The organism is uncultured Ferrimonas sp., from assembly GCF_947489035.1.
Taxonomy (GTDB): Bacteria; Pseudomonadota; Gammaproteobacteria; order Enterobacterales; family Shewanellaceae; genus Ferrimonas.
This window is the reverse complement of record NZ_CANLCI010000022.1, coordinates 1-57,671: the sequence shown is the minus strand read 5'-3', so window position 1 is coordinate 57,671 and position 57,671 is coordinate 1. Positions and strand designations below refer to the sequence as shown.

General features: G+C 56.5%; 51 protein-coding genes and 1 tRNA gene (1 of these 52 running past the window's edge). 33 read left to right on the top strand and 19 right to left on the bottom strand.

Annotated features, from left to right (window positions below; genetic code table 11):
* The 4 genes from folK to panD all read left to right on the top strand — a co-directional run.
* Window positions 1–127, top strand: partial view of a 2-amino-4-hydroxy-6-hydroxymethyldihydropteridine diphosphokinase gene (gene folK, locus Q0796_RS13280; protein WP_298444043.1) — the final stretch only. It extends 356 nt beyond the left edge of the window; the window shows 127 of its 483 coding nt (coding positions 357–483); its start codon lies beyond the left edge, outside the window; it ends in the stop codon at window positions 125–127.
* Window positions 128–538: 411 nt separating this feature from the next.
* On the top strand, window positions 539–1,330 hold the full coding sequence (gene panB, locus Q0796_RS13275) for a 3-methyl-2-oxobutanoate hydroxymethyltransferase (protein ID WP_298444041.1): 792 nt from the start codon (window positions 539–541) through the stop codon (window positions 1,328–1,330).
* Between the two features lie 6 nt (window positions 1,331–1,336).
* Entirely contained in the window at window positions 1,337–2,194 is an 858-nt protein-coding gene (panC, locus tag Q0796_RS13270; protein ID WP_298444040.1) for a pantoate--beta-alanine ligase, read from the top strand.
* 65 nt (window positions 2,195–2,259) lie between these two features.
* The gene (panD, locus tag Q0796_RS13265) at window positions 2,260–2,640 is read left to right on the top strand and encodes an aspartate 1-decarboxylase (protein WP_298444038.1); all 381 of its coding nucleotides are present in this window, start codon (window positions 2,260–2,262) and stop codon (window positions 2,638–2,640) included.
* Window positions 2,641–2,846: 206 nt separating this feature from the next.
* Here panD and Q0796_RS13260 read toward each other — a convergent pair whose 3' ends face one another.
* From Q0796_RS13260 to Q0796_RS13250, 3 genes are all read right to left on the bottom strand, one after another.
* A complete protein-coding gene (locus Q0796_RS13260; RefSeq protein WP_298444037.1) occupies window positions 2,847–3,440 on the bottom strand; it encodes a YceI family protein in 594 nt (197 codons plus the stop codon).
* A gap of 10 nt (window positions 3,441–3,450) precedes the next feature.
* Window positions 3,451–4,002 carry a cytochrome b gene (locus tag Q0796_RS13255; RefSeq protein ID WP_298444036.1) on the bottom strand — a complete coding sequence of 184 codons (552 nt, stop codon included), beginning with the start codon at window positions 4,000–4,002 and terminating at the stop codon, window positions 3,451–3,453.
* Between the two features lie 281 nt (window positions 4,003–4,283).
* Complete coding sequence (locus Q0796_RS13250) at window positions 4,284–4,616, bottom strand: hypothetical protein (RefSeq protein WP_298444034.1); 333 nt, start codon at window positions 4,614–4,616, stop codon at window positions 4,284–4,286.
* A 680-nt stretch (window positions 4,617–5,296) separates the two neighbouring features.
* On the opposite strand from Q0796_RS13250, the gene Q0796_RS13245 reads away from it, so the two are divergent.
* Window positions 5,297–6,082, top strand: coding sequence for a CLCA_X family protein (locus Q0796_RS13245; protein WP_298444032.1), 786 nt, complete (start codon window positions 5,297–5,299; stop codon window positions 6,080–6,082).
* Between the two features lie 122 nt (window positions 6,083–6,204).
* Here the strand turns inward: Q0796_RS13245 and Q0796_RS13240 are convergent, their stop codons facing one another.
* Both Q0796_RS13240 and Q0796_RS13235 read right to left on the bottom strand, forming a co-directional pair.
* Complete coding sequence (locus Q0796_RS13240) at window positions 6,205–8,121, bottom strand: hypothetical protein (protein ID WP_298444030.1); 1,917 nt, start codon at window positions 8,119–8,121, stop codon at window positions 6,205–6,207.
* Window positions 8,122–8,360: 239 nt separating this feature from the next.
* Window positions 8,361–8,651 carry a DUF3144 domain-containing protein gene (locus Q0796_RS13235; protein ID WP_298444027.1) on the bottom strand — a complete coding sequence of 97 codons (291 nt, stop codon included), beginning with the start codon at window positions 8,649–8,651 and terminating at the stop codon, window positions 8,361–8,363.
* 243 nt (window positions 8,652–8,894) lie between these two features.
* Between Q0796_RS13235 and Q0796_RS13230 the strand changes: the two genes are divergently transcribed.
* Entirely contained in the window at window positions 8,895–9,389 is a 495-nt protein-coding gene (locus tag Q0796_RS13230; protein WP_298444026.1) for a hypothetical protein, read from the top strand.
* A gap of 66 nt (window positions 9,390–9,455) precedes the next feature.
* Here the strand turns inward: Q0796_RS13230 and Q0796_RS13225 are convergent, their stop codons facing one another.
* The 8 genes from Q0796_RS13225 to Q0796_RS13190 form a co-directional block, all read right to left on the bottom strand.
* On the bottom strand, window positions 9,456–9,923 hold the full coding sequence (locus Q0796_RS13225; protein ID WP_298444024.1) for a MarR family transcriptional regulator: 468 nt from the start codon (window positions 9,921–9,923) through the stop codon (window positions 9,456–9,458).
* Window positions 9,907–10,971, bottom strand: coding sequence for a DUF2955 domain-containing protein (locus tag Q0796_RS13220; protein ID WP_298444022.1), 1,065 nt, complete (start codon window positions 10,969–10,971; stop codon window positions 9,907–9,909). Before Q0796_RS13220 ends, Q0796_RS13225 begins: the two co-directional genes overlap by 17 nt.
* 33 nt (window positions 10,972–11,004) lie before the next feature.
* A complete protein-coding gene (locus tag Q0796_RS13215; RefSeq protein WP_298444020.1) occupies window positions 11,005–12,054 on the bottom strand; it encodes an HlyD family secretion protein in 1,050 nt (349 codons plus the stop codon).
* 314 nt (window positions 12,055–12,368) lie between these two features.
* Window positions 12,369–13,964 carry an ABC-F family ATPase gene (locus Q0796_RS13210; RefSeq protein WP_298444018.1) on the bottom strand — a complete coding sequence of 532 codons (1,596 nt, stop codon included), beginning with the start codon at window positions 13,962–13,964 and terminating at the stop codon, window positions 12,369–12,371.
* A 129-nt stretch (window positions 13,965–14,093) separates the two neighbouring features.
* Entirely contained in the window at window positions 14,094–15,281 is a 1,188-nt protein-coding gene (locus Q0796_RS13205) for an ATP-binding protein (RefSeq protein ID WP_298444016.1), read from the bottom strand.
* Complete coding sequence (locus Q0796_RS13200; protein ID WP_298444014.1) at window positions 15,278–15,943, bottom strand: response regulator transcription factor; 666 nt, start codon at window positions 15,941–15,943, stop codon at window positions 15,278–15,280. Before Q0796_RS13200 ends, Q0796_RS13205 begins: the two co-directional genes overlap by 4 nt.
* Window positions 15,943–16,329, bottom strand: a complete 387-nt coding sequence (locus Q0796_RS13195) for a DUF3019 domain-containing protein (RefSeq protein WP_298444012.1) — start codon at window positions 16,327–16,329, stop codon at window positions 15,943–15,945. Before Q0796_RS13195 ends, Q0796_RS13200 begins: the two co-directional genes overlap by 1 nt.
* Window positions 16,326–17,180 carry a MipA/OmpV family protein gene (locus Q0796_RS13190; protein ID WP_298444011.1) on the bottom strand — a complete coding sequence of 285 codons (855 nt, stop codon included), beginning with the start codon at window positions 17,178–17,180 and terminating at the stop codon, window positions 16,326–16,328. Before Q0796_RS13190 ends, Q0796_RS13195 begins: the two co-directional genes overlap by 4 nt.
* A gap of 234 nt (window positions 17,181–17,414) precedes the next feature.
* On the opposite strand from Q0796_RS13190, the gene Q0796_RS13185 reads away from it, so the two are divergent.
* Entirely contained in the window at window positions 17,415–22,667 is a 5,253-nt protein-coding gene (locus Q0796_RS13185; protein WP_298444009.1) for a S8 family serine peptidase, read from the top strand.
* Between the two features lie 461 nt (window positions 22,668–23,128).
* Here the strand turns inward: Q0796_RS13185 and Q0796_RS13180 are convergent, their stop codons facing one another.
* Both Q0796_RS13180 and Q0796_RS13175 read right to left on the bottom strand, forming a co-directional pair.
* Entirely contained in the window at window positions 23,129–23,404 is a 276-nt protein-coding gene (locus Q0796_RS13180; RefSeq protein WP_298444007.1) for a DUF3081 family protein, read from the bottom strand.
* Between the two features lie 391 nt (window positions 23,405–23,795).
* Window positions 23,796–24,176 (bottom strand): glutathione S-transferase N-terminal domain-containing protein, encoded by a 381-nt coding sequence (locus tag Q0796_RS13175; RefSeq protein ID WP_363322316.1) that lies wholly within the window; start codon window positions 24,174–24,176, stop codon window positions 23,796–23,798.
* Between the two features lie 274 nt (window positions 24,177–24,450).
* On the opposite strand from Q0796_RS13175, the gene Q0796_RS13170 reads away from it, so the two are divergent.
* The 10 genes from Q0796_RS13170 (at window position 24,451) to Q0796_RS13125 (ending at window position 35,437) form a co-directional block, all read left to right on the top strand.
* The gene (locus Q0796_RS13170) at window positions 24,451–26,391 is read left to right on the top strand and encodes a RecQ family ATP-dependent DNA helicase (RefSeq protein WP_298444005.1); all 1,941 of its coding nucleotides are present in this window, start codon (window positions 24,451–24,453) and stop codon (window positions 26,389–26,391) included.
* 92 nt (window positions 26,392–26,483) lie between these two features.
* Window positions 26,484–26,960, top strand: coding sequence for a DUF1456 family protein (locus Q0796_RS13165; RefSeq protein ID WP_298444004.1), 477 nt, complete (start codon window positions 26,484–26,486; stop codon window positions 26,958–26,960).
* 239 nt (window positions 26,961–27,199) lie between these two features.
* Window positions 27,200–27,565 (top strand): response regulator, encoded by a 366-nt coding sequence (locus Q0796_RS13160; RefSeq protein WP_298444002.1) that lies wholly within the window; start codon window positions 27,200–27,202, stop codon window positions 27,563–27,565.
* Entirely contained in the window at window positions 27,565–28,185 is a 621-nt protein-coding gene (locus tag Q0796_RS13155; RefSeq protein WP_298444000.1) for a chemotaxis protein CheC, read from the top strand. The genes Q0796_RS13160 and Q0796_RS13155 overlap by 1 nt, the downstream gene beginning before the upstream one ends.
* Window positions 28,182–29,162 carry a diguanylate cyclase gene (locus tag Q0796_RS13150; RefSeq protein ID WP_298443999.1) on the top strand — a complete coding sequence of 327 codons (981 nt, stop codon included), beginning with the start codon at window positions 28,182–28,184 and terminating at the stop codon, window positions 29,160–29,162. Before Q0796_RS13155 ends, Q0796_RS13150 begins: the two co-directional genes overlap by 4 nt.
* A 655-nt stretch (window positions 29,163–29,817) precedes the next feature.
* Complete coding sequence (locus Q0796_RS13145; RefSeq protein ID WP_298443997.1) at window positions 29,818–30,549, top strand: basic amino acid ABC transporter substrate-binding protein; 732 nt, start codon at window positions 29,818–29,820, stop codon at window positions 30,547–30,549.
* Window positions 30,550–30,551: 2 nt separating this feature from the next.
* Complete coding sequence (locus Q0796_RS13140; protein ID WP_298444062.1) at window positions 30,552–31,232, top strand: amino acid ABC transporter permease; 681 nt, start codon at window positions 30,552–30,554, stop codon at window positions 31,230–31,232.
* Window positions 31,225–31,950 carry an amino acid ABC transporter ATP-binding protein gene (locus Q0796_RS13135; protein ID WP_298443995.1) on the top strand — a complete coding sequence of 242 codons (726 nt, stop codon included), beginning with the start codon at window positions 31,225–31,227 and terminating at the stop codon, window positions 31,948–31,950. Before Q0796_RS13140 ends, Q0796_RS13135 begins: the two co-directional genes overlap by 8 nt.
* Before the next feature lie 144 nt (window positions 31,951–32,094).
* A complete protein-coding gene (locus Q0796_RS13130) occupies window positions 32,095–34,053 on the top strand; it encodes a bifunctional diguanylate cyclase/phosphodiesterase (protein WP_298443993.1) in 1,959 nt (652 codons plus the stop codon).
* A gap of 133 nt (window positions 34,054–34,186) precedes the next feature.
* On the top strand, window positions 34,187–35,437 hold the full coding sequence (locus Q0796_RS13125; protein WP_298443991.1) for a multiheme c-type cytochrome: 1,251 nt from the start codon (window positions 34,187–34,189) through the stop codon (window positions 35,435–35,437).
* Between the two features lie 142 nt (window positions 35,438–35,579).
* Here Q0796_RS13125 and Q0796_RS13120 read toward each other — a convergent pair whose 3' ends face one another.
* Window positions 35,580–36,665, bottom strand: a complete 1,086-nt coding sequence (locus Q0796_RS13120) for an arginase family protein (RefSeq protein ID WP_298443989.1) — start codon at window positions 36,663–36,665, stop codon at window positions 35,580–35,582.
* A complete protein-coding gene (gene hutI, locus Q0796_RS13115) occupies window positions 36,662–37,933 on the bottom strand; it encodes an imidazolonepropionase (RefSeq protein WP_298443987.1) in 1,272 nt (423 codons plus the stop codon). Before hutI ends, Q0796_RS13120 begins: the two co-directional genes overlap by 4 nt.
* A 213-nt stretch (window positions 37,934–38,146) precedes the next feature.
* Between hutI and hutC the strand changes: the two genes are divergently transcribed.
* The gene (gene hutC, locus Q0796_RS13110) at window positions 38,147–38,854 is read left to right on the top strand and encodes a histidine utilization repressor (protein WP_298443986.1); all 708 of its coding nucleotides are present in this window, start codon (window positions 38,147–38,149) and stop codon (window positions 38,852–38,854) included.
* Window positions 38,855–38,875: 21 nt separating this feature from the next.
* Window positions 38,876–40,546 (top strand): urocanate hydratase, encoded by a 1,671-nt coding sequence (gene hutU / locus Q0796_RS13105; protein ID WP_298443984.1) that lies wholly within the window; start codon window positions 38,876–38,878, stop codon window positions 40,544–40,546.
* A 31-nt stretch (window positions 40,547–40,577) separates the two neighbouring features.
* Here the strand turns inward: hutU and Q0796_RS13100 are convergent, their stop codons facing one another.
* Window positions 40,578–40,727: a hypothetical protein gene (locus Q0796_RS13100; RefSeq protein ID WP_298443982.1), complete on the bottom strand. Its 150-nt coding sequence runs from the start codon at window positions 40,725–40,727 to the stop codon at window positions 40,578–40,580.
* Here Q0796_RS13100 and hutH point away from each other — a divergent pair.
* From hutH to Q0796_RS13030, 14 genes are all read left to right on the top strand, one after another.
* Window positions 40,713–42,254, top strand: a complete 1,542-nt coding sequence (gene hutH / locus Q0796_RS13095; RefSeq protein WP_298443980.1) for a histidine ammonia-lyase — start codon at window positions 40,713–40,715, stop codon at window positions 42,252–42,254. The genes Q0796_RS13100 and hutH overlap by 15 nt on opposite strands.
* A gap of 237 nt (window positions 42,255–42,491) precedes the next feature.
* Window positions 42,492–43,160 carry a hypothetical protein gene (locus Q0796_RS13090; protein WP_298443978.1) on the top strand — a complete coding sequence of 223 codons (669 nt, stop codon included), beginning with the start codon at window positions 42,492–42,494 and terminating at the stop codon, window positions 43,158–43,160.
* Complete coding sequence (locus tag Q0796_RS13085; RefSeq protein ID WP_298443976.1) at window positions 43,147–43,605, top strand: hypothetical protein; 459 nt, start codon at window positions 43,147–43,149, stop codon at window positions 43,603–43,605. Before Q0796_RS13090 ends, Q0796_RS13085 begins: the two co-directional genes overlap by 14 nt.
* On the top strand, window positions 43,602–44,006 hold the full coding sequence (locus Q0796_RS13080) for a hypothetical protein (protein WP_298443974.1): 405 nt from the start codon (window positions 43,602–43,604) through the stop codon (window positions 44,004–44,006). The genes Q0796_RS13085 and Q0796_RS13080 overlap by 4 nt, the downstream gene beginning before the upstream one ends.
* Window positions 44,003–45,283 carry a hypothetical protein gene (locus Q0796_RS13075; protein ID WP_298443973.1) on the top strand — a complete coding sequence of 427 codons (1,281 nt, stop codon included), beginning with the start codon at window positions 44,003–44,005 and terminating at the stop codon, window positions 45,281–45,283. The genes Q0796_RS13080 and Q0796_RS13075 overlap by 4 nt, the downstream gene beginning before the upstream one ends.
* 106 nt (window positions 45,284–45,389) lie before the next feature.
* Window positions 45,390–46,415, top strand: a complete 1,026-nt coding sequence (locus tag Q0796_RS13070) for a murein transglycosylase domain-containing protein (RefSeq protein WP_298443972.1) — start codon at window positions 45,390–45,392, stop codon at window positions 46,413–46,415.
* 115 nt (window positions 46,416–46,530) lie between these two features.
* On the top strand, window positions 46,531–47,487 hold the full coding sequence (locus Q0796_RS13065) for a class I SAM-dependent methyltransferase (protein WP_298443971.1): 957 nt from the start codon (window positions 46,531–46,533) through the stop codon (window positions 47,485–47,487).
* A gap of 515 nt (window positions 47,488–48,002) precedes the next feature.
* On the top strand, window positions 48,003–48,656 hold the full coding sequence (locus Q0796_RS13060; RefSeq protein WP_298443969.1) for a TorF family putative porin: 654 nt from the start codon (window positions 48,003–48,005) through the stop codon (window positions 48,654–48,656).
* 386 nt (window positions 48,657–49,042) lie between these two features.
* On the top strand, window positions 49,043–49,750 hold the full coding sequence (locus tag Q0796_RS13055; RefSeq protein WP_298443968.1) for a 4Fe-4S dicluster domain-containing protein: 708 nt from the start codon (window positions 49,043–49,045) through the stop codon (window positions 49,748–49,750).
* 6 nt (window positions 49,751–49,756) lie between these two features.
* On the top strand, window positions 49,757–52,822 hold the full coding sequence (locus tag Q0796_RS13050) for a molybdopterin-dependent oxidoreductase (protein WP_298443967.1): 3,066 nt from the start codon (window positions 49,757–49,759) through the stop codon (window positions 52,820–52,822).
* A gap of 423 nt (window positions 52,823–53,245) precedes the next feature.
* Window positions 53,246–54,208, top strand: coding sequence for a LysR family transcriptional regulator (locus tag Q0796_RS13045; RefSeq protein WP_298443965.1), 963 nt, complete (start codon window positions 53,246–53,248; stop codon window positions 54,206–54,208).
* A gap of 86 nt (window positions 54,209–54,294) precedes the next feature.
* Window positions 54,295–54,684, top strand: a complete 390-nt coding sequence (locus Q0796_RS13040; RefSeq protein ID WP_298443963.1) for a transglycosylase SLT domain-containing protein — start codon at window positions 54,295–54,297, stop codon at window positions 54,682–54,684.
* Between the two features lie 269 nt (window positions 54,685–54,953).
* Window positions 54,954–55,181, top strand: a complete 228-nt coding sequence (locus tag Q0796_RS13035) for a helix-turn-helix transcriptional regulator (RefSeq protein WP_298443961.1) — start codon at window positions 54,954–54,956, stop codon at window positions 55,179–55,181.
* On the top strand, window positions 55,178–57,193 hold the full coding sequence (locus tag Q0796_RS13030; protein WP_298443959.1) for a DUF2075 domain-containing protein: 2,016 nt from the start codon (window positions 55,178–55,180) through the stop codon (window positions 57,191–57,193). The genes Q0796_RS13035 and Q0796_RS13030 overlap by 4 nt, the downstream gene beginning before the upstream one ends.
* Before the next feature lie 71 nt (window positions 57,194–57,264).
* Here Q0796_RS13030 and Q0796_RS13025 read toward each other — a convergent pair.
* Window positions 57,265–57,341 (bottom strand) — tRNA-Ile (locus Q0796_RS13025).
* Window positions 57,342–57,671: the final 330 nt, after the last annotated feature.

Here is a 57,671-nt window from a genome sequence, read left to right as displayed (position 1 = left end):
CGAGCGCGCTTTTGTGCTGCTGCCGCTGTTTGAGATAGCCCCAGCGTTGATCCTGCCCAATGGCCAGCATTTGGCCAGCTTGATGGCGCAGTGCCCGCCACAGGCGATCTACCTGTACCGCAGCTGAGCTCAGTTGCGATCACCGCACTTCCCTCAGGGCGCTTCGGCGCCCTTTTGTTTGCTGCCGGTTTCGGTCGCCGCAGGGGCAGCAATCTCGCCCCTTCGTCTGCGGCATCGAATGCCAGCCGGTTTCGGTGCCCACAGTCCCAACTGTGATCCCCCTACCTTACCCACACTCCCGACTTTACCCACAGCCACCAAGCCCATGCGACAGCAGCAATCGCCCACTTAATCCGCCGATGACGGTTGCCGAGCGCAGCCGCCGCCCTGCCAGTTTTTGTAACCAAATCAAGCAGACGTGATAAACAACAGCAACAAACCTTGGCCGTTTGCCGTCACATTGGCGTAACTGCCCATTGAAAAGCGCCACGATTTTGTCATATAACGGTGCCCCCAATGGCTCTAAGACGACCGTTCAATGGACAACATTACCATCTCAACTTTGGCGCGTTACAAGCGTGAAGGCCGCAAGTTCGCCGCATTAACCGCCTATGACGCCAGCTTTGCTGGTGTGTTCGAGGCTGAAAACGTGCCGGTACTGCTGATAGGCGATAGCCTCGGCATGGTGCTGCAAGGTGGCACCGACACCCTTAAAGTGACCGTAGAACAGATCGCCTACCACACCCGCAGTGTGGTAACCGGTGCGCCAAACGCACTGGTGATCGCCGACATGCCGTTCATGAGCTACGACACCGTCGAGCACGCCTGCCACAACGCCGCCGAGCTGATGCGTGCTGGCGCTAAAATGGTGAAGCTGGAAGGCGGTGATTGGTTGCTCGACACCGTTCGCGCGCTGACCCAGCGTAGCGTACCGGTGTGTGCCCACTTGGGGCTTACGCCACAGTCCGTACACGTGATGGGCGGCTACAAGGTGCAAGGCCGTGGCGAAGCCGGCCAAGCGATCTTGGATCAAGCGCTGCGCCTGCAAGCGGCGGGGGCGGCCATGTTGGTGCTGGAGTGCGTACCGCAAGATCTGGCCAAAGCCATTACCGAGGCACTGGCGATTCCGGTGATCGGCATCGGTGCCGGCAAAGACACCGACGGTCAAATTTTGGTGATGCACGACATCCTTGGGATCTCGTCGGGCTACATTCCTAAATTTTCCAAGAACTACCTCAACCAAACCGGCACCATTGCCGCGGCAGTGCAAGCGTTTGTGGAAGAGGTGGCTCACGGCGATTTTCCCGCCGCTGAACACACCTTTGGGTAAGTTGTTATGCAAACCGTAACCGATCCATCTCGTTTACACCTGCTGGTGAACCAATGGCGGCAGCAGGGGCTGCGGGTGGCCTTTGTGCCCACCATGGGCAACTTGCATGAAGGCCACATCGAACTGGTACAGCAAGCCCGCCAGCGCGCCGATAAGGTGGTGGCCAGCATCTTTGTTAACCCAATGCAGTTTGGCGCAGGGGAAGACTTAGACGCCTACCCCCGCACCTTGGATGCCGATAAGGTTAAGCTGTACGACGCCAGCTGCGATCTGCTGTTTACCCCTGAAACCGAACTGCTCTACCCCGGCGGCCTCAGTGTGCAAAGTTACATTGAAGTACCGGGGATCTCCGATCTGCACTGCGGCAACAGCCGGCCAGGGCATTTTCGAGGAGTGGCAACCATCGTCGCCAAGCTGTTCAACTTGGTGCAGCCGGATCTGGCGCTGTTTGGTAACAAAGATTATCAGCAGCTCGCGGTGATCCGCGCCATGGTGCGGGATCTGAACATGGCGGTGCAGATTGTTGGCATCGACACCGTGCGTGACGCCGACGGCTTAGCCAAAAGTTCACGCAATGGTTACCTCAGTGCCGAGCAACGCGCCATCGCGCCGAAGCTGAAACAGGTGATCGACGCCACCGCACAGGCGTTACAGCAACAGGGCGTAGCCGCCAGCGAAGCGCTGCAGCAGCAAGCCACCCGGGCCCTCAGCGAACATGGCTTTGGCCCCGATTACTTTGCCATCTGCCACGCAGACAGCCTGCAACCCGCGCAATGTGGTGATAAGCAGATCGTCATTTTAGCGGCAGCACAGCTCGGTAATGCTCGACTTATCGACAACTTGCGGCTGGATCTAACCCGCTGATCTGATACCATGACGCCAGAAAATTTTACGTTACATTAAGTCAACAATTGTTCGTGGAGTATCGAATGCAACGAATAATGCTAAAAGGTAAATTGCATCAAGCCCGCGTAACCCACGCAGAGCTGGAGTACGAAGGCTCGTGCGCGATTGACCAAGATCTGCTGGATGCAGCGGGGATCTTGGCCTTTGAGAAGATCGATATCTATAACATCGATAATGGTGAACGCTTTAGCACCTACGCCATCAGTGGCGAACGCGGCTCGAAAATGATCTCGGTGAACGGCGCTGCTGCCCACAAGGCTGGCCCTGGGCATCGTGTCATCATCTGTGCTTACGGCATGCTGTCTGAAGCCGATGCCAAGGTACACCAGCCAAACTTGGTGTACTGCGATGAAGGCAACAACATCAAGGGCACCGGCAACGGCATTCCGGTCCAAGCTGCTTAAGCTCGGTTACTGATGTTAAAAAACGGACGCTGCGGCGTCCGTTTTTTGTTGCCTCCCCCGTTGCTGCCACGCTGCCGCCTGAAGCCGAGGGGCTGGCCAACACGCAAAAAGCGAGCACCGAGGTGCTCGCTTGATGGCCGTAAATACGGCGTCTCCCTGCAACGAGAGTCTGTTGATTAGCCCGCCAAACGGCAGACTAAGCGATGCTATTTACGGATCCCTTCAACGTGCAGTTCCAGCGCCACGGTGGCGGAATCTGGGCCTAAGTCCATTGGGATGCCAAAGTCTTTCATGGTGATCTCAGTTTCCCCTTCAAAGCCAACGCGCACGCCGCCCCAAGGGTCTTTCCCTTCACCGACTTTTTCCACGTCAATTTCAATCTGCTTGGTCACGCCGCGCAGGGTGAAATCCCCCACCAAAACGCCTTCGTCGCTGTTATCCGCGTCTGGGCGGAAGCTGGTGCTAACAAAACGGGCGGTTTCAAACTTGGTCACGTCCAAGAAATCGTTGCCGCGAATGTGCTTATCGCGCTCGGCGTGGTTAGAGTTCACGCTGGCCGGATCGATGTTCACCTGAATCGACAGTTCGCTCGGCTTGGTGTTGTCGTAGCTGAACTCACCATCAAACTTGTCGAAACGCCCCACCACCCAGCTGTAACCCAAGTGCTTAATTTTGAAATTGATGGAGGCGTGTGCGCCCTTGCTATCAATCACGTAATCGGCGGCCAGTGCCTGCGGCGCTAACAACGTAGCCCCAAATAATGCCAATGCTTTCAATGACGTTTTCAGCTGCATATTCATTTTATCTTCCTTAAGAATGAGTAGGTTTAACCATCCGTATTAGGGTGGTGTCTTTATCGAAAATATGGTGTTTCACGGCCGCTAAACCGTGACCGATGGCGGCCAGTACCAGCCCCCAAGCGGCATAAAAGTGGATCTGTCCGGCGATCTCTTCTTGCTGATCGATGCCGCTGATCAGCGCCGGCAGTTCCACCAAGCCAAACAGATCAATGCCTCGGCCATCGGCAGTGGAGATCAGATACCCGGAAACCAATACCAGCGCAATGCCACCGTACAGCAATAAGTGGCCAACTTTGGCCCCAATTTGCTCAACCCGGCGGTGATTACTGTGCGCGGCCGGTGTTGGATTGAATCCGCGCCAGAGCAACCGAGCCAGCAACAGCAGCATCAAGATGACCCCTATCGCTTTATGGATGGCCGGTGCCGTTTGGTACCACGACGAGTAGTAGGTCAGTTCAACCATCCACAGGCCTAGGCCAAATAAGCCAAAAATCGCCACGGCCATCAGCCAGTGCAGGCCAATGCTGATTAGGCCATAGCCTTGTGCAGTGTTACGCCACATCTGCTAACTCCTTCTAAGTGATGGCGTCATCTTACCCATACAAAAATCGGATTAAAAACGGATAAAAACGCAGATACCGTTCTAATATATCGAACAATAAACAGGACGGCAGCCGCACATAAAAGGCTGAAATGGCGGTGCAGTGCGGCTTGAATTGGAGTCAGCGGCGTGGGGCCGATCCCCACGCCGTGGGTGTGGGTGCGCCCAGTAACGGAGCTTTATCTTAAAGAATGGGCGGATAGCGACCGCAGCAAAACATAAAACGGCGCTTGCTCCCCCTGTTATGGCTGTTTTTCACAACAAGTCTGGGGTACCGATAAGACACGGGCTGGCATACCGAAGAGCTCACCAATGTATTGAGCGGAAGCTGTCCAGCGAACCAAGGCCTGGTCTTCGACCAACATGTGCAGCTGCTCAATCTCATGGTTCATTGCCAATCCATCCAAGAATTGCAGCCATGCCCCAATGGCATCAACGTCGTTTCCTGCAGCCAACGGACTCCGATCGTGGTCAACCCGCTCAGGGGCCACAACCTGCTCGTTGCGCTCTCGGTTACCGCGGTCCCAACATTCATAGAAGCGACCGATTGCGGCTGCAATTTTTGCGTTATTCATGCTGCATCGACCAAATGCAATTAACGAGGTTCGATGGGCAGCTGGAGTTTCAACCTTACTGTTTACAGGGGATCACTCACAGCATGCACCGTTTTCCTTATCAGAGACCGAGCGGCAGCCGCAGCGATCGATTCGGCTTTAAGCGAATATGCCAGAGAAACTGCTCGGTAAATGTCGGTATGGGGGAAGACTGACCGGCGAACTCACCAAGCAGCACCTTTAGCGTGCCAGCGTCCTCAGCAAGGGCAATGAGCGGCAATTCTGCCGCTGCTACCGGCCTATAATCCGGGGCGCCAGCCTTATGCACGACATTCACAATTACTGCTGGCAGGGCTCGGCTGGGGGAGCTTACCTGAGCACCTGGTTACCGCAGAGCTCAACCATCACTTGCTTGAAGAGATCAAACCTGAGCACACCGAGCTCTCGTTTAACCTTGAACTGTGCGCCTTTAAAAGGGCCACGCCAGCACTGGGTCCGGTAGTGCAATCGATATGGTCACAGCTTGCTGCCCTGCCCTGCGGTTAGCGTGCCTGGCTCACCAGTACGCAACGGGAATGCCGATACTGGCATGGCCCCAAGAGGCCGCTCTCTCGAAGGCGATTTGCCGCGGGGCAGCGCCGCCTTTTCGCTGCCACACACCTCGCTTGCGTTAGCGCAAGTGCTCGGCCATAGTTGCGGCCATGATGCAGCCTAAACTCAATCGACTGTTGCAGCCCCACTATCGCAAGGGGCCGGATTACCGCTGCGGAGAAAACGTCTCTTTCAGAGAAGTTCGAGATCAGTTCGAATTAGCGGGGGTAACGATCGGCCGTTGGGTCAGCCGTGCGGAGCAGCAACAGGCGGCGAACCTGGTTTTTGATGCCATGGCCGATCTGGCGTTTATCCTCAACGTGCCCCCCAAAGTGATCGGCCTTCGTGGTCAGCTGCAATTGGCCTTCGGCCACGGCGGCAGCCCTACCGCTCAAGCACACTATGCGCCAGGATCGCGCACTTTGGCCCTTGCCAAGAATGCCGGCGTTGGTGCGTTCGCGCATGAATGGGCACACGCCTTCGATAACCACATCGCCACTAAGGCCTTCGTTCACGCCAACACGCCGATCCAATTTGCCAGCCATTTGTGGGTGCGCCAACGCCCCATGAAGCCCCATCCACTGAACGATGCACTGGCGGACTTTTTTGATGCGGTGTTTGTGCCAGCAGGGGAAGCCCATGGGGCGTTCCTCACGAACGCACTCGCATTGGATAAACGGATGGGCAGACGCTACTTCAGTGTGCCGACAGAGCTGATGGCGCGAGCCTTTGAGGCCGCAATTCAACGCCATGACGACATTAAGAACCACTATCTGGTGAGCGGCACCCAACAAAGTCAGCTGGCCAAGGCGGGAGCCTACCCCAGTCCGGCCCATGTAAAAGAGATCCAAGCTTCGCTTCTGCGCTATTTTGAACGGCTTGGGCAACTGCTGTAACGCGCCGCCAATGCCCCGCTTCAACGCACAGTCATTAGGCTCCGCTAAAAATTCAAGACCGCGTTAGGGCACCAACAAAAACGCCACCGCAAAGGCGGTGGCGTTGGCTTCACAGTAAAAGCTTACTTATTGATCAAGTGGCTGTCGTTGTTGCCTTTTACATAGGAGTTTTGCAGTACCCGACCATAAGCATCAAAGGCGCTATGGAACACGCGCTCGATGGCATCGTTATCATCCAGCGACACGGCGTTTTCAGCATCAGCAATGGCAACTCGAGTACCGGCACCTTCATGATCAGTAAAATACACCCACAGATCACTTTCATTAACGAAGTAGCCCGGACGAGTCCATTGGTAGGTAAAGGCGTTCGGTGCGCCCGAAATCACTTCATGTTTGGCCAAGTACTTGGCTTTCATTGTGATGTTGTTTTCCGGCCCCTTAGGTAAACCGATGGTTTTAGTCCACTTGGTATTACCGTCCCCATCCTTAAACTGCAACTCATAGCGTGCGTTATCTACCGCTTCGGATACATCAAAATAGATGCCATCCATCATTGGGCTGATACCGCCGTTGTTATTGCCATTGGCATCAGAGATGATCAAGTGGCAGCCATTCGACTCTGGATCTTTGAAAATACGATCCAAACGCTGCGGATGCAAAGCTTCTAACCCTGGGCCGACAACCAGAATATGGTCAAAATCAAATACTTCCGACACCTTCGTAAGCGTTTGAATAAATGCTGGGTTTTTCTCGTAATCCCACTCCCAAGGATCACTCGGGGCAAGTTGGTCGCACACTGCGCCATCAACATAGGCGTCCACTTCCAACGCCCATAAAAATGATTCGGTTTGTGCACCAGTTTCCCAGTTAGGCCAGCCGTAACCCTCTTCGAAATAGTACAGCTTGTAGAAAGCGTTGGCAGAGGTTGGCAGCGGATCCGCTTCGCCTAGGAATTTCAGCTTAGCATCGGCCGGATCGTAAGCAAACCAGGCCACCTGACGGCCGGCACTGGCAAATTTGCCGGCTTCAAAACGTTCGGTGAAGCTCACGCGGTAAGCTTGCTTGTCTTTGTCGAACTTGGTGATCACCAGATCGCGGTAGCGATCCATTTCACTGCTCTCATTCGGAGCGCCATTACTAAACGCCTTAAAGATCGCGTCATGTTGCACACCAAACCAGCTCGCCTCTGGGTGCACCATCGCCATAAAGCTGTCTTTATCCGACTCTTTATTCAGTAGGATCATCTGCTCCAGCATCGCGTCAGCTTTGGCCATCACTTGGATATCAATGGCGTAGCTGCGGTTCGGCAGCGTTTCTGCGCCCCAACTGCTGCTGTAAGGCAAAGTGATGGCACCATCCGTGCTGTCACTGGCGCGATAAGTCAGTACCGCTTGCTCTGCCTCAAAGCGCACATCCAGCAAGCCCAGCACCGCATCCAGACCTTGGTAGTCTGGGTTGGTCGCGTTGGTCAGCAGATCGACGTCTTCAACCAAACCCGCGGCATTCAACAGCGGGGCCAGCACGGTACGCAGCTCCGCTTGTGCCTCAGCCAGCTTGGCTGCAGTCAGATCATCGCGGTAGCTGGCCACATCAGCGTAAACGTCAGCCGCATCAGCGCCGGTCATTCTGCTGATCAGCAAGCGGGACAGCGGCGACAGGTTTAAGTTGGGGTGTTGGTCATCCAGCACCAGTGAGTACAGTTCAACGTCTTCACCGCTGTTGGTGCCGCTGATTTTGACCACGGTCGGCAACGTCAGCGCGCTCAGATCCAGTTCAAAACGACCATCGGCAACGGCCACTTCCGCTGCCGCAGCAACGGCAGCGTAAGTCCGAGCAGCAGGAGCAAGGGCAGAAGCCGTAGACAGATAGCCCTGCACTGCGCCGCCTTGGGAGGCCACCCCGTTGATGGTGGTGATCGGCTCTGGCGTTGGCTCAGGCTCCACAATTGGCGGGGTAACAGGATCGCTGTCGCTGCTGGAGCCACAGCCGCCCAAGGCCAGCAGGGGCAACAGGGCTAAATAGATAGGACGCAGTTTCATCGGAGATACTCAACAAGGAAAGCACAACATCGGCTCACGCAGAGCCGAACACAGGGCGGCAAGGTTATCGTCATCAGCGCCGATAACGAACAAAAAATAGCGACTCCCGAGTGTTTTTTACCCAGCCCGCACTGAGCAAACACAAGCTGCTTACATTTACTGCTTGTTCGTAACACAATCGCTAGCACCAACAAAAACGCCACCGCAAAGGCGGTGGCGTTTTCACAACGTCTCAGCGCTTACTTTTGGCTTTGGCGATAAGCGTCAAAGTTCTCGATGTAGTCGTCTAAGTTGGCGTCCAGCATCTTGCGGTACTCTTCGATAAAGTACTCGCTCATCTCCGCCTTCTTGGCTTTCATCTCATCTTGGTTGGCGAACCCAGTCGATCCTAACCACGCGTTGTAACGCGACAGCGCGTACATGAAGGACGCGCTGATCTCGCCCGTTTTCACTTCGGGATCGCTGTTGTGCTGATTTGCCAACTGGATGAATTCATTGGCGCGGCTGTAAAATGGGGAGGTGTCTGACATCGATGTAATCCTTATCTGCCGCTCAATCAGCGACGGCGAAAACCTAAGTTGCTATTCACGCTACGTGTTTTAACTCTACTTAACCGTAAGCTTGTTCACACTCTTTATCGCCCAAGCGTCGGAATTGTGAGCCAACCCCTGCCTCTTACTGGCACCACTGCCGCAGCTTGGTTATTCTGATCGACAATCAGCCAGTGGTGACTGTAACCCACCCTTGCCCCATTTTTGTCGATTGAGAGCCTTATGAATCCGATCCCCGTCATTATCTTTGTTTGTGCCATCGCTCTGTTTGCCGCCTATAAGGCGCGCCAGCATCGCCAACGCGAAATTGCCGCCAACGAAATGGCTTGGGCCACCTTGAAGCAGTTGGCCAAAACCCATTTTGCCGAGCGCACCAAGCAACACGACGGCGAGATCCAAACCTTGAAGGAAGCCTTTACCGAGGGCTACCACGCCAACCAAGGCGGCAAAGAAGTGAAAGTGCAGGTGACGGATCTGCGCCAACAGAATCAGGCATTGGCGGAAGATTTACAGGGCTTGTTCCAACAGCTGCTGCAAGTAGAAAAAGAAGCCAGCCCAGAAGAGGTGTTGCTGGTGGTGTTGCATTTGGCCTTCAGTGAAGGTGGCCTACGGATGATGGAAGCGCAGGGGCGCAAACGCACCGCCAAGCAACAGCAGCAATTGCTGCGCCAGCGTCGTCAACAGCTGCAACTGAAAGCCGACAGCCTTAACGCTTAAGGTGGATCGGTAATACAACAGCGCCACCGCTTGCGGTGGCGTTGTTGTATCTGGGCTGCCCCCACATCAATCCACCAGCAGATCGCTGCGGATCAGGCCACCGAGTAACTGCGCCAGTTGCTGCTGTGGCCCGGCCTCCAGCGCAGCCAAAAACAGCTGGGTTTGCTGATCGACAATCGGCTGGCATTGTTTAATCCGTTCTTGCCCCAACGGGGTGATGGCCAGCAGCTTAACCTTCTTATTGCTGTCGCTTTTACTCGACACAATCAGCCCAAGCTTGATGCCGTTATCCACTAATCGCTTGGCGACAGAACGATTCCGCAGCAAGTAGTTGGCCAGCTGTTGCTGGCTGATCTGGCCATGCGCCTCAAGCACCCGCAGCGCCCCGTACATCTCTAGGGTGATGTTGCCTGCGCCGCCCAGGTGCGAAGCCAACTGCGCACGAAACTGCTTATAAGCCAGCCCCATTAAAAACATCGGGTTATGGTCGAGGGCGTCGATTTCGGTGATCGACACCTTAGTTTTGTTTTCCAAAAATCACTCCTTGGCAGGCCAGCAGCAGTATCAATACAAACAGCATCATGCCACCACGTTGAAAGGTATCTTGCAGGCCCAGATCGGTGCTGCCCAAATAAAGCTGCAACGGCAGCATAATGCCCAGCATGGCTTGATTGTGCATGGCTCGGATCGGCCCTTGGCTGGTGCAGATCCAGTAGGCAACCAGCGCCACCAATGCGGTTAAGGCCACCCCATACACCAACAGGTGATGGTGTTGCCCCATTAACGCCGCAACAAACAGCAGCGCCACCGCGCAACCGCCCACGTGCGCCTGTAAGCAACCTCGGATCACCGCCTGATAATTTGTTTGTTGGGTTTGGGCCGCAGCGGCAATCACCGGCATCATGCAAAAGGTTGCCGCTACTATATCGACCATCATCATAAATGCCAGCCCCGCCCCCAGCAGGCTAACAAACACCAACCGATGCCGGTGAGTCAGTGTCATGGCCGGTACCGCAGGCCGGATCTGAGGTTGAGTCTGAGCCTGAGGCTGAGGTTTTGGCTGAGCTGCCCGTTGAACCTTGGGCTCACTGCCTGGCAACAGCACCCGCACCAACTGCACCACCATCACCGTTACCACTAGGCTTACCGCCATGTCGCGCAGCCAATCGGTCATGGCGATGCTGCTGTGCTGGGCAAACACCACCACCAGAAACCAGTTCAGCAGTGGGATCATCGCGGCGCCGATTTTGGCGGGGGTATTCGCCCAGCAGCGAATGCGATCAAACAACAGCACACTGATGCACCAGATAACCGCGGGGTGGGCGGCAAACAGTTCACTCACCAGCAGCGCCAGCAACGCCAGCAGCCACACCGGCAGCAGCCCCTTCAGCACCCCAGCCACAGAAAAATCGTTAATGGCGGTCACCGCCATCACTGGAAACAGCGCCAGATAAGCGGTTACCCCCAGTTGCAGCCACAATTGTGCCAGCATCCCCAACGACACAATGGCGGTGATCCAAGCAAACTGGTGCCAGTTAATCGCAGCGTTTCTCCGCTGCAAGCGCGCGGTCATGGTTGTCATCAGCGGTACCTCAAAAACAGTGAATGGCGGGGGTTAGATCAGATAACGCAGCTGCGCCAGTAGTTGCATCCACAGTTGCCCCAGCAGATCCCACCAGCTCAGATCCGATACCACCATCACGCTCACTTTCGAGCCTGAGAACAAGCCGTCGTTCAGCTGAGGCAAGACAATCTGGGTTCGCACCTTCTGCTGATCGCGGATCCAGCGGTCGTCGTTGGTCACTTTTGCCAAGCCACTGGCTTCGCTGCTGGGATCGTAAATCGCCAGATCACGCCCCTGCACGGTGCCGCTAAACACCTCGCCCGGCAGGGCATCAAACACCAGCCGCACCGCAGTGCCCGCTTGCAGGTGGTTTACCCCCTTTTCGTTAAAGTCGGCGTTGACCCAGCTGTGTTGGCGATCCACCAAGAACAACACCGGACTGCCCGCGCTAACGTAACTGCCAAGGTTAAGATTGAGGTTACTGATCACCCCAGAAATTGGCGCCACAATGCGGGTTTTGGCCAGATCCAGCTGCGCCAGTTTGACTCGGCTGCGCGCCGCGGCTAACGCCCCGCTGTCACTGCTTTGCACTAACTCCGCTTGCAGCTTGGCAATTTCCGCCTGCGCCGCTTGCACCGCTTGCTGGCTTACTGCCGCTTCGGCTTGGCTGTCATCCAGCACCTGCTGGCTTTGCAGCCCCTTGGCAATCAATTGCTGATTGCGGCGCCACTTGCGCTCGGCATTTTGCGCCTGTTGCAGCCGCTGATGCAGGGACGCTTCGGCCCCTCGCAGTTGCTGCCGCTTCGCCTGATGGCTTTGCTGCGCTTCGATCAGCGCCGCTTGAGTTTGCGCCAACGCCAACTGGTACCGAGTGGGATCCAGTTGCACCAGCAGCTGCCCCTGCTCAACCTGTTGCCCGTTGCGTACCGCCAGCGCCGATACCGGCCCGGACACTTCCGCCGCCAAACGGCTGGTGGAAAGGTGCAGCTGCGCTTGGGTGGTAAACGGCGACAAGTTGTCGCTGGCTACCAAAAACACAGAGAACAATACGCTGGCAGCAAACACCAGTGATAACGCCCATTGATATACTTTACTCGCCATAATGTTTCACCTGCAACAATTCAATGGCGGCCAGTATACTTAGTTTTGTTTCAGATGCAACAATGTCAGGTGTTTTTTTAAACGACGTTCAATCGCGCAGTAATGGCGTTGCTGTTACGGCAACACCCACCAAGCTGAAATCGATTTAAGCGACCTGACCGTAAGCAGCGATAACAGGCTGAAGTGGTTGGCTAATGCTGACGTGGTTGGCTGGTGTATCGCCAATGCCGCCGCAAGAGCGTAAGGGCGCGGCACGATCAAAAACGCCACCCAAGTGGGTGGCGTTGTTTAACCGCGGCGGTTAAGGCGAAGGCTTAGCCTTCTAAGCCCTGACTGCGCAGGTACTCTTCGTAAGTACCGTGGAAATCGGTAATGCCATCGGCTTTCAGCTCAATGATGCGGGTTGCCACAGAAGACACAAACACCCGATCGTGCGACACGAACAGCAAGGTGCCGGCGTAGCTCTCCAGCGCGTTGTTCAACGCTTCAATCGATTCCATGTCCATGTGGTTGGTTGGCTCATCCATCACCAAGATGTTGGGCTTTTGCATCATCAGTTTGCCGAACAGCATACGGCCTTGCTCACCACCAGAGATCACCTTAGTCGACTTCTTGATGTCGTTTTGGCTGAACAGCATCCGCCCCAAGAAGCTGCGAATGGTTTGCTCGTCAGCGCCATCGGTAGACCATTGGCCCATCCAATCGAACAGGTTCATCTCTTGTTCGAAATCGGCGGCGTGATCCTGAGCGTAGTAGCCGATGTTGTGGTTTTCAGACCATTTGATCTCACCGGATTTCACTGGCATCTGCCCAACCAAGGTGTTCAGCAAGGTGGATTTACCGATGCCGTTGGCACCAATGATGGCGATGCGCTCGCCCACGTCCACGCGCAGATCCAAGCCTTCAAACAGCAATTCGTCGCCGTAGCCTTGGCTGAGGTTGTCCACTTCCAACGCCTGACGGAACAACTTCTTCTCTTGATCAAAGCGCAGGAACGGGCTTTGACGGCTGGAGGCTTTCACCTCTTCCAGCTGGATCTTATCCATCTGCTTAGCGCGGGAAGTGGCCTGACGCGCCTTAGAGGCGTTGGCCGAGAAGCGCGCCACAAAGCCTTGCAGCTCGGCAATTTGCGCCTTCTTCTTAGCGTTGTCCGCCAGCAGACGATCGCGCGCTTGGTTGGCGGCGGTCATGTACTCGTCGTAGTTGCCTGGGTAAACCCGCAGCTCGCCGTAGTCGATGTCGGCCATGTGGGTACAGACCGAGTTCAAGAAGTGACGATCGTGCGAGATGATGATCATGGTGCACTGACGGGCGTTGAGGATATCTTCCAGCCAGTGGATGGTGTGGATATCCAAGTTGTTGGTTGGTTCGTCCAACAGCATGATGTCGGGATCAGCAAACAGCACCTGCGCCAACAACACCCGCACTTTCAAACCCGGCGCAACCGCGCTCATCAGGCCGAAGTGGGCGCTCTCTTCAATGCCAAGGCCCAGCAGCAGTTCACCGGCACGGGCTTCGGCGCTGTAGCCGTCCATTTCGGCAAATTGCACTTCTAAATCCGCGACCTTCATGCCCTCTTCTTCAGACATTTCCGGCAGCGAGTAGATGCGATCGCGTTCCGCTTTGATCTCCCACAACTCTTTGTGGCCCATGATCACGGTATCGATCACGCTGAACTCTTCAAACGCCCACTGATCCTGACCCAATTTGGCCACGCGGGTATTTGGCTCTACCGAAACGTTACCGGCGGTTGGCTCCAGCTCGTTCGACAGAATTTTCATAAAGGTGGATTTGCCACAGCCGTTAGCGCCGATCAGGCCGTAACGGTTACCACCACCGAATTTAACGGAGATGTTCTCGAACAGCGGCTTAGCGCCGAACTGCATAGTAATATTGGCGGAGGAGATCACAGCAAATGCCTTTGGTTGAAAAAATAAACGCTGCAGGGTACCGATAACTGCTCGCAAGGGGAAGCAAAACCTGCCGACAAAGTGCCGCGAAGGCAAGATGTCACGCGGCGGCAGCCTTAGCGTAGGCGCTTAGGGCTCAATAAGCCGCTGCACCGGCCAGCTTAGGCTAACGCTGGCACCGCCCAGATCGGCACAGCGGCCGATCTGCACGTCGCCATCGTGCCACTGCATCACCCGCTGGACGATGGCCAAGCCAAGGCCATAGCCGGGCTTGCTGGCATCGCCACGCACAAACGGCTGCAGCAGATCGTCTTGGCTTTCAATGCCGGGGCCATCGTCACTGACGCACAGTTGGTAACGATCGGCACTTTGGCGAAACACCACCGACACCCGCTGCTGGGCAAACTTGCTGGCGTTGCCAAGCAGGTTATTGATGGCGCGACGCAGCGACACCGGATCGCACTGCACCGTGGCGCCCGTGGGCAGCTGCAGCTCAATCTCCAACAGATCCTGATAGTTGCTTAGCACTGGCTCTAACAGCGGTTGCAGCAGCGTTGATTTCAACTTGGGCTGATGCCGTTGCTCGGCGGCAAAGTTCAGGTATTCGCTGATCACCGCGTCGATCTGCTGGCACTGCTTATCCACCTTCTGCCGCGCGTCCTCCACCGTCAGTTCATCAAACATCGCCGAGATAAAGGTGATCCGGCTTAACGGAGTGCGCACTTCGTGACAGACGGTGGCCGACAGCTCTTTTTGCAACTGCATCAGTTCGCTTAACGCTAACGTCATCTGATTAAAGCTGGTGACCAAGGGGTAAACAAAGGAGTGGCGCCCCACCGTCAAGGTGACCGGTTTGCCGGTGCGAGAAAACTGCGCCGCCACATTATTTAAACGGGTTAAGGTGATGAACAGCGGCATGATCAACAGCGCGAACGCCAAGGTCACTAAGCCATAAAACAGCAGCGCCACCGGCACCGGTTCCTCTTGGGGCAGCGCTGGAAACTGCAACTGGTACAGCTGCTGCCCCTGTTGATACAAGGCGCTGCTGTCGCCTAAAAAGACCAACTCGCCCTGCGCCAGCATGGCGTCGATCTCCGGCTCTCGCTGCCACAGATCACTGGGCAGCTGCTGCGCGCTCACCAAGGCACAACTTTGCCCCTGCGCTAAGCACGCCGACTGGCTGGCCAGCAATTGCGGCAGCTGCGCCGCGTCCAGCATCACCGTGGGGGCATCCGGCAGCAGCAGTTTCAGTAATAAGGCGCAGCCCAGCAGGATCAGCAACAGCATCACCAGCAGGGCACCGTAGTAGCGGCTCATGCCACGTCCTTGGCGCTTAAGCGGTAGCCTTGGCCCCACACGGTTTTCAGCTGCAGCGGCGAACGCGGTACTTGTTCCAGCTTTTTCCGCAGTCGCACGATGCGGCCATCAATGGTGCGCGCCATGCCGTCGTATTCGCGGCCAACGCTGTTTTCAAACAGGTATTCCCGCGACAGCACCTGTTCAAAGTGCTGCACAAACAGCGCCAACAAACTGTATTCCGTTGGCGTTAACGCCAGTGGGTGCGTGCCTAAACAGGCGTCTTGGTTTTGCGGTTGCAGCTTCAGCGCCAGCGGCAAGCAGGGCTCGCTGGGCAGGTGCCGTCGCAGTCGGGCCAATAATAAGGCCGTTGATATCGGTTTGATCAGGTAGTCGTCGGCGCCCAGCTGCAAGCCACGAATGTGGTCTTGCTCGTCACCACGGGCGGTCAGCATCAAAATCGGCCCTTCAAATTGATGCCGCAGCTGCTCTAGCAGCGCAAAGCCATCGCGACCGGGCAGATTGACGTCACACAGGATCAACTGAAACTGCTGCGCCGCCAGCAACGACGACAATCGGTTGCCATTGGCCAGGTGCGACACCTGATAGCCGTTTTTCCCTAAAAAGTGGCTCACCAGCTGCGCCAGTTCCAAATCGTCTTCAATCAGCAGGATCCGATTCATCACAAACTCCAAGGAAATTGACGCCGCCGCCGCAGCTGGGTGTCGCTGGCTCGCGCCACCTGCAACGACATTCGCGCCACGGTTTTATCCGCCAGCCGCAGCTCAAACTCGGTGCTTTGGCGCAGCACCAACGGCAACGATAAATTGATCTGCTGTTGCTGCGGGCGGTTACAAAACAGCGGCTGGGCATGGTTGGCTTGGTACAGGCAAAATTGCTGAGCTTGCACGCTGTGCCAGTTCAGTTGCACGGTCAGCTCGCATTGGCTGGCGTTGGCGGGGATCACGCAGTGGCTGGGTTGCAGTTGCGGCGGCACCTGCCACAGTTCGGCGTGGCTGCCGAAACTGAGGCCAAGGGTGAGCGCAACCGCTAACCAGCCTGGGGTCATAGCAGCGTCCAGCGGATCCCGACAAACCATAAGCGGCTGTCGTTTTGGCTGAGTAAGCGCGGATCGTAATGTTGCCGCCACTGTTGCTGCAGGTGCACCACCAGCGCCCAGTTGTCACTTAAGGGGTACTGATAATCCAGTTGCAGCTGAGTGTTGATGCTAGAGCGTGGCGTGGTTGCGCTGTCCAGTGGCGGCCCTATGGCCGCTTGTCTTTGCTGTTCGACGGCGTTGAGGTAGTAGTAATAGCCATTCAGATCGCGGCTTAAGCCCCGCAGCTGGGCGCCGATGGCCCAATCACCCAACCAGTGCCAGTGGCTGGCGTAGCCCAGCAACCACTGCTGGCCGTGATGCACCCCAGTCACGTCGGTTAACCCTTGCAGCGTTAACCGGTGGTTATCCCAAAAGTACTGGCCTTGAATACCCGCCAGATAGCTGAAGTCGCGTTGCTCCAACAGCAGCGGTGCTTCTTTGGCTTGCGGCATTTGCCCCCGCGGCACCCCATAAGTGGCCGCCCCCAGCAGCGAGGCGGCGTCGTCATCAAGGTAATAGAGGCCATCGCGATTGGGCTCGGCCAGCAGATCCCATTGCCACTGTTTGCTCTCGTGCAGCGCCCAGCCAAAACTCAGATTCTCCACATAAAAACGATCACCGTAGTAGTACCACTGCGGCAACAGGTACAACGGCACATCGTCATTTTGAATGGTGGGATCGGTCAGTTGGCCTACGCCAACGCTCAGCGACAAGCCGCCTTGGCCACTGGCCAAGGCACTGGGATCCGCCGGCTGAGCCACCGTTAACGGCGACCACAGCCACAGCGCGACAACAAACAGGATGGTGAAACGTAACATCATAAATACAGCGACCACGTTAGGTTGAGCGGTTTTGGCAAACCGATCTTGTAGTTATTCAGGTGCTTAGCTTTGACGTTACCAAGTTGTTACATCGTTGCCAAGCCCGTACTGGTCAAACTACCCCAATCCCGGTGCGGGATTCTGCCGTTGGTACAAAGTGGTACAAACTCGGTGAGCGGAACCCGATATAACAAACTGGCAACAACTAAAACAATATCTATCAAGGAGGATCGCGTGAAGCTATCCAAACTCTCGTGGTTGGTGTTATCGGGCCTATACGCGGGCGGCGCCACTGCCGCAACGCAAACGGTAATGCCAAATAGCAACCTCAACACCCTACACGGTTTGCAGGTTTCGGCTGAACAGCTGTCGGAACGCCAGCATCAACGGCAGCAACAGCAACAGCGCAACAACGGCGTAACCGCCAACGACGGCATCAACGTGCACGTGCGTGGCAACAGCAGCAAGAAGTTTGTGGCGGAGCCGGATCTGGTTGGTGAGCACGTTTACATCATTCAACTGCACGATGCGCCGCTGGCCACCTACCAAGGTGGGATCGCCGGCATCGCCGCCACCAGCCCCAGCGCCGCAGTCAACAGCGCCAACGGCCAAACCAAGCTCTACAAGCAGGGCAAAGCCCAGCACGACGCCGTGGGCCAGTACCGCAGCTTCTTGCAACACAAACAGCAGCAAGCGCTGAGCGACATTGCTGGGATCAGCGCCGATGCCCCGCGTCGCCACTACGTTAATGCCCTCAACGGCTTCAGCATGAGCCTAACCCAAGCGCAGGCGGCCCAGATCGCCACCTTAGGCAGCGTTAAGCAGGTGCAGCGTTCAACCAGTTACGAGCTGCACACCGATGTGGGCCCGCAGCTGATCAGCGCCGACAAAGCCTGGGACGGCACCACCACTCAGCAAACCTCATTCAAGGGTGAAGGCGTTGTTGTTGCCATTCTTGATACTGGGGTAAACACCGATCACGCTGCCTTTGCGGATGTTGGCGGCGATGGTTTTGACCACAGCAACCCGTGGGGGGCAGGCACCTACGTTGGCGACTGTGAAGCCAACGCCGATCTGTGTAACGACAAACTGATTGGGGTACGCAGCTACCCAGAGATCACCGCCACCTTTGCTGGCATTGCCCCCGCCGTTGGTGAAGATTACAACGGCCACGGCTCGCACACCGCTTCGACTGCCGCCGGTAACGTTCAGTTTGATGTGGACTACCTTGGCGCCGAGCTGGAAGCCAGTGGCGATGGCAAGGTACTGAAAGAAGATCTGTTCCCACGCATGTCTGGCGTAGCGCCGCACGCCAACATCGTTTCCTATCAGGTCTGTTTGCCGCTGGGCGGCTGTCCTGGCGAAGCGATGCTGGCAGCGATTGAAGACAGCATCAGCGACGGCGTTGATGTGATTAACTTCTCCATTGGTGGCGTTGATCACAAATCCCCATGGGATGATTCGGTGCAGCTGGCGTTCTTATCCGCCAACCAAGCGGGGATCGCCATTGCCGCTTCGGCGGGTAACTCCGGCGGCCAAGATGGCACCGAATACCTCAGCCTGATTGATAACGTTTCGCCGTGGTTGTTAACCGTTGGTGCCTCCAGCACCGGCCGTACCGTAAACATCGACACCCGCATTACCGATCCGGCTCTGGCCAGTGCACTGCCAAGCTGGAGCGAGCTCAGCGGCGGTGGCATCAACACCAGCTCTGTGACCGGCATTATTGTTAAAGCCAGCGATTACGGCGATGAACAGTGTCTGACCCCCTTTGCCGCGGGCACCTTTGATGATTTGGGTTACACCGATGCTGATGGCAACCCAGCCAACATCATTGTGGCCTGTGGCCGTGGTGAGATCGCCCGTGTCGCCAAAGCCACCAACGCCGCCGCCGGTGGCGCAGAAGGCTTTATCCTCTACAACACCCAGTGGTCCGGCGACGAAAGCACCGTCATCGAAACCGACAGCTACGACGTACCGGGGATCCACATCAGCACCGGCGCCTACTACGGCGACTGGACCAACAACTGGAATGGCTTGGAATCTTGGCTGAACAACGGCGAAACCGGTAAGCACCAAGTGACCATCAGCGCCACCAGCATCGACCGCGTTATCGATCCCGATCAAGCCGACGTGTTGGCGCTGTTCTCCTCCCGTGGCCCAAGCCTGGGTAACCCAGAACACCTGGTGCCAAGCGTGACTGCCCCGGGGGTGGATATCTACGCCGCCTACCGTGATGAAGCGCCATTTGAAGCCACCGAAGGCGAGATCCCAACGGTAGCCGATTACGCTTTCTTAAGCGGCACCTCGATGGCCAGCCCGCACGTAGCCGGTGCCTTGGCACTGCTGACCGAAGCGCGCCCGGATTGGACCCCAGCGCAGAAGCACGCGGCCTTGCAGATGACTGCCGAGCCAGAAGTGACCATGGCGCTGTACCCAGACACGCCAAAGGATGAGCGTTACGAAGCCGTGGTTTACCGCGCCGGTACCGGTCGCATTAACGTGGCCAGCGCCATCGACGCGCCGCTGACCATGAAAGAGACCCACGACAACTTCTTGGCCGCCAACCCAGATAACGGCGGCGAAATGCACCGTTTGAACGTGCCAGAGCTGGTGAACTTAGGCTGTAAGAACGAGTGTCAGTGGCTGCGTACCTTCACCGCCACCGAAGCCGGTACTTACACCATCACTCAGCAAGAGGTGTACAACTTTGCCGGTAACCCAACCCAGCAATACGTACAGCCGGGGATCGAAGTGCAAATTCACCCGCAAACCTTCGAGTTAGCGGCAGGTGAATCCCAGAACGTGATGTTCAGCGTGGACGTGATTGAAACGCAAGATGCACTGGGTAACTCCGACGTCGAGCTGCACAGCCACCTGTTGATTGATCAAGTCGATGGCGACGCGCCACAGATGCAGATCCCAATGGCGTTCCGCTTTAGCGCCGACGAACTGCCAACCCAAACCGTGCACACCGTGCATCGCGACAACGGCAGCCAAGTGGTGAAAGATCTGCGTTTGCCGCAGATGGACACCCCGTTTGGGCGTGTGTTTGCCCCCGTTAAAGCTGAGATCAAAAGCGTCACCCTGCCCAAAGACAGCGACGGCGTGTACCCGTGGTCAGAAGAGACCGGCTTCAGCGCCGAACAGATGCTGGATGAGTCGGTGCACACCGAATGGGTGACCGTACCAGAAGGCGCTCAGCGTTTGGTGCTGCGCTCCTTTGGCACCACCTTCTCTGATGAACCAACCGGGATGTACCCGGGCCACGCGCTGCTCTACGTGGGTCGCGACTTGGACGAAGATGGGGTGATTGAACCGAACGACGAGATCGTCTGTGTTTCGCGCCACGCCTTCAACGACAACTACTGTAATCTGAACCAGCCGACCGCAGGCAACTACTGGGCGCTGATCTACAACCCAACCCCATGGGTAGAACAGCCAGAACAGTACGTTGATACCCTGACTTACGCCTTGGCCGTGATCACCGATGAAGTGGCCAGCGACATCAGCATCAGCCTGCCAAGCAGCAATGGCAGCGACGCCATTGAAGCCGAGCTGAGCTGGGACATGACGATGACCGAAGGCGACATGTACTTTGGCGCATGGGATGTAGGCACCTCTGCCACCAACCCAGGCAACCAAGGCATGGTGCCGATGGATCTGATCCGCGGCAGCAACGACGTTAGCCTCAATGCTTCTCACGAACAACAGCGTGCGGGCGAGCAGGTGCAACTGCAATTTACGGTGCTGCCAAACCACAGTGGTCGCGATCGTGCCTTTAGCATCAGCGCCACCATCCCCGAGCAACTGCTGATCGATCCTGCCAACATCAGCGTAAGCCACGCGGCGGCAGTCGACAGCGTTGAACTGGTTGACGGCGTGCTGACCATCAGCGGCGTGCAGTCGGAAAGTGGCGATCTTGAGCCTGGCTACACCATCACCACCAGCGCCGACGACGCCCTGTGTCGTTCCCCGGATCTGGGCCAAGCCGAGCCCGGCGGTTACATCGATCTGGCCGAGTTTGGGATTAACCCAAGTTACGGTGATGATCCGTCGCTGCAACGCCAAGGCTTGGAAGTGCCGTTCGACGCCATGCGTACCGGTGAATACACCGAATACGCCATGCTGAACAACTACCAGCAAGCGGGCTCTGACTTCATGCGTATTCGCGGCATGGGTACCGTAGCCTTCACCGACATGCCGGTGTTCTTCCCAGCGCATTACCCGATCCCACTGCCGGTACAGCCAGAGAACTTCGCCGCAGTGATGCAGCGTGGTTGGGGTGGCGTACCGTTTGGTCGTAACGTGATGGCAACCCCACTCGATTGGGACAGCGGCATCTCCATCGCCAGTACCGACAGCGGTTGGGTGGTAGTGGAATTCGATGACGCGCGCACCATGCCATATCAGGGTTTCGATCCAAGCACTGGCACCACCATCTACGGTGACAATGGCGATCGTCTCGACTTCGAACTGCTGTTCCATATGGCCCACCGCTTCGGCGATGGCGAATATGAAATGATGATGGCCTACGACAACCTTAACTTTAACGGCGACGTGCGCGGTAGCGTTGGGGTACAAGGCCGTGCCGCCATTGAAGTGGGCTACGACAACTACGATCCAATCATGGGCGTGGGTTACGCCTTCAACGATTTGGATCAGAAGCTGAGCGATGATCTGCTGGTGTGTTACGACTACGTTGGCCCAGAAAGTTCCCAGTTCAACGTTACCGTACCGGCCACCGTCAACAGCTCGGCGTCGGGTCAAACCCTGACCATCAACGCCAGCAGCGACATTGACGGCATGGGCAGCATCGACATGACCCACACCATTGCGGTAGCAGGCAACATCAGCCTGGGTCAGTTTGCTGACATCGCCATCAACGAAGACAGCAGCACCGCACCATTAACCGTTGTCTTTGCTGATCAAGAAGCCAGTGCCAACACCATCAGCGTCTCTGGCGAGCACATCAGTGCCCAGATCAGTGGCCACAACAGTGGCGACACCGTGGTGATCACCCCTGATGCAGACTTTAACGGCTCTACCGAAGTGACCATCACCGTTGCCGACATCGACAACCCAAGTGATGCCGCCAGCCGCAGCTTTATGCTGCACGTAGCGCCAATGAACGACGCCCCAACCATGGCCGACGTTAACGCCAGCAGCAACGGCTTAAGCTTTACCGTTAACGCCGATGTTATGGACGTTGATGGCGACAGCCTCAGCTACAACTGGAGTCAAACCGCCGGTCCGGATCTGGGCCAGTTAGGCAGCGAAGCCAGCTTGAGCTTTAGCAACGTCGCCGCCGGTGATTACGGCTTCTCAGTGGTGGTGTCCGATGGCAGCGCCAGCGTCAACGGCACCGTAACCGTTACCGTGGCTGAAAACGTCAACAACGAGAGCAGCTCAAGCTCTTCAGGCAGTTTTGGGTTCTTGGCCTTAATGGGTCTGGCCTTAGCTGGTCTGCGTCGTCGCATCCGTTAACCTTCCCGACGCAGAAAGGCTCAGCCTAACGGTGTTCAATCCGCACCCATGTTATGCCTGAGTTTGCAGCAAGCCCCGCTTTCGCGGGGCTTTTTTGTGGGTACGATTAAACGCAGATTTTATTAAACGTAGTTTTGCTTAAACGTAGTTTTGCTTAAACGTAGGTGTGATTAGCCGCAGGCGTAATCGCACAGCGCATTAGCAGCAGGCATAGTCACGTTACGCCAAACAACGGCTAACGGGACCTACGATTAAACACAGGTTTGCTCCACAGTAGGTGTGATTAGCCGCAGGCGTAATCGCACACCGCATTAGCAGCAGGCATAGCGCGGCACAGACACCGAAAACAACGCCCCGCAGTGGCGGGGCGATTGCCAAGCGAAGAGGGCGAACCCGCGGTTACGTTACCGCTGCGCCAAGCCGATGCAGCCAGTCAATGGCCGTGTGGGGCAGCCCGCGCCTCAGTGCAGTTTGCCAACGGCCTTGCCCGCCAACAACTGCTGGATGGAATCCACAAAGCGCTGGGTGGCGGCGTCGTTCGGCGAACGTAACTGATAGGCATTATGAAAACGGATATCTAAGCTGACGTTATCGCGGCTGAGGCTTAAGTTGTGGGCATCCCACTCGCCATCCACCACAAACCCTTGATACTCCACGCCATCCTCCACCGGATGGCCGTGCTCTAACACCAACTGCACCACTTGCAGCGCCGGGGTTACTTCAATGCGTTCAGACATGCTGTTGCTCCAGATCCAATAAGTCTGATGCCATCTAACCACAGGGTGAGACCGCAAAAACGTGAACTCAAAGCGGGATTTTTGAGCCCAAGCTGGCGTAGGGCCGTGACTTTTTTTCAGCGCACAAAAAGGCGGTGTCTTGGTTAACTGTTGGCGTTGCTGTGATAAAGGCATTGGCACCTGCGGTGCGATGTCGCCACTTTGCATTCAAGTGGTTAGGTCGCGGTGGCGACGGCACACTAGCTCGTAGCAAAAAGGGGGGATTCTCCCTTTGGGATCCCCTTTGCCTTAGGTTGGTGCTGCTTAGGCAAAAGCGATTCAACAGCCCGTACAAAAAACCACCGTAAGAACGGTGGTTTCTCCGTGGTTTTACGTGCTGGGGGATTCGGGCTTATTTCGCCCCAAAACGCTGCTCTAAATAGGCGATGATGTCACCGGATTCATACATCCAGCGCACTTCACCCGCTTCTTCAATCCGCAGGCACGGCACCATCAATTTGCCGCCTTCGCTGGCCAATTCATCACGGTGAGGGCTGCCCACTTTGGTGTCGCGCAGCGCCATCGGCAGATCCAAGCGGTGCAGCGCCCGGCGGGTTTTAACGCAAAATGGGCAGGCATACAGCTGGTACAGGCTCAACCCTTGCAACTGTTGCTCCACCTGCGCTTGGGCAGAAACATCACGGCGCACTTTACTTGGGCGCGAGATCCAATCACCAAACACAATCACTCGGCCTAAGCCTTCCCGTAAGCCTTTAATCAGCAGTTTCTTCACGACACATCTCAATTTCGGACAGAAAAGTAGCCGCAGTATAAAGCCAAGTGGCTCACACTTCAGTGGATTTTTTGATGTGAGCCAATCGATTTCCTCTGCCGCTTAGCCCACCCCTTCCAGCCGCGGCGACGCGCGCACCGCAACCGCCGCATCAACGGCCCCCGTAGCCACCGCCGCACGTTGACAGTCGGCTCGAAACACCACATCGGTTTGACCTGCCCACAGTCACTGGCGACACTAGTGGCCCATTGCCCCCTCTTGCCGCGAGCGCCCCATGCCCCATGCCCTGCTACAACAACACTTTGGCTTTAGCGAATTTCGCCCCGGCCAGCAACAAACCATCGAGCACCTGTTACAGGGGCACAGCGCCGCCGCTATTTTTCCTACCGGATCGGGCAAATCCCTGTGTTACCAGTTGCCCGCCTTGGCGCTGCCCAACTTAACCTTGGTGATCTCGCCGCTGCTGGCGTTGATGCAGGATCAATTGGCGTTTTTGCACAGCAAAGGCATCGCCGCCGCCACCATCGATTCAACCCAATCGTTTGAGCAAACCCAGCAGGTGATGCAGCAGGTACGCCGCGGCGAGATTAAGATTTTGATGATTTCGGTCGAACGCCTGAAGAACGAACGCTTTCGTCACTTCATCGGCCAGATCCCGATCAGCTTGCTGGTGGTGGACGAAGCCCACTGCATCAGTGAATGGGGCCATAACTTTCGGCCGGATTACCTTAAGCTGCCGCACTACCGCCACAACCTAAACATCGAACGGGTGCTGTTGCTCACCGCCACCGCCACCCCCAAGGTGATCAACGACATGGCCGCCAAGTTTGCCATCGCGCCGGAATGCATCACCGCCACCGGTTTTTATCGCGCCAACTTGGATCTGGCCGTGCAAGCGGTGGCGCCAGAGCAGCGGCAACAAGCGCTGTTGCAACACTTAGACAGCCGCCGCGATCAAGGGGCCATTGTCTACGTCACCCAGCAGCAAAGCGCCGAGCAAGTGGCGCTGGCGCTCAGCCAAGCGGGGCATCGGGCAGCCGCCTACCACGCCGGCTTAGATCACCCCGTGCGGATGCGGATCCAGCAGCAATTTATGGCCGGTGAACTGGCGGTGATTGTCGCCACCATCGCCTTTGGCATGGGGGTCGACAAAGCCGATATCCGCCACGTTATCCATTACGATCTGCCCAAATCCGTTGAAAACTACAGCCAAGAGATCGGCCGTGCCGGTCGCGATGGGTTGCGGGCTGAGTGTTTGGTGTTGGCCAACCAAGCCAACCGCTCGGTGCTGGAAAACTTCATCTTTGGCGACACCCCCGAAGCCGACAGCATTGAACGGGTGCTGACCGAGATCAGCCAAGCGGGGCCGCAATGGGAGCTGATGGCCAACCAACTTTGCGGCAGCAGTAACGTGCGGCCACTGCCGCTGCGAACCCTGTTGGTGTACCTAGAGATGGCCGGATTGATTGAAGCCAAATACAGCTACTACGCCGAAGTGAAATTTAAGCTGCTGGTGAGCGAAGCCGAGCTGGCCAACCGCTTTAACGGCGAGCGCCACGCCTTTGTGCAAGCGCTGCTGACCTACTGCCAGAAAGCCCGCACCTGGTGGCAGGTGGATTTTGATGCACTGCATCAAGGCTACGGCGCCGAGCGCAGCCGCGCCCTTAGCGCGCTGGATTACTTTGAACAGCAAGGGCTGATCGAACTGCAAACCAAACAGATGACCGAGGTCTATCAGGTGCAGCAGCCGTTGCCCGCGCTGGCACCGGTGCTGGCGCAACTGGTGCAGCAGTTTGCCGACAAAGAGCACAGCGAAGTGGCGCGCATCGCCCAGATGCTGGCGCTGCTGCAAAGCCAAAGTTGCCTCAGCTACGCCTTAGCCAGCTATTTTGGCGACGGCGAAGCCCCCAGCCAGTGTGGCCATTGCAGCGCCTGTCGCGGCGCAGCGGCCACCCTAGCGCAGGCACCCGCCCCAGCCATGGCCAGCGCCGCGCAGTTGCAGCAGTGGATTGCGCCACTGCAACAGGCGTTAGCGCAACAGGGCTGGCCGTATAGCCCCCGCTTAGGGGCTCGATTTCTTACCGCCCTGCCCAGCCCGTGGCTCACCAAGCTGAAAGCGCGCACGTTACCGGGCTACGGCCAGCAGCAAAGCCAGCCCTTCGCCACGCTACAACAGGCGCTCACCGCGCTCAGTACTCACAGTAATCACGGTTAGAGCATATTCATTATCGAGTTTGTGCTATTTAGTCCGGCACGGTGGCGCAGTTTTCATTACAATTGCGCCAATTTGATAATTTGAGACGCCCCATGCTGCTGCAAAACGATCTGCTGCGCCAACTGCGCTACGCCCTGAACTTTAACAACCCGGATGTGATCGCGGTGTTCGCACTGATGAATTACCCGATCACTAAAGAAGAGCTGGATCACCTGCTGAAGAAAGAAGAAGAAGCGGGTTTTGTGGCGTGTCGCGACCGGACCTTATCGGCCTTTTTGGATGGGCTGATCATCAAGTTCCGTGGCGTGCAAGAGGGCCGCGAGCCAAAACTGCTGACCGGCAAACAACGGATGAGCAACAACGACATCCTGCGTAAGTTGCGTATCGCACTAGAGTTAAAAGACACCGACATTGTCGAGATCTTAGCGTTGTCTAACTTCCGCCTGACCAAGTCAGAGTTGTCGGCGCTGTTCCGCAAGCCGGATCATCGCAACTACCAAGTGTGTGGCGATCAGTTACTGCGTAACTTCGTTCGTGGCCTCGGCATTAAACACCGTAAAAAAAGCTGATCTAAGATGAATGGGTGCCCCAGTGCTGGTTTATTGTTCGGCACTGGGGCCGTTTTGGCCAGTATTCACCTAATTGTGCATGTCAGATGCATCAAATTGAGTGGCAGCGCCCACGCGCACAAAAAAAGACCTTTAAAATGTCGTTCAACTCTCATTAGTGAGGTCTTTTTATTACAGTGCTGGCCAATTTTTCATATCATGACTCGGTTAACATCCAATCTTTACCATTAGGATCTGTAATGTCTCACAGTCTACTTATTGTCGACGACTCGTCGTTCTCCCGCCGCATGATCAAGCATGCCATTCCTGCGGGCTGGAACGTCGAAATCTCTGAAGCCGACGGTGGGCAAAGTGCGCTGGATCAATGCCAGCAGCAACAGTTTGATTTTGTTTTCCTTGATCTAACCATGCCCGAAGTGGATGGCATCGAGGTATTAAAGCAATTGCAGCAACGTCACTACGCTGCCACCATCTTCGTGATCTCTGCTGACATCCAACACGGTGTTCAGCAAGAAGCACTGGAGTTGGGCGCTAAGGGCTTTATCCCTAAGCCAATCACTGCCGAACAACTTGAAACCATGCTACGCCAGGAAGGTGCGCTGTAATGAACCAATATCAACTGTCCGCGGACGAACTTGACGCTCTGCGTGAACTCACCAACATTGGCATGGGCCGCGCTGGCGCTAAGCTGTCAGAAGTGTTTGAGAGCAAAGTAAAACTGTCCGTGCCACAAGTTGAATTTGGCAATCAAAGCACCGTCACCAACTTGGTGCAGCAGTTTGGCCGCAAGTCGGATCCCGTTAACATCGTGCAGCAAGAGTTTATGGGGCAGATGTTAGGCCGCTCCTCGCTGCTGTTTGGTGGCAGCGCCATCAACGCCCTGATGGAATACCTCGGTTACGACGACGAAGACGCGAAGTCTCAGGCGATCCAAAAAGAGATCTTCAACGAGCTGACCAACGTCATCAACAGTGCCTCGTTATCGGGTTTATCCGAAGCGATGCAACTGGACGTGCACTTGGCGCAACCGGTGCTGGTGGAGTTTGAAACCCGCAGCGAGTTAGTCGACGCCAACCGTTTGCTCGACACCTCCAGCGATCAGGTGTTGCTGATCGACATCAAGCTCGAAATTGAAGAGAAAGGCGTCCACTGCGACAACATCATCTCTTTGCGCCCAGAAGGGCTGCAGCACTTGATCTCCTCATTGCGAGCATTGATGGCATGACCCCATTTGAATCCGGCCCTGAGGATCACAGCGACAGTAGCGAATTCGATTTTTCCAACGTATTGGAATCGATGTCGACCGCTGGCGTATTTGCGGTGGATCGCCGCTTAAATGTGATCTTCTGGAACCGCTTTATGGAAGTACACAGCAAGCTCAAGGCCAGCGAAGTGCTGAATCAAAGCTTGCCGCGTTTCTTTCCAGAGCTAAAAGAGGGCTGGTTCGCCAAAAAAGTGCGCTCGGTGATGGTGCTGGGCAACCAGTCCTACACCAACTGGACTCAGCGTCCTTACCTGCTGCACTTTCCCAGCAGCCAATACAGTGTTGGCGATGTTGATCACATGTACCAAAACTGCGCCATGTGGCCCCTGCGCGACACCAAAGGGGTGGTGCAGGGCGTGTGTGTGTCGGTTCATGACGTCACCGAAATGGCGATGGCACAGAAGATGCTGGAAGACGCCACCGAACAAGCACTGGAATTTGAAGAGTCCAGCAACCGCGACGAGATGACCGGCCTCTACAACCGCCGTTACTTCTTCGAGCAGTTAAACCACGACATCGCCCGTTGTAAACGCTACGACTGGCCGATGGTGGTGGCGATTTTCGACGTTGATAAATTTAAAGACGTTAACGACACCTACGGCCACCCCGCCGGTGATGAAGTGCTGATCGAGATTGGCAACCGCATTCAAACCTGTTTGCGCTCCTCCGACACCCTCTGCCGTTTTGGCGGAGAGGAGTTTGCGCTGCTGCTGCCCAACCTGCCAGGCAGCGCCAGCGTATCGGTGCTAAACCGCCTGCGCGAATCGATTTGTGCTACTCCCATCCAAACCGAGCATCACCAGATCAGCGTCTCCATCAGCATCGGTGGGGTGCAGTTTGAGTTCGATAAGCCGTCGAAAGATGCGCTGTCAGAGGCCGATAAAGCCCTGTACGAAGCCAAACTGACTGGGCGAAATAAAGTGGTGATGGCCAACTGAGGTTGCCTCGCTGCGGCTTCCCCCGCGAACCAACAGCGCCCAATGTGGCGCTGTTTTTGTTTCCGCCGATTGTCCCCTGCCCTGTTGCTGCGCTCGCTGCTCAGCCGATCTGCCCTGCCGGTTTGGCCACTCGCGGCGATCACCCCCTTTGCCGATCTCTTGACCGATCTATTGACCGAACTCTGATGTCGGCGTCGATCCGGCTCAGCGCCGCCCTTGCAGCAGCGCGCCAACAAAATGCATATTGATGCAATCAACACCCCGACCAATGTTGCCGCAATGTAAACCCAGTCGGCAGTGAACTCAATCATCAACCGCCATCCCGCGGCGGGCAGGGCCAAGGCGGCCACAGCCGCGTTAGCCCAATCGCCACCAGATCAGCGCAAAGCCAGCGCTGACGGGCAAAACAAGCCGCTACTTATGGAGAACAAGTAACCTAACGCCCCATAAAAGCCATTGTGCCAGCGCCGTTTGGCTGCAACAAAATCACAACATTTCGTGCTATTTCGCTAGTGCCCCAAAACTGAATTCATCGTCACTTCAATTTACAAAAATGAATAAAACAACAAAATTAACGAATAACTATTGACTGAGTTTTTCGCTGTGGCTTATAGTTCGCTGCAACAACGACGTACTGCCATGACAGAGAATCCCCATGAAAAAGACCATCGCCGCCGTAAGCTTCTCCTTAATCGCCCTAAGTGGCTGCAATCAAACCACCGACAAGCAACAACTGATTGTCGGCACCAACGCCACCTTCCCTCCGTTTGAATACGTTGGCGGCGCCAGCGGCAGCGACATCATCGGTTTTGATATCGATCTCGCTAAGCAAATTGCCGCCGACGCGGGCAAAGAGCTGGTGGTGAAAGACATGAAGTTTGATTCACTGATTGTTGCCCTAAACGCCGGCAAAATTGACATGATCGCCGCCGGCATGACCATCACCCCAGAGCGGCAAAAAAGCGTGGCCTTCTCTGCGCCTTACTACGAAGCCACCCAAGTGGTGATCACCCAAGCGGATTACCACGGCATCAGCACCAGCACCGATTTAACCGGCAAGAAGGTTGCCGTGCAGCTGGGCTCAACCGGTGACGGCATGGCCACCGAGCTGGGCAGCCACGTTGCCGCCTTTAACACCGGCTTTGAAGCGGTGATGGAGCTGAGCAACGGCAAAGTGGATGCGGTGCTGTTTGATAGCCAACCCGCCAGCAACCTGATCGCCAAGAAACCCCAGTTGCAGCTGCACACCATGGAGTTTGAACCCGAGTATTACGGCTTCGCGGTCGCCAAAGACAACGCCGAACTGGTGGCGCAGATCAACACCACGCTGCAAACCATGCAAAGCAACGGCAGCTACACCACCCTGCTTAACACCTACATGAAGTAACCATTATGCAAGCGCTGATCGACTCCCTGTTTACCCCCATCGGCAGCGATGGTTTGATTGGCGGATTGCTGATCCTCGAAGGCTTAAAGGTCACCTTGCTGGTGACCTTCGCAGCCACTGTCTTTGGCTCCATCCTTGGGGTGGGCGCCACCTTGCTGAAGATGTCCGGCAAGTGGTATCTGAAATGGCCCGCGGATCTGTACGTTGGCATCATCCGCGGCACCCCCGTGGTGATCCAGCTGGTGATCCTCTACTTCATCGTGTTGGCGTCGTTCGACATCGACAAAGTGGGCGCGGCGATCATCGCCTTCTCCATCAACAGTGGCGCCTACATCAGCGAAATTATCCGCGCCGGCATTCAAGCGGTGGATAAGGGCCAAACCGAAGCCGCACGGTCGCTGGGGCTATCGGAAAGCCAAACCTTAAAAGAGGTGATCCTGCCGCAGGCGGTGAAGAACATCCTGCCCGCCCTTGGCAACGAATTTATCGTGTTGCTGAAAGAGACCGCGGTGATCGGCTTTATCGGTGGGGTGGATCTGATGCGGGCTGGCGAGATCATCCGTAGCCGCACCTTTGAAGACGTTATCCCGCTGTTTACCTGTGCCGCGATCTACCTAGTACTGACCTACAGCTTCACCTTTATGCTGTCTAAGTTCGAAAAGAGGCTAAAACAAAGTGATTAAAATTAATAACCTCCACAAAAGCTACGGCAGCAACAAAGTGCTCAATGGCATCAGCGAACACATTAAAGCAGGGGAAGTGGTCAGCGTAATTGGGCCGTCGGGTTCGGGCAAAAGCACCTTTTTACGCTGCCTCAACCTGCTGGAGCAACCCAGCAGCGGCGACATCATCATTGAAGGGGAATCGATCACCGCCAAAGGCGCCTGCGTTGATAAGCTGCGCCAGAACGTTGGCATGGTGTTTCAGAACTTCAATCTGTTTCCCCATAAAACCGTCAAGCAGAACATCACCTTAGCGCCGGTAAAACTGAAGCTAATGAGCCAAGCGCAAGCCGATGCCGAAGCGCTGAAGTTGCTAAAGCAGGTGGGCTTGGCCGACAAAGCCGAAGTGTACCCAAACAGCCTCTCTGGCGGCCAAAAGCAGCGGGTGGCGATTGCGCGGGCGCTGGCGATGCAACCGGACATGATGCTGTTTGACGAGCCCACCTCAGCCCTGGATCCCGAGATGGTTGGCGACGTACTGGATGTGATGAAGGATCTGGCGCAACAGGGGATGACCATGGTGGTGGTAACCCACGAAATGGGCTTTGCTCGCGAGATCTCCGATCGGGTGATCTTTATTGATGGCGGCGAAATCGTGGAAAACGCCAAACCCGCCCAGCTGTTTGATGCGCCACAACACGCCCGTACCCAAGCCTTTTTAAGCAAAGTGCTGCGGTAAGCTCAGCCGCTTTATCTGACTCACCTTGATCCCCCCAAGGTGAGTTTTTTCATTTAAAGTGAAATTTTTTTAACGTTACCACGGTCTATTGCCAAGCCCCGCTCCTCGTCACCGATAGCGAATTGAAATACAAATGGAATGGCTATGACCCTGCCTTCAAACCAGATCGTTCGCGGCCTCTTTATCGCCTTTATTTTTGTCGCCACCATCATGGCCGCCATCAGCTGGAGCAGCATCAGCACCGGCTTAATGGTGAAGCAGGATTCGCACCAGCTGGTGCAACGTCATATTCCCGAACTTGAAAGCATCAGCGCCTTACAGCGCGCCCTCGACAGCCAGCTAAATCAGCTGTATCTCTACTACGCCACCACCGATGGCAGCCGCTATGCCGATAACGCCAACCAACGGCAACAGCAGATCAGCGAGCAACTGCAGCGGCTGCAACAACTGGGGTTAGCCCGAATCGAGATCGCCACCTTAAGTAACGCCCTGCAGCAGTACCAACGCTTTGCTGGCCGGTTCAGCACCGAAATGCAACGCCCAGAGCGCAGCTGGGATAGCCTGCGCCTGCATCTGGCCGACGCCCAGTTTGCCGCCAATGGCGTGCAGCAACAGCTGGATCAATGGCAACGCCAGATCCACACCCGCAGCCGCGCCAACTCGCAAGCGGCGCTCACCAAAGTGGAAACCCTCACTTGGAAGTTGATTGTGTTTTCTCTGGTGATGATGGTGGTCGCCAGCTTTGTGTTATTCGCGCTGTATGGCCGCTTAAAAGATCGTGATCAGCTGTTCCGGCTGGCCTATTTCGACAGCGACACCCAACTGCCCAACCGCCGTGCCCTGATTCAGCAACTGCCACAGCACCACCAAGGCGCCTTGGTGTTACTGAAACTGGATCGGCACGCCATGTTAAGCGCCAGCTACGGCCACAGCTTCAGCAGCAAGGTCATGCACACCCTCACCGATTGGCTGCAAAGCCAGCTGCTGCGCCAGCAAGTGCAAGCCAAGCTGTACCGCATTAACGACGACAGCTGGGCGCTGCTGTGCCAACAACAACAGCAGCAGTTGCAGCCGTTACTGCAGCAGTTACAGCGGATCAGCGCCACCCCCTTTTGCATCGAGCAACGCTCGCTGAACCTGCGCCTGATCTTAGGGATCACCCACTTTCCCGCCGATGGCAGCAAGCCGGATCAGCTGTTGCGTAACGCCGATGCGGCGCTGCAAGCCGCCAGCAACGCCGGCGCCGAACAGCGCATCTACGACAGCGAACTGATTAAGGCATCGCAGCAGTGGCTGGCCACCGAAAGTGGCCTGCGCCACGCCTTAGCGCAACAGCAATTTGAACTGCACTACCAAGCGAAAGTACGCAGCGATGACCGCCAGCTGGCCAGTGCCGAAGCGCTGATCCGCTGGCGCCACAACGAACAGCTGGTCTCGCCGGGGCTGTTTATTCCGGTGGCCGAACAAAGCGGGCTGATCGTGCCGATTGGCACCTGGGTGTTGCAGCACGCCTGTTGGCAGCTGGCGCAGTGGCAACAACAAGGGCGACCGCCCTGCCCCATCGCCATTAACGTATCGGTGCAGCAGTTTCAACAAGACAACTTCTGTGAACTGGTGGCCAGCGCCATTCATCAGCACCAGATCCCCGCTTGCTTACTGGAGTTGGAGATCACCGAAGAGATCGCCGCCACCGATCCCAACCGCGTGATCCACACCATGGCGCGCTTAAAAGCCCTTGGGGTGTCGTTGGCGCTGGACGATTTTGGCACCGGCTACTCGTCGCTGTCGTACTTACAGCAACTGCCCATCGATACCCTCAAAATCGATCGGGCGTTTGTCACGCACTTACACCGCAACCCAGACAACGCCGCCATCGTTGATGTGATCATGGGCTTAGCCCAGCAGCGGGGGTTAACCGTGGTGGCCGAAGGGGTCGAAACCGAAGCGGAATGTCTGGCGTTGCAGCAAAAGCAGTGTCAGCTGCTGCAAGGCTTCCTGTTTGCTCGCCCTCAGCCCGCCGCGCAATTTGAGCAACAGTGGCTGAGCCCACGGCCGCCAGAGACCAACGCCGCCGAGCGCGACAGCGCCGCTGTTGCTGACTGATCACTTCAGCGCAGCCACAACAATAATTCCAGCCAAGTGAGCGGCTTCGAGAAAAGTCCGGTTCGTGGGCAGGAGCTTTCAGGCAGAGCAGCTATGCTAAATCGTTGTCCCTAACTTTAATAAGGTTATAGCGATGAAAGCCCTAGTGCCGCTGTTAACGCTATTACTCGCAAGCCCCATTGCGCTTGCGGATAGCTGCGTAGACTGCCACAGCAAAGAAACCCCCAACGTGGTCAAAGATTGGCAACTGAGTAAACACCATGACGCCGACATCAGTTGCGACACCTGCCACGGCGACGAGCACAGCTCTGCCGCCGATGTGGATAAGCTGCTGACCATCACCGCCGAAACGTGCGCCGCGTGCCACAGCGAACGGTTTGAACAGTTCGCCAAGGGCAAACACGCGCTGGCTTGGGCGGCGGTAAAAGCGATGCCCACCACCCACGCCCAACCGATGGCACTGAATCAAGGCTTAAAAGGCTGTACCGGTTGCCACAAGCTGGGGCTAAAAGGGGAAGCGGAGATCGCCGATCTGAAAGCCGCCGGCAGCAAGTTTGGCCAAGCCAGCTGCGATGCCTGCCACACCCGCCACACCTTCTCGGTGAAAGAGGCGCAGCAACCGCAAGCTTGCCAAACCTGTCACATGGGCTTTGATCACCCGCAGTGGGAGATGTGGTCCAGCTCGAAGCACGGGGTGCGCTATCTGTTAAAGCAAAATGGCACCTTGCCTGCTGATACCCCCGCCCCAACCTGCCAAACCTGCCACATGGTCGATGGCGATCATGAAGTGCGTACCGCTTGGGGCTTTTTGGCGGTGCGACTGCCGCTGTCGGAGGATCCCCAATGGAAAGCGGATCAGATCACCATCTTGCAGGCCCTTGGGGTGCTGGACATGGACGGCAAGCCAACGCCGCGCTTAGAGGTGGTGAAAGCCGCCGATGTGGCGCGCTTAACCAAAGCGGATTTCGACCGCGAGCGCAACAAGATGCTGAAGGTCTGCGGCGATTGCCACAGCGCCAACTTCGCCCAAAACGAGCTGGATAATGCCGATAAGCTGATCCGCGATCTCGACCACCTGCTGGCCGAGGGGATCCGCATCATCGCGGGCTTGTATCAAGATGGGATCATCCCTAAACCCGCCAACTACGCCATGCCGTTTCCGGATCTGCTGACCTTCCAAGACGCCCCCACCGCCATCGAACAAACCCTGTTCGAGATGCACCTAAAGCACCGCATGCGCGGCTTCCAAGGTGCCTTCCACGCTAATCCAGACTACGCGCTGTGGTACGGCTGGAGCGAGATGGTGCGGGATCTGCAAGAGATCAAAGAGAAAGCCGCCGAGATGCGCGCCGCCAAAGGCCATAAGGTAAGCCAAGCGCCCTGAGCCACGCCAGAATCCGCGCGCCAGAACCTGCGTGGTTGCGGCGGCTGGCGCTGTGCCATGGCCGTGCAGCCGCCATCAAAAAGCCCCGTATTATCCATACGGGGCTTTGTTGTTATCGGCTTAGCTGTTATCGGCTTAGCTGTTATCGGTTTTGCTGTGGGTCATGTCGCAGTGGCTGCGCCCAAGCGCTGTGGTGCAGCACGGTCAGCAGCAACGCCGCTAAACTGTCGCCCACAATGGCGTTGCCGGCGGCGCTGCCGTTGGGGTGGCAGGCGGGCGCGCCTTCGGCCAGATGCAGCCACTGCACCGTTTGCCGGGTGCTCACCTGCGCCAAATACTGCTGGGCTTGGCTTAGGCTTACCCCCCACGGGGTTTGGGCACTGCTGGGCATCATCGCAATGGCGTCAAGATCCAACTCCAGCCCAACCGGCGCTTTGGGGGCGGCCAGCCACTGCAACGCTTGCTCGGTATCTTGCGCTAACCGCTGCGGCGACAGCGCCCCGGCAAAAGCACGGCAGTGTTGTTGGGCAAAGACCGCCAGCGTGGCGGCCGAGTTTTTATAGGGGTTCATCCCCACCAACGCGTAGCGCGCCAAGGCTTGCTCGGCCAAGGCGTAGCCAAAGGGGTTGCCGCTGTGGCGCCCTTCACACGGGCGCGTATCGGCATGGGGATCCAAGTTGATCACTCGCGCCGCTTCGCCTTTGGCTTGCTGATAAGCGCGGATCAACGGCAGCGCGTTGTTGTGGCCCCCGCCAATCACAATCGGAGTCAAGCCAGCGGCAAAGATTGGCGTCAGCAGCGCCTGTAAGCGTTCATCCAGCTGCGCCACCAGCTGCCGTAACTGCTGCAACTGCGGCGCTTGGCTGAGATCCAAACTGGCCGCTTGCTGCTGCAGATCCTCAACCTGTAACCGCCCCAACAGCGCCAGTTGTTTACTGGGCAACTGCGGGTGCCATTGCAGATTCAGCAGCCGCCCTAAGCAGGCAGCCCAGCCGCCATCGGCACCGCCTTGGCCCAAGTTGGCTCGGGGGCCAATGTCTTCCGGCACCCCCAGCAACACAAATCGCAGCCCAGCCTGTGCCCACTGCTGCAGTTGCTCCACCACGGGCCGCTGCCCCTGCCAATGGGGGATGCATTGGCCGAGCCGCTGTTCATCAGCACGCTCGTTCACCCACGTCAGGGGCTGCTCGGCCCGCAGTAACTCGGTCACACGGTCCGCGTGGCTCATGATTGCACCTGCTGTGGTTGGCCTTCAATCCAGATCTGGCTGGGGCGGATCCCGCCAAACTGATACGCCAGCTCCGCCGGCGTTTGCAGCGGCCATAACACCAGATCCGCCCGTTTGCCCCGCGCCAAAGTGCCGCAGTGATCTTGCCAGCCCAGCGCCAGAGCGCCGTTACGCGTCACCGCCGTCAGCGCCTGCGCTGGGGTCATGCCCCACAAGGTGCAGGCAAAGTTCAGCATCAATTGCAGCGAAAACAGCGGCGAGGATCCGGGGTTGGCGTCGCTGGCCAGCGCAATCGGCACCCCAGCCTGTTGCAGCGCCTGCAGCGGCGGCTGCTTGGTTTCCCGCAGGAAATAATACGCGCCGGGCAACAACACCGCGGTGGTGCCCGCGGCCGCCATCGCGGCAATGCCCGCGGCATCCAGATATTCCAGATGATCCGCCGATAAGCCGCCGTGGCGCGCCACCAACGCCGCGCCGCCTTGGTTGGTCAGTTGCTCCGCGTGCAGCTTCACCGGCAAGCCCAAGGCGTTGGCGCAAGCAAACACTCGCTCCATCTGCGCCGTCGAAAAGGCGATGGATTCGCAAAAGCCGTCCACCGCATCCACTAACCCTTCGGCGGCTAAGCTGGGCAGCATGGTTTGGCACAGCTCATCCACGTAGCCGTCGGCGTTATCTTGATACTGTGGCGGCAAGGCGTGCGCCCCTAAAAAGGTGCGTTGCAGCTTGATGCCAAACTCTGCGCCCAAGCGACTGGCCGCTTGCAGCATCTGCCGTTCGCTGGCCAGATCCAGCCCATAGCCGGATTTAATCTCAATCCCCGTTACCCCTTCCGCCAGCAACGCCTGCAGCCGTGGCCGCGCCTGCGCCACCAAGGCATCCACACCCGTCGCGCGGGTGGCGCGCACGGTGCTGTTGATGCCGCCGCCAGCGCGGGCGATGTCGGCGTAACTGACCCCTTGCAGCCGCTGTTCAAACTCCTCGGCCCGATTGCCGCCAAACACCAAGTGGGTGTGGCAATCAATCAGCCCCGGCAGCAGCCACTGGCCTTGGCCGTCCACCTCTTCGGCTGCGCTGGCGTTGGGCGGCAGCTGCGCCTCGGCGCCTAACCAGGCGATGCGACCGCCAGCAATGGCGATGGCGCCATCGCGCACCACGCCGTAATCGGGATCGAACTGAGGATCTTGGCTGCCGTGCTGCGCGGGCTCGAAGGTGGCCAGATGGACATTGCGGATCAGTCGATCCCAGCGAACTGGAGCGGCTCTATTCATGGTGGTTTCTCATCTTGTGCTGCCTCATTGATGGCTGACGCGGCGGTTTGCCTTGGGCACTTCACGCGGGCAGTTCACGCGGACGTTGCGCTTGGGCAACATCGAAGTAAGGCCAAAGGCGGCTCAGCCCAGAATAAAATCGACAGCTTGTATATACAACCTCCATGTGCCAATTTAATAACCATCAATTAACAACAAGGCAACACTGCCGTTATGTCGCTTCCGCGCTTTGAGCAGATCAAACAGCACATCTACCAACAGGTAGAGCAAGGTCTGTGGCCACAACACCAAGCGATCCCATCGGAAAACGAGCTGGCGCAACAGTTTGCCGTTAGCCGCATGACCGCCCGCCGTGCGGTCAGTGAATTGGTGGAACAAGGGGTGCTGGTGCGAACTCAAGGCAAGGGCACTTTTGTCGCCGATCTGCGGGCGCAAACGCCGATGTTGGCGATCCAAAACATCGCCGATGAGATCCGCAATCGCGGCCATCGCTGGCACTGCCAAGTGCTGCAGCTGCAGTGCCAAGCCGCCGACTTAGCCGCCAGCGTTGCCCTGGCGGTTGAGCCAGACGCGCCGCTGTTTTTGTCATTGATTGTGCATTTAGAGAACGACATACCAGTGCAGCTTGAGCGGCGGTTAGTGAACGCCCACTTGGTGCCAGATTACCTAGACCAAGACTTTAGCCAGCAAACCTCGCACGAATATTTGTGTCAGGTTGCGCCACTCACGGCGGCGCAACACGTTGTCGCCGCCATCGGCGCCAGCCCCAGCCAAGCCGCGCCGTTGCAAATTGAAACCGGCTGCCCCTGTTTGCAGATCCAACGCCGCAGCAGCAGCCGTAACGGCATCATCAGCCAAGCCAATTTGATCTACCCCGGCCACCGTTATCGGCTGGGCGCCCAGCTTGATTTCAATGAATAACGACAACCAGAGAGAGCACTCATGAGCCTACGTCATGATCCAAGCCGCCACATTAAAGCCGACACCGGCACCGAGCTCAGCTGCCAAAGCTGGCTGACCGAAGCCGCCATGCGAATGCTGCAAAACAACCTCGACGCCGAGGTGGCCGAAAACCCACAGGCGCTGGTGGTGTATGGCGGCATTGGCCGCGCCGCCCGCGATTGGCAGTGTTACGACACCATCATCGAGGTGTTAAAGCGACTGCAAGACAACCAAACGTTGTTGGTGCAATCCGGCAAGCCGGTGGGGGTGTTTGAAACCCACGCCAACGCGCCACGGGTGCTGATCGCCAACTCCAACTTGGTGCCGCACTGGGCCAACTGGGAGCACTTTAATCAGCTCGATAAGCAGGGGCTGATGATGTACGGCCAGATGACGGCGGGATCGTGGATCTACATCGGCACCCAAGGGATTGTGCAAGGCACCTACGAAACTTTTGTCGCCATGGCCAAAAAACACTTTGATGGCAACGCCACTGGCCGCTGGGTACTGACCGGTGGCTTAGGCGGCATGGGCGGCGCGCAGCCGTTGGCCGCGACCATGGCGGGCTACTCTTGCATCGCGGTCGAATGCGACGAAAGCCGCATCGATTTTCGCTTACGCACCCGCTATGTGGATAAAAAAGCCCACAGCCTTGATGAAGCGCTGGCGATGATCGACGCCGCCCACGCCGCCGGTGACACCGTCTCGGTTGGCTTGCTCGGCAACTGCGCGGACGTGTTCCCAGAAATGGTGGCGCGCAACATCACCCCAGACGTGGTCACCGACCAAACCAGCGCCCACGATCCGCTGAACGGTTACCTGCCCCAAGGCTGGACGCTCGCGCAGGCCGCGCAGCTGCGCGAACAAGAGCCCGCCGCCGTGGTGGAAGCGGCCAAGACCTCGATGGCGCTGCAAGTGCGCGCCATGCTAACCCTGCAAGCGCGCGGCGCCGCCACCACCGATTACGGCAACAACATACGGCAGATGGCGTTTGAACAGGGCGTGGAAGACGCCTTTGATTTCCCAGGGTTTGTGCCCGCCTACATTCGGCCGCTGTTCTGCGAAGGGATCGGCCCGTTCCGCTGGGTGGCGCTGTCTGGCGATCCCGAAGACATCTACAAAACCGACGCCAAGGTGAAAGAGCTGATCCCCGATGATCCGCACCTGCACAACTGGCTGGATATGGCGCGAGAGCGCATCGCCTTCCAAGGCCTGCCCGCACGGATCTGCTGGATTGGTTTGAAAGATCGCGCCCGCATCGCCCAAGCCTTCAACCAGATGGTCAAAGATGGCGAGCTGAGCGCGCCAGTGGTGATTGGCCGTGATCACCTCGACTCTGGCTCGGTGGCCAGCCCCAACCGCGAAACCGAAGCGATGCTCGATGGCTCCGATGCGGTCTCCGATTGGCCGCTGTTGAACGCCATGCTCAACACCGCTGGCGGCGCCACTTGGGTGTCGTTGCACCACGGCGGCGGCGTCGGCATGGGCTTCAGTCAGCACTCTGGGGTGGTGATTGTGGCCGATGGCAGCGACGACGCCAGCCAACGCATTGGCCGCGTGCTGCGTAACGATCCTGGCACTGGGGTGATGCGTCACGCCGACGCCGGTTACGACAGCGCCAAGCAGTGCGCCCGCGAGCAAGGGCTGGATCTGCCGATGTTGGCCGACTAAGCCGCGTCCGCTAACACAGCAGCCGTTCGAGTTACTGCTCGTCGCCGCCCTTATCCGCCGCAACGAGCAGCACTCGCACGGCTGCGATAACACCTTGAACCACCCGCACCACAGCAAACGCGACCAACCACAAGATCGCGAAAAAGATAACAATACGGAGATCGTTATGTCTGTGCTTCATGTCACCCTACAACCGGGTCAGCTTACGCTGGCTCAGCTGCGCGCCATCGCCCGCAACCCTGTTTCGTTGACTCTGGCCGAAAGCGCCATTGCCCCCATTAACGCCTCCTGCGAAACCGTCAGCCGGGTGCTGCGCGAAGGCCGCACCGTGTATGGCATCAACACCGGTTTTGGCTTGCTGGCCAACACCCGCATCGCCGAAGCAGAGCTGGAGCTGCTGCAGCGTTCTATTGTGTTGTCCCACGCCGCTGGGATCGGCCAATACATGCAAGACAGCACCGTGCGCTTGATGCTGGTGTTGAAAGTGAACTCGTTAGCGCGGGGCTATTCTGGCATCCGCTTAAGCGTGATCAACGCGCTGATCACCCTGCTCAATGCCCAGATCTACCCCTGCGTGCCGGAAAAAGGCTCGGTTGGGGCCTCTGGCGACTTAGCGCCCTTAGCCCACATGAGCACCCTGCTGCTGGGCGAAGGGTTTGCCCGCCACAATGGCGAGGTGATCCCCGCCGCCGCGGCCTTGAAGTTGGTTAACTTGGCGCCGATCGCCTTAGCCCCGAAAGAGGGCTTAGCGTTGCTGAACGGCACCCAAGCCTCTACCGCCTTTGCCCTGCAGGGGCTGTTTGCCGCCGAAGATCTCTACGCCGCCGCCACCGTCAGCGGCAGCTTATCGGTGGACGCCGCCAAGGGATCGCGCCGCCCGTTTGATGCCCGCATCCACCAAGTACGCGGCCACCAAACCCAAATTGATGCCGCCGCCGCGTACCGCCATCTGCTGACCGACAACAGCACCATTGGCAACAGCCACGTTGGTTGTGCCAAGGTGCAAGATCCCTACTCGCTGCGCTGCCAACCGCAGGTAATGGGCGCCTGCCTAGAGCAGATCCGCAGCGCGGCTAAGGTGCTGTTGGTGGAAGCCAACTGCGTCTCGGATAACCCGCTGGTGTTTGCCGACGACAACGACATTGTTTCTGGCGGTAACTTCCACGCCGAACCGGTGGCGATGGCCGCCGATAATCTGGCCTTGGCCATCGCCGAGATTGGCGCCTTGTCGGAGCGACGGATGGCACTGCTGATCGACAGCGCCATGACCGGCTTGCCGCCGTTCTTGGTAGACAACGGTGGGGTTAATTCCGGCTTTATGATCGCCCAAGTCACCTCCGCCGCCTTAGCCAGCGAAAACAAAAGCTTGGCCCATCCAGCGTCGGTCGACAGCCTGCCCACCTCCGCCAACCAAGAAGATCACGTGTCGATGGCCACCTTTGCTGCCCGTCGCCTGCGCGAGATGAGCGACAACACCGCCGGAGTGCTGGCGGTCGAGCTGTTGGCCGCCTGCCAAGGGTTGGATTTCCTCGCCCCCAACACCAGCAGCGCCCCTCTGGAGCAAGCCAAAGCCAAGCTTCGCGCCATCGTGCCGTTCTACGACAAAGACCGCTACTTCGCCCCAGACATTGAAGCCGCCCAGCAGCTGATCCAATCCGCCATCTACAACCAAGCGATGCCCGCCAAGTTGTTGCCGAGTGTCGGCTAACCTTAACGCTGCTACGGCTTTTCATTGCAACCAAAACGGGCTTAGCATTTCTTGCTAAGCCCGTTTTGGTTACAACGTTGCTGGCCATTTATCACACCAGAGCAACCCCGCAACAACCCTCAGTTCACGTCCACAGAAACCCTTTGAGATTGATTGAAAAAGCACACCAATTTGCTGTCTTTATCGCCAGCAGGTTCCTATAATGCCGCTCCATTTTCCCCAATACCGAGCGCCGTGATGTTGTTCAAACGTTTCCTTACCGCCACTTTATGCCTATTGCCATTGCTGGGCAGTGCTGCCGAAACCACTGCAGCGACGAACAACGACGTGGCAAACCGTGCCGACCCACTGGCGCAAGCGCCAAGCTACACCGATGCCCCGACAGGGGTGCAGATCCGCTTTACCGAGCAAGGCACCATTCGCGCCATTTTGGCCGTGGGCGAAGCGGACTTACTGTTTGGCGATCGCACCGATCAACGCCAAGCACTGAAACTGGCGATCATGCGCGCCAAAGGCCACATCAGCCGCTTTCTGAAAGAGCGAGTGACCACCAAAGACAGCCAAGACGAGATCACCAACACCGCTGTCGTCGACGACGTAGCCAGCCGTGAGATCCTGCGTACCCAAATTGAATCGATCAGCACCGAATCCGACGCCCTGCTTAGCGGTGTGGTGGTCTTGATGGAAGATATCCGCAGCGACGAAAAATACGTGCGGGTGACCATTGGCATTAAGCAGCAAACCATCAACGCCGCCGCCGGTCTTGGCCAGATGATCAATCAAGGCATTGCTGACGGTCAGCGTTTACCAACTCAGCCCGACAGCAAAACCGAGAACAGCAAGAACGAGAGTAAAAGCAAAGGCCAACGTGAAGTGCGTACCAGCGAGATGTATGAAAACTTCTAACTGGCTGTGGCTGGCCGCAGTAAGTTGCTCTGCGGCCGCAACACCCAGCGCCGTTACCCAGATCGGCCTCGACGGGGTGCCGCACTTCCGCATTCGTGCCCAGTTAACCGATGAGGCTGGCTCTGCCGCAGCGCGCGCCAAACGGTTGCGCTTTGCCACCCTGCGGCTTTTGCAGCAGCATCTTTCCCCCCAAGAAGGGCGCTGCTTGCAGCTGCGCGGCTTACGCCATCCGCCACAGCAGCCCGCCCATGGGTTGGTGTCGGTCGTCCCCCTAAGCGGGGTAACTGAAGTGGATTGTGCCCACGCCCTTGAGCCTTTGCCCATTGATGAGGCCGAGATCAACGCTTTCAGCCACCCGCAGTTGCTCGATTACTATCGCCAAGCATTGCGCCGCGGCGAGAGCGCGTTGGCCAAACGTTACTACCAACAGTTGAAATCGCGATGAATCGACTTGTCGTGTTGCTGCTGCTGGTGAGCGTCAATGCGAGCGCCGCGACCTTAGTCGAGCGGTTGCACACTCTGCCGCTGCTGAATCAAGCTCAGCTGATCACCCATAAACAGCAGCAATTTGTGGTGGCCGTTGGGGACGCCGAGCTAAATAACGACAGCGCCCGAGCCAAGATCAACGCCATCAAGGTGGCGCGAGCGCAAGCACTGGCGGCGCTTAACCGCTTTATTCACGGCGAGCAACTGCACAGCCGCGATGTGGCCTTAAATGGTCAGCTAACCAGCCGCATTCGCGCTCACAGCCGTGGTGTGCTGAATCAACAACAACAGCGGCGCTGGCCCGTAGACGGTGGCTATCGCGTCGCCATTGTTTTACCCATTTTGGATGCCCAACCATGAGATCCCTTCTGATTTTTGTGCTGCTACTGCTTAGCGGTTGCAGCAGCACAACAACGCCGCAGCCAACCAAAGCCGACACCCAGCAGGTTATTGCCAGCGGCATTGGCGCCAGCAGCAGCGAAGCGCTTAGCAACGCACTGCAAAACGCCATCCAGCATTACGTTGGCGTGGTGGTGGACAGCGACACCCAAATTGAACAAGAGCGTTTGATCCGCGATCAGATCTTGCTGGCCTCCAATGGCTACATCAAAACCTACAAGGTGCTTAGCCGCAGCAGTGACGATGGCTTGTTCGAGGTAAAGGTTCAGGCATTGGTAAAGCAGCAGGTATTGGATGCCAAGCTGCACCAGCTTAATTTAAGCCAGCACGCCCCAGAGCAAGTGGAACAAGCGGAACAGCGGATCAAGACCAAGGTTCGCAGCAAGGCGCAGATAATGGCGGTGATCAATCACGCCATTGCCGATCTGTTTAGCCTTGAAGGCGCCGAGCAACTGCTGCAAGCCAACATCGACCAAGTAACCCTGCTGGAAGACAAGGCCGACAGCCACAGCGTGCCGATTAAGATCGACTTCAGTTATGGCATCAACGCTGACGCCTACAAAAGCAAATTGGCGCAGTTAGAGCAGCAATTTGCCGCACTCAACCTGCCGCACTATCCGGCGCTATTAAGTCCAGGGCTTAACTCCAGAAAAAGCATAAGCCTTAATAAATTGGATCGCGATGGCCACTACTTCTACGTGATCAATGAACGCCAGCGAGAGAATCTGTTTGGTCAGATGGGGCCGCTCACCCAAGCAGACATGTGGCAGCTGCCGGACGCCATTGATTGGCAGCAATTGCCTTATCAAGCCTTAACCCAACGACGTAAATCCACCCCGCTGGAACTGATTGTTACCCTGCAAGGTTCGCAAGGGCCGCTGCTGCAACAACAAGTACCCGTCAAGCTTGGCATGCTGCAGCGCACGCTCAATGTTTACGGCACTGGCCGCCCCAACCCCATCTCGGTGAAATTGTTGGGCTTCCACCCTAACGGCCTTGGGGTTACCGCCAGCCGCTACGTTAATGGTTGGCAACCGACGCCCAAATACAAGCCGGGGCAAATACTCAGCATCAACGGCATTGAACCGCTGATGTTCAACTTCCGGCATGTGCCTCAACCCAAATACTGGGCAGCGAAAAGCCAATCCATCATTGTGAAGCTGCCGCTGGATCAGATTGATCAGATCCGCGAATACCAATTGGCACTGAAGCTAACGCCTTTAAAAAAACGACGTTAATGTGCCCGCTCAAGGCGCGCGGTTGCTGCTGCGCGCCTTGAGTCTGCCCAGCCACCTGCGGCACAATCTCCCCCTCTGCGATCGTTCGGTAATCTAGCCGCTTAACATGCCTCGACTTTTTTCCTTTGCGCTGCTGTTCTTTGCCAGCATCCACACCGTATCGGCGCAGGATCTTCAACTGCATCGCTACGACGACGATGTGGCGTCGTTACTGTGGGAATACCAACAGCACGGCACTGCAGCGACCGCAGCCCCATCGCAACTTGCCCTCAGCAACGACGATGCCGACACGCTGGTGGACTTTGAGCAAGGGCACATTACCGTTGTGGCCACCACCGCAGTGCAGCTGAAACGGGCGATCGTGCAGATCCTACTAACCCAGTTTGATCCCACCGAAATCGACAGCCAAACCGTGGCCGATTTTGGTTTGGTCAAACAACAGCAAAAGCCGTTTTTCTACAACCAAGTGCGCGATGGCGACGGCCACCCTATCGAGTATCAGTGGCGCGCCGCCCGCTACGCCGATGCGTTGATGGCAAAGCAGCGCTGGCGCAACGGCCGCCGGGTGGTCACCATCCCGCTAGTGGCAGAGCACACCCAGATCGCCGGCAGCAAATACCTTGGCTTTGCCCGCACATCTGGCCAGCGCCACGGCATTTCGACGGCGCTGATCATGGCGATCATGGAAACCGAAAGCGCCTTTAACCCCTTGGCGCGATCCCGCTCTAACGCCCTTGGCTTAATGCAGATTAAGGCCAACACCGCGGGCCGCGATTACTTTGCGCTGATCAAAGGCTATCAACACACCCCATCCGCCGCTTACCTGTACCAGCCCGCGCAAAACATCGAGCTGGCCAGCGGCTACCTGAAAATCTTAAAAAGCCGCTACCTCAAAGGGATCTGGAACCCCACGAAACTGCAATACGCGATGATCGCCAGCTACAACGGCGGCGCCGGTAACCTATGGCAAAGTCTGGATCCCCGCGGTAATAAGCGTAACGCCATCAACCGCATCAACAAGATGACCATCAAGGAGTTTTACTGGTTTCTGACCAACCGCCATAAGCGCGGCGAAACCAGACACTACGTGCGTAAGGTGGCCACTAAGCAGCAGAAGTATCGGCGGTTGTAACTGCGGCTGCTGGCTTTACTTTCGCGACCACAGTTTTTCGCCTGTGATGCTTCCTATCGCCGTGGGAATTTGCGAGCTTTGGGCCATTCCCAAACGGCGTTAGGACAGTTAGGCAGTGGCAGCCAAAGAGATAAACCAACAACAGCAAACCCAAAGCTGGGAACGCTATTGGCAAAGTGATCAGGGCAGTCAGACTCAGATCAGTGATCAACTGAAACAACAGTGCTTAACCCCACTTTGGCAGCGTTTCTTGCGCCAAGCCTTTATCGCCACCCCAAACGCGGTGACGCTAGAGATAGGCTGTGGCGACGGCTACCTTGCGGATCTCAACGCACCGTTGTTGCCAGCGTCATCCCAGCTGCTGTGCCTCGACATCAGCACCGCCGCCGCCCAATGGGTTGAGCAGAAACACCCCCGCCTGGCCGCAGTCGCAGCCAACGCCAATGCGCTGCCACTGGCGGATCACAGCGTCGACATTGTCATCAGCCAATTTGGGATTGAATACGCTGGGGCAGCGGCGTTTGCCGAAGTCGGCCGAGTGCTTAAGCCTAAGGGCAAGCTACTGCTGTTCTGCCACCAACAGGGCAGCAGCATATTTCAGGAATGCCACGGCAACCGCCAAACCCTGCAAGCCTTTATCGACAGCCAAGTGATGCCATTGGCGGCCGCGGCCTTTCGCGCGGGCTATCGCATCTTGGCGGGGCAAGGCAGCCAACAAGCGTTTCGGGATGCCGATAAAGCACTGGCGCCAGCGGTTGAGCAGGTAAAGCAATTGCTTTTACACCCCCAGTGCGATGCCGATCAGTTTTTACGTCGAGTCTTCGCCGATTTAGGCAAAATGTACGGGCGTATTCAGCACTACCAAGCCGATGATGTCAGCGCTTGGTTTAACCACAACAACCAAGCCATTGTGGAGTATTTAGGCCGCATGCAATCGATGACCGATGCCGCCCTGAGTACGGCGCAAACAGAGCAGATCACAGCGCAGTTGGCCCAAGCAGGGATCTTGCTCGATTGCACCGCAGTGCAGCACAACACCCAACCGCTGGGCTGGGTGTTCGAACGCAAGTAGCGATCCCGCCAACGAAGCAACCCAAAATACAAACAGCGCCTGGGTGGCTCCCTGCGCTTTGCTGTATTTGTTGCCTGCAGCAGCTTAACCAGAAGCCCACGCCACTTATTGTTAAGTGATTATTTTAAAGTGCTTATTGCCACGAGCTTTCCGCATTAATTATACAGAAACACATTGCATCACTTATTTAACGCCAAGAGAAACACAATTCAATCTGCCATTCTAAGGTTAGTAACCAAAGCATGAATAAAGCCTATTTAATTTAGGACAGTTTATATAAGACGGTTCATCTGGAACAATTCCCATTTGCGTCTGCCCCTTTTGCACAAAAACAGAAAATACATTTCTCGAATTTCGCAATTAAGGCCGCTGCTCACAACTCTACAAACGCAAAAAACGGATGTGATAAACATCACGGCAGCCGGAATATTCATCTCGCTACAATGCGCTTTAACGTCACCGTCTTTAATATCAGAGGGTGAATTAAGGAAGTTCATTAAATTAAGGAACAAACGATGCGTACAATGCGATTAATGCCCCTTTGCGCTTTGCTGCTGGCTCTGCCTTCCCATGCCGCCAGTGTGGATGTGAGCGGCAACCTGTTGCTGGTTAATAATTACCTCTGGCGAGGCATGACATTAAGTCTGGAAGATCCCTCTTTGCAGGGCAGCGTTACCCTAGAGCATGAGACTGGGCTGTTCGCTGGCATCGCCGCCGAAAGCTACCGCTACCACGATGACGACGGCAAGCGCCAAGATGATTACGAGCTGGACTACTACGCCGGTTACTACCGCGATCTCACCGACCGTTTGGCGCTGCAGCTGGATGTGAACGTATTCACCTATGGCGACTTTAACCACAACACCGAATGGGGCCTAACCGCCTTTTATGGCGACAGCCAAGCGGCGATCTATTACGACCAAGACGTTGAATCCTGGTACGGCCAATTGGGGCACGATTTGGTGCTAACCGACGCGCTGTCTCTGGCCTTGCATGGCGGTTACTACTTCGACGACGCCGACTATTATGGCTGGGACGACAGCAGCTACTTTGATGTTGCGGCCACGCTGAATTGGGCGGTAAGCGGCAACGTCAATCTGATGGCCGGTGCCACCTATCATGAGCATGAAAAGGGGTATGGCCTCGTTGGCATTGAAGTAACGTTCTGATCAACTCTTCTGCTTAAAAACGCCAGCGTGCCACAACGACATGATCACAACACCAAACGGTTTTATTGTGATTCAATCAATCACAAGCTGACGTTAAGCCGTTGCCTATTGCCCAATTTATTCCGGTAATAACATTGCTGTTCGTGCGCGTTAGATGTTATTGACGCTAGAAACAATTAAAAATAAGCCAATGAAACAAAACCATTGTCGTTGATTGACTGTTATTAATTAACTTTCATTACTTAACGGTCATTAATTAACGGCCATTAACCCATGCCGATAACAGATTCGGCGTTGGTCTTGTCCAGTCTTTCATTTTATTTCTAAGCGCAGTAATTGCAATGGCCGCCGGAATGACGGCATACCCGTATTACTAGGATCCAATTATGTTTAATCGAAGAACAGCCATTAAAGCACTGGTTGTCGGCGCGACGTCGGTCTCCTTCGCCTCGGCCGCCAGCACCCTTGGCACCCTCCGCGACAAAGGCGGCAAACACCTCGCCATGTTGATCGATCTGCGGCGCTGCAACGGCTGCAAAGCCTGTGTGGTGGCCTGCGGCAATGAAAACGGCAACCTGCCGGACGAGCACCGCACCGAGGTATACCAAAGCAGCGCCGAGATTAACGGCAAACAGTACGCCTTTAACCTGCCGCTGATGTGCAACAACTGCGACAAGCCCACCTGCACCGAGGTGTGCCCCACCGGCGCCACCTTCAAGCGCCCAGAAGATGGCATCGTGGTGGTGGATTCCACCGAATGCATCGCCTGTGAACTCTGCATCGAAGCCTGTCCTTACAGCGCGGTGCGGTTCGTCCACTCCGAAACCGGCACCGTGGATAAATGCAATTTCTGCATTCAACGCACCAGCCGAGGGTTGCTGCCAGCCTGTGTGGCCACCTGCACCGGCGGCGCGCGGATGTTTGGCGACATTAACGATCCCAACAGCGAGATCGCCAAGGCGCTCAACCAGCACAACCCGCTGGTGCTGCAAGCCAACAAAAAAACCGATCCCAACGTCTTCTACATTGGCCTCAGCCAAGCACAGAGCAACACAGCGTTCAGTCTGAAATTCCCACAAGCGTGGCAAAGGTAACTCATTATGGATCGTAGACAATTCCTCAAAGCAGGCTCCGTTGCCGCCATCTCTGCGGCCGGTGCTGCCAAGGCAACCGAAGCAGATGCCCCGATCAGCGACGACGCGCTGGCGAAGTTTGCCCCAACCTCTTTAAAGCCAGAGTTTCAGCTGGACGGCAACGCCCTCAACCCCGTTGCAGGCCAGCGTTTTGCTTTCTCTAAGTGTTATGGCTGTTTTAACGTTTGTGGTGCTCGGGTCAGCATCGACGAAAACACCGATCAAGTGGTGCGCGCTTGGGGCAACCCATACATGCTCACCAGCAACACCGAACCTTTTGATATGTCGGTGCCCCCAAAAGAGGCGCTCTATCGCTTAGCCGCCACCCGCGAATACAACCAAGACAACGCAGCAACGCTGTGTGGGCGCGGCAACGCAGTGCTGGATGCCTTCAACAACAAACACCGGATCACCCAGTGCCTAAAGCGGGTTGGCAAGCGCGGCGACAATAAGTGGGCAACCATCCCCTATGAGCAACTGCTGAAAGAGGTCACCGAAGGCGGCAACCTGTTTGGAGAAGGCCATGTGGATGGGCTGAAAGCGATCCACGCCAACCCCAACTTAGCCAACCCAAGCTACCCCGATTTTGGCCCAGTAAAGAACCAGTTGTTGGTGTCGACTTCGACCGAGCAGGCCAACCGTTGGGACTTCATGCACCGCTTTACCCACAGCGCATGGGGCACCCCCAACGTCGGCAACAAGGATTCCTACTGCGGCCACCAACAAGTGGCGGGATGGGGGCTAGGCTGCTTTGATGCGGTAACAGAATCGGCCCTGCCCACCACCGATTTTGAACACTGCAAGTTCGCCATCTTTATCGGCACCAACCCTGGGTTGTCGGGCAACAGCCTGAACTCCAGCTCTCGCCGCATCGCCAAAGCACGAGCGGAACGGGGCGACTTTAAGTACGTGGTGGTAGATCCCCTGCTGCGCTCCCTTACCTCGGAAACCAGCGCCAACAACAGTGAATGGGTGCCCATTCGCTCCGGCGGCGATACCGCGCTGCTGTTTGGCATGCTGCAGTACATCATCAACCACCAACGCTACCGTCAGGCTTACCTTGCAGCGCCAAGTCAGGCCGCAGCCGACAAGCAAGGCGAGGTCAACTACACCAACGCCAGCTATCTGGTGGTGAAGCAGCCCGGCCACCCACTGCACAACCGCTTTCTTACCGCCGAAGCCATGGGGCTGGGCAGCCAAGAAGTGAAGATGGTGCAGCGGGCAAGCGACGGCAAACTGGTGAGCAGCGACAGCGATCAGCAGGCCAGCCTGTATTACCAAGGGGCAGTGCAACTGGCCGACGGCAGCAAGGTAAAGGTGGCAACCGCCTTCGCGTTGCTGAAGCAGCGTGTTAACGAGCACAGCCTCGCGCAATACGCCGAGCACAGTGGCGTGCCAGCGGCCAAGATCGAAGAGCTCGCGAAAGAGTTCACTTCCTACGGTCGCCAAGTGGCCATCGAAACCAACACCGGCTGCAACGCCACCGATGGCGGCCAGTGCACCTACGCTCAGGCGATGCTGGCGACCATGGTGGGCGCCCACAATGCCAAGGGCGGCCTGAACCACATGACCGGCGTTGGCTTCGGCTTGATGTATGACATTTTCGACGGGCCGTTGTATAAGCTCAACGACTTCCAGCACGTGGCACCAGAAGGCTTCAATGCCGAACGTTCCGGCGACTACGAGCAAAGCCAAGAGTACAAAGCCAAGCTGGCACGGGGCGAAAACCCTTACCCCGCCAATCAGCCTTGGAACAACACCTTTGTGCAAGAGAACAGCGGCGAAATGCTGGTGGCCCACGCTAACGCCAACCCGTTCCAGTTCAAGGCGTGGTTCATCTGGTCAACCAACCCCATCTACAATTGCTCCGGTCTGGAAGATCAGGTGGTCGATTCCATTGCCGATCCAAAACAGCTGGGGCTGATCATCGGCATCGATCCCTACATCAACGAAACCAATGTCTACGCCGATTATCTGGTGCCGGACTTACTGCAATATGAACAGTGGATGTACTCCCGCATGTGGGGCAGCGAATACGTCGGCGATGTGGCCAGTGTCTCGGTGATCGAACCTAAAACCGTGAAAGACGCCAACGGCAACCCGGTCTGCATGGAGCAGTTCATCATCGACGTCAGCAAAACCCTAAGCCTGCCCGGCTTCGGCGATAGCGCCTTTGCGGATGCCAAGGGGCGCCGCTACGGCTTGCATGTGCCTCAAGATCTGTACGTGCCTCTGTTCGCCAACGCCGCTCACTCCGGTGAAGTGCTGCCCTCGCCAACCCAAGAGGACATCCAGTTCACCAGCGTCGATCGCATTCAAGGGGAGTTTGCCCAGCGACTCAAACCCGAAGAGCTGGGGCCAACCCTGTTTATGCTCACGCGGGGCGGCCGTTACGAGCGGCTGGAGCAGCGTTACGACGGTGACTTCCTAAACCCCGCCATCCGCATGGACGTGCAGTTCCAGATCTACAACGAAGCCCTCGCTCAGGTGAAGGACTCCTACAGCGGCGAGTACCTCGACGGCCAGCCCGTGTTCGATGTTGATCGCTTCTGGGATGGCTCGGCAGTGCGGGATCGGTGGAGCACCAAGAAGTACCCCTTCAGCTTCTCCACCTTCAAGCCCCAGCTGCGTAACGCCTACTCGGCTCAGTTGCCAAGGCTAACCGCACTGGGTGAAGCCAACTTCATACAGATGCACGCCGAAGACGCCGCCAAGTATGGGCTGAAAACCGGTGAGCGGGCCCAGCTGCTGTCGCCGAAGGGCACCACCTTAGAAGGCGTTGTTCAGGCCGACAACACCGTGGCCAAAGGCACCATCTCGGTGGGCATTGGCTATGGTCACAGCCAGTTTGGCGCGCAGTCGATAACCATCGACGACACCGTCATCGCTGGCCAGCCCGAGCGAGCCGGTGGCATCAACCCCAACCCGTTCAACGTGGTCGATCCCACTCGTAAAGGGGCCAGCCTCTACCGCGATCGCACCTTCGGCTCGACTTGCCGCCACGGTGTGCCGGTAGGAATTAGAAAAGTCTAACCTCCCAGCCCCTCGGCGGCCCACATGCCGCCGAGGGGCTGATCTTTTTCCAAGCCAAGCACGCAATGCCGCCCTAATACCAAAGCCAACATTTCGGCTGGCGTGCAAGCACGTTGCTGCCACAGCAACGCCTAATTCGCGCCACGGTTGCATGCGCTGCCTCGCAGCCCAGCTCAAATCACTTGGTTGTACGGGGTAACAACGGCTCAGCCACACAGTTTCAGCACTCTGCGTTTGAGTTTATTGGTCGCTTGGTTACTATCAAACGCCGGACATGGCCCTTGAACGGGTTAACAGCCCTTCCTCAAACCAAGCAATAAAAAACATACCTTTCAGCTATTTGCGACAGAATTTATTGCACAAATTTCCGCTAGGTAACGCAATAACACGTTCTGGCACGATCGCAGAATGAAGGAGCCACCTTTGGATATCGAACAGCTGGATTACCGCTCTCTGGTCGTCTTTGAATCAATCTCGCGCCACCTCAATGCCGGGCTTGCTGCCAATGAACTGGGCATGAGCAATTCAACCATCAGCCGCCATCTGGCCAACCTACGAGAAGTCTTTCAGGATGTTCTGTTCATCCGGCGAGCCCACGGTTTTGTGCCCACCGACAAAGCCAGCCAGATCCTACCGCTGGTAACGCAACTGCTGGCGGATTACGACAATCTCCGCAAGCGCCATACTCAGTTTGATCCGGCCAGTGCCAAAGAACACTTCACCATCTACGCCTTCAACGAGTTCACCTACGCCACCAACAGGATTGTGAACGACCTCATCCTGCCGCAAGCGCCATCGCTCAGCTTTGAGGTAAGAACGCTGTCGATGGATTGCCGCCGTGAAATTGAAAATGGCGACATCGACTTCGCCGTTGTGTATGAAAACCTCGTCAGCGATCGGCTGGTTTGCGATCTGTTTTCCCCAACCGAAGAGATGTACTTGGTCGCCAAAGCCGACCACCAGATCTTCCAGCGTGAAATCACCTTAGAACGCTTGTACCGCTACCCCTACTTTGAACTCGATAACTTTGGTGACGTTTGCTGCCCACTGTTGGCCAGCGTTGCCCAGCAGCAACAGCAAACGTTGGAAGTTGCTGGCTACATCGACAACTTGGCTGCCCTTTGCCGCCACCTGCAAGATTCCAATGCCACCTCGATGAGCTGCAACGTATTCAGTAAAGAGTTCCTCGGCATGGTGAATAACATCAGAACAGAACGCTTACCGGATGAGATAACCAAAACCCTGCTGGCAGAGATAAACGTGGGGCGACCGGTAGGCAATTACTTGGTGTACTCACAAATCAATCAATCCGCCTGCCATACCTGGGTAAAGCAGCAACTGTTCAATGGCTTAAAAGACGCGTGGTATAAAGCGCTGCAAGCTTGAGCGCCTCGTTGCGGGTTGGAAAGGTAAGCCGTTACCGTGGTTCAAGGCGCTCAGTTCTGGCGAAGCGCCTTGAGTTCTTTGGCTTAATGCAGCTCAAAGCCAACACCGCTGGCCGCGATTACTTTGCGCTGATCAAAGGCTATCAACACACCCCATCCGCCGCTTACCTGTACCAGCCCGCGCAAAACATCGAGCTGGCCAGCGGCTACCTGAAAATCTTAAAAAGCCATTACCTCAAAGGGATCTGGAACCCCACGAAACTGCAATACGCGATGATCGCCAGCTACAACGGCGGCGCCGGCAACCTATGGCAAAGTCTGGATCCCCGCGGTAATAAGCGTAACGCCATCAACCGCATCAACAAGATGACCACCAAGGAGTTTTACTGGTTCCTAACCAACCGCCATAAGCGCGGCGAAACCAGACACTACGTGCGTAAGGTCAGCAGTAAGCAGCAGAAATATCGGCGGTTGTAAGGTAGTCCCCCGAGTCAAACAGATGGAATCAAACATCATGGCGATCACGTCGGAAGGGCGCTAAGGCGGGAAGGTGATTGATAAGGTGGAAACATCAACTTAAACGTAAGCAACTAAGTGCCTCAGCGCTAAAGCCGGCAACATACAGTGTCTAAAACCTAAAAGATTCTCACGCATAGCATATTTCAATTTCTAATGTGACTCATAGTCCGTAGACCTATAAACAACACAGGCAGACGATCTCTCCAGACGAGTGAGAGGGATTAATTTTGAAATCAGATGTTTGTCTAGCATTTGGCAAGCACATCAAAAAGCTTCGCCAAGCACAGGGGCTAAGCCAAGAGCAGCTAGCCGATCTTGCCGAACTGGATCGAACCTACGTTAGTGGTATTGAACGCGGCATTCGCAATGTTGGTTTACGCAACATTGACAAGCTCGCCCAAGCGCTTCAATTGCCTTTGCTTGAGTTGTTTAACTTTGAGCAGGTGCAATCATGAAACGTGCACTCTACTCAGACCCATTAAGCAACTTTTACCGTACCTCAGCCGAACATATCCGCGGCAGCATTGCTACCGGCCATGGGCAAGACATTGTCGCCGAGCAAACCGTCGCTTGGCAGACCCAAGTCGAGATATTGCAACAGACTCCGCTCAGCTATAGCGGTGGACACCTCTTCTTTGAGTTCTTGATCCCTCGTATGGGCCGCCGTGCAGACGTCATTCTGGTTTACCGCGGCGTCATCTTTGTTATTGAGTTCAAAGCAGGCGAGCCCAAATATCTTCGTGCGGACATCCGCCAAACTGAAGGCTACGCCCTTGATCTGCACAACTTCCACCAAGGCAGCCATAACAAAACGATTGTTCCGATATTGGTGGCTACTCATGCACCGGAACAGGAGTGGCAACTCCGCTTTAACGACCATAATCTGAGCCCTCGGGTAGCGGCCCCCATCTGTGCCAATCAAGACAATCTCGCTGCCATCATTGAGAAAATCGCCACTCAACTGGCATTAGATGACTTTAACGTTGCTGACTGGGAGTCATCCCCTTACCAGCCAACTCCCACCATCATCGAAGCCGCCCAAGCGCTGTATGGCGACCATCAAGTGGAAGAGATTGCCCGCCACGATGCTGGCGCAATTAATCTGAATCAAACCTCACATTGCTTAGACGCCATTATTCACGATGCTCGCATTAACCGGCGCAAAGTGATCTGCTTTGTGACTGGCGTCCCCGGCGCAGGCAAGACCCTTGTGGGGCTTAATGTCGCCACCAGACACGCCAATGCCGTAGACGAAGAACACGCCGTGTTCCTATCAGGTAATGGGCCGCTGGTTGCAGTGCTTAGAGAGGCCTTAGCACGAGACCAAGTTAGTCGCGACGGGGGGTCGCTTAACAGCGCTCGGCGCAAAGTGGAAACCATGGTGCAAAACATCCACCACTTCCGCGATGAGTACGTGAAGAGCGAATTAGCCCCGCATGACAAAGTGGTTATCTTTGATGAAGCCCAGCGTGCTTGGGATCGCGATAGCGCGTCTGACTTCATGCGCAAAAAGCGCGGCCAGAAGGATTTCGATAAATCCGAGCCAGAGTTTCTGATTGAAGTGATGGATCGCCACAGCGATTGGTGCGTAATTGTTGCCTTAATCGGTGGTGGCCAAGAGATTAATAAAGGCGAGGCCGGTTTGCCGGGTTGGTTTGACGCCTTATCGATCCGCTTTGCCGACTGGCAGGTGTACTATTCTCATCAACTCCAGCAAACGGAATATGCAGGTGGCTTCGTTGACTGTGCTTCACTGGATACTCGCGGCCATTGTAAAGACGCACTGCACCTAGCAACCTCAATGCGCTCATTCCGAGCTGAGTATCTATCGCACTTCGTCCATCACCTTATTCACAACAACCCAGCTCGAGCTGTCGACTACCTTGCCAAGCTAAAAGATAATTACCCATTGGTAATAACCCGCGACCTGAGCACAGCCAAAGACTGGCTTAAGGGTAAAGCTCGAGGCCTCGATAGCCTTGGTATGGTGGCAGCATCAGACAGCCTAAGATTGAAGACCCAAGGGATCTTCGTAAAAAATAAGATCGATCCTGCCGTGTGGTTCCTCAATGATCCTAATGACATTCGCTCCAGTCACTTCCTTGAGGATGTTGCCACGGAGTTCGATGTGCAAGGGCTTGAGTTAGACTGGGTACTGGTCGCATGGGACGCAAACTACCGTTATATCAACGGTGCTTTCGAGCACTGGAAATTCAGCGGCAGTAAATGGCAACGTCGAAACGATGAGTCGCGCAAACGCTATCTTGAAAACGCCTACCGAGTGCTGCTCACTCGTGCCCGACAAGGTATGGTGATCTTTGTGCCTGAAGGCGATGATGCAGACGGAACAAGATTGTGCGAGTTCTATGCGGAAACCTACCACTACCTGCGGCAGTGTGGGATCCCAGAGCTAGCGGTTACCGGCGAAGCAAGCCCCAAAACAACGCCCCTGCTAAGCGCTTGCTGATCGACGCCATATCTCTACCACCCCAGAAACGAAAAAGCCGCATGGATTGCTCCATGCGGCCTTGTCTAATATGGTGGCCCCTGAGGGACTTGAACCCGCGACCAAGCGATTATGAGTCGCCTGCTCTAACCAACTGAGCTAAGGGGCCTGATTGTCATCGAACCACGGCGAGTGATTGATAGGGCAAGATTATACGAGCTGAGTTGGGGGTTGTCATCAGTGCAGGCTGTTGAAAATACAACAGATGGCGCAAGTGCCCAACAAATGAGCAGGGTAATTCATCTATGGGCATCAGGGACAGATGCACCAAAACGATGGCAGGACGAATCAGCAGCCTGCACCAGCTACCCTAACCAGCGCCAATGTAACCATGAATCCCATCAGGCTATGTCAATGCTTAACCCCGCCAACCCTGTCGGGTCTATGTTGGTGGGGTCACTAGGGTTGTCGGGGATGAGGGAGTTGCTTGGGATTACCG

Coding starts and splice junctions, on each gene's coding strand:
- Q0796_RS13160 (WP_298444002.1), top strand. CDS start 27,200: ATGTCTCACAGTCTACTTATTGTCGACGACTCGTCGTTCTCCCGCCGC.
- Q0796_RS13250 (WP_298444034.1), bottom strand. CDS start 4,616: ATGAATAACGCAAAAATTGCAGCCGCAATCGGTCGCTTCTATGAATGT.
- Q0796_RS13070 (WP_298443972.1), top strand. CDS start 45,390: ATGCCTCGACTTTTTTCCTTTGCGCTGCTGTTCTTTGCCAGCATCCAC.
- Q0796_RS13080 (WP_298443974.1), top strand. CDS start 43,602: ATGAATCGACTTGTCGTGTTGCTGCTGCTGGTGAGCGTCAATGCGAGC.
- Q0796_RS13030 (WP_298443959.1), top strand. CDS start 55,178: ATGAAACGTGCACTCTACTCAGACCCATTAAGCAACTTTTACCGTACC.
- Q0796_RS13180 (WP_298444007.1), bottom strand. CDS start 23,404: ATGTCTGAACGCATTGAAGTAACCCCGGCGCTGCAAGTGGTGCAGTTG.
- panB (WP_298444041.1), top strand. CDS start 539: ATGGACAACATTACCATCTCAACTTTGGCGCGTTACAAGCGTGAAGGC.
- Q0796_RS13100 (WP_298443982.1), bottom strand. CDS start 40,727: ATGAAGCACAGACATAACGATCTCCGTATTGTTATCTTTTTCGCGATC.
- Q0796_RS13235 (WP_298444027.1), bottom strand. CDS start 8,651: ATGTCAGACACCTCCCCATTTTACAGCCGCGCCAATGAATTCATCCAG.
- Q0796_RS13120 (WP_298443989.1), bottom strand. CDS start 36,665: ATGAGCCACGCGGACCGTGTGACCGAGTTACTGCGGGCCGAGCAGCCC.
- Q0796_RS13230 (WP_298444026.1), top strand. CDS start 8,895: ATGAATCCGATCCCCGTCATTATCTTTGTTTGTGCCATCGCTCTGTTT.
- Q0796_RS13155 (WP_298444000.1), top strand. CDS start 27,565: ATGAACCAATATCAACTGTCCGCGGACGAACTTGACGCTCTGCGTGAA.
- Q0796_RS13050 (WP_298443967.1), top strand. CDS start 49,757: ATGGATCGTAGACAATTCCTCAAAGCAGGCTCCGTTGCCGCCATCTCT.
- Q0796_RS13060 (WP_298443969.1), top strand. CDS start 48,003: ATGCGTACAATGCGATTAATGCCCCTTTGCGCTTTGCTGCTGGCTCTG.
- hutH (WP_298443980.1), top strand. CDS start 40,713: ATGTCTGTGCTTCATGTCACCCTACAACCGGGTCAGCTTACGCTGGCT.
- hutU (WP_298443984.1), top strand. CDS start 38,876: ATGAGCCTACGTCATGATCCAAGCCGCCACATTAAAGCCGACACCGGC.
- Q0796_RS13215 (WP_298444020.1), bottom strand. CDS start 12,054: ATGGCGAGTAAAGTATATCAATGGGCGTTATCACTGGTGTTTGCTGCC.
- panC (WP_298444040.1), top strand. CDS start 1,337: ATGCAAACCGTAACCGATCCATCTCGTTTACACCTGCTGGTGAACCAA.
- Q0796_RS13200 (WP_298444014.1), bottom strand. CDS start 15,943: ATGAATCGGATCCTGCTGATTGAAGACGATTTGGAACTGGCGCAGCTG.
- Q0796_RS13205 (WP_298444016.1), bottom strand. CDS start 15,281: ATGAGCCGCTACTACGGTGCCCTGCTGGTGATGCTGTTGCTGATCCTG.
- Q0796_RS13170 (WP_298444005.1), top strand. CDS start 24,451: ATGCCCCATGCCCTGCTACAACAACACTTTGGCTTTAGCGAATTTCGC.
- Q0796_RS13245 (WP_298444032.1), top strand. CDS start 5,297: ATGATGCAGCCTAAACTCAATCGACTGTTGCAGCCCCACTATCGCAAG.
- Q0796_RS13195 (WP_298444012.1), bottom strand. CDS start 16,329: ATGACCCCAGGCTGGTTAGCGGTTGCGCTCACCCTTGGCCTCAGTTTC.
- Q0796_RS13075 (WP_298443973.1), top strand. CDS start 44,003: ATGAGATCCCTTCTGATTTTTGTGCTGCTACTGCTTAGCGGTTGCAGC.
- Q0796_RS13190 (WP_298444011.1), bottom strand. CDS start 17,180: ATGATGTTACGTTTCACCATCCTGTTTGTTGTCGCGCTGTGGCTGTGG.
- Q0796_RS13090 (WP_298443978.1), top strand. CDS start 42,492: ATGTTGTTCAAACGTTTCCTTACCGCCACTTTATGCCTATTGCCATTG.
- Q0796_RS13150 (WP_298443999.1), top strand. CDS start 28,182: ATGACCCCATTTGAATCCGGCCCTGAGGATCACAGCGACAGTAGCGAA.
- Q0796_RS13040 (WP_298443963.1), top strand. CDS start 54,295: ATGCAGCTCAAAGCCAACACCGCTGGCCGCGATTACTTTGCGCTGATC.
- Q0796_RS13240 (WP_298444030.1), bottom strand. CDS start 8,121: ATGAAACTGCGTCCTATCTATTTAGCCCTGTTGCCCCTGCTGGCCTTG.
- Q0796_RS13085 (WP_298443976.1), top strand. CDS start 43,147: ATGAAAACTTCTAACTGGCTGTGGCTGGCCGCAGTAAGTTGCTCTGCG.
- Q0796_RS13145 (WP_298443997.1), top strand. CDS start 29,818: ATGAAAAAGACCATCGCCGCCGTAAGCTTCTCCTTAATCGCCCTAAGT.
- hutC (WP_298443986.1), top strand. CDS start 38,147: ATGTCGCTTCCGCGCTTTGAGCAGATCAAACAGCACATCTACCAACAG.
- Q0796_RS13125 (WP_298443991.1), top strand. CDS start 34,187: ATGAAAGCCCTAGTGCCGCTGTTAACGCTATTACTCGCAAGCCCCATT.
- Q0796_RS13165 (WP_298444004.1), top strand. CDS start 26,484: ATGCTGCTGCAAAACGATCTGCTGCGCCAACTGCGCTACGCCCTGAAC.
- Q0796_RS13220 (WP_298444022.1), bottom strand. CDS start 10,971: ATGACAACCATGACCGCGCGCTTGCAGCGGAGAAACGCTGCGATTAAC.
- panD (WP_298444038.1), top strand. CDS start 2,260: ATGCAACGAATAATGCTAAAAGGTAAATTGCATCAAGCCCGCGTAACC.
- Q0796_RS13055 (WP_298443968.1), top strand. CDS start 49,043: ATGTTTAATCGAAGAACAGCCATTAAAGCACTGGTTGTCGGCGCGACG.
- Q0796_RS13255 (WP_298444036.1), bottom strand. CDS start 4,002: ATGTGGCGTAACACTGCACAAGGCTATGGCCTAATCAGCATTGGCCTG.
- hutI (WP_298443987.1), bottom strand. CDS start 37,933: ATGAATAGAGCCGCTCCAGTTCGCTGGGATCGACTGATCCGCAATGTC.
- Q0796_RS13130 (WP_298443993.1), top strand. CDS start 32,095: ATGACCCTGCCTTCAAACCAGATCGTTCGCGGCCTCTTTATCGCCTTT.
- Q0796_RS13260 (WP_298444037.1), bottom strand. CDS start 3,440: ATGAATATGCAGCTGAAAACGTCATTGAAAGCATTGGCATTATTTGGG.